Origin of the sequence: Nonomuraea sp. NPDC049709 (assembly GCF_040674815.1) — a bacterium.
GTDB lineage: Bacteria > Actinomycetota > Actinomycetes > Streptosporangiales > Streptosporangiaceae > Nonomuraea.
This window is the reverse complement of record NZ_JBFANM010000064.1, coordinates 1-55,023: the sequence shown is the minus strand read 5'-3', so window position 1 is coordinate 55,023 and position 55,023 is coordinate 1. Positions and strand designations below refer to the sequence as shown.

The 55,023-nt window shown below is 72.5% G+C and carries 57 protein-coding genes (1 of these 57 only partly in view); 26 read left to right on the top strand and 31 right to left on the bottom strand.

All coding sequences use genetic code 11. The annotated features are described in order from the left end of the window. Positions 1-31, bottom strand: partial view of a TetR family transcriptional regulator gene (locus AB0J69_RS45080; RefSeq protein ID WP_364131510.1) — the 5' end (the start) only. 560 nt of this gene lie to the left of the window's left edge; 31 of the gene's 591 nt are visible here — the first part of the coding sequence; the start codon lies at positions 29-31; its stop codon lies off the left edge, out of view. Positions 32-184: 153 nt separating this feature from the next. Between AB0J69_RS45080 and AB0J69_RS45075 the strand changes: the two genes are divergently transcribed. After that, complete coding sequence (locus AB0J69_RS45075; protein WP_364131508.1) at positions 185-1,129, top strand: hypothetical protein; 945 nt, start codon at positions 185-187, stop codon at positions 1,127-1,129. Positions 1,130-1,224: 95 nt separating this feature from the next. Here the strand turns inward: AB0J69_RS45075 and AB0J69_RS45070 are convergent, their stop codons facing one another. Continuing rightward, on the bottom strand, positions 1,225-2,118 hold the full coding sequence (locus AB0J69_RS45070) for a siderophore-interacting protein (protein WP_364131506.1): 894 nt from the start codon (positions 2,116-2,118) through the stop codon (positions 1,225-1,227). Positions 2,119-2,201: 83 nt separating this feature from the next. Here AB0J69_RS45070 and AB0J69_RS45065 point away from each other — a divergent pair, with 83 nt between their 5' ends. Both AB0J69_RS45065 and AB0J69_RS45060 read left to right on the top strand, forming a co-directional pair. Continuing rightward, positions 2,202-2,345 (top strand): hypothetical protein, encoded by a 144-nt coding sequence (locus AB0J69_RS45065; RefSeq protein ID WP_364131503.1) that lies wholly within the window; start codon positions 2,202-2,204, stop codon positions 2,343-2,345. A 64-nt stretch (positions 2,346-2,409) separates the two neighbouring features. Further along, a complete protein-coding gene (locus AB0J69_RS45060) occupies positions 2,410-4,491 on the top strand; it encodes an alpha-galactosidase (protein WP_364131501.1) in 2,082 nt (693 codons plus the stop codon). A 27-nt stretch (positions 4,492-4,518) separates the two neighbouring features. On the opposite strand, the gene AB0J69_RS45055 is transcribed toward AB0J69_RS45060, so the two are convergent. Genes AB0J69_RS45055 through AB0J69_RS45040 form a run of 4 tightly spaced genes read right to left on the bottom strand, consistent with a single transcriptional unit; the run spans position 4,519 to position 8,921 of the window. Next, positions 4,519-5,139, bottom strand: a complete 621-nt coding sequence (locus AB0J69_RS45055; RefSeq protein ID WP_364131499.1) for a hypothetical protein — start codon at positions 5,137-5,139, stop codon at positions 4,519-4,521. Next, a complete protein-coding gene (locus AB0J69_RS45050) occupies positions 5,126-6,688 on the bottom strand; it encodes a VWA domain-containing protein (RefSeq protein WP_364131496.1) in 1,563 nt (520 codons plus the stop codon). The genes AB0J69_RS45055 and AB0J69_RS45050 overlap by 14 nt, the downstream gene beginning before the upstream one ends. After that, entirely contained in the window at positions 6,685-7,827 is a 1,143-nt protein-coding gene (locus tag AB0J69_RS45045) for a toxic anion resistance protein (RefSeq protein WP_364131494.1), read from the bottom strand. Before AB0J69_RS45045 ends, AB0J69_RS45050 begins: the two co-directional genes overlap by 4 nt. A 17-nt stretch (positions 7,828-7,844) precedes the next feature. Then, positions 7,845-8,921 carry a hypothetical protein gene (locus tag AB0J69_RS45040; protein ID WP_364131491.1) on the bottom strand — a complete coding sequence of 359 codons (1,077 nt, stop codon included), beginning with the start codon at positions 8,919-8,921 and terminating at the stop codon, positions 7,845-7,847. Positions 8,922-9,108: 187 nt separating this feature from the next. On the opposite strand from AB0J69_RS45040, the gene AB0J69_RS45035 reads away from it, so the two are divergent. Both AB0J69_RS45035 and AB0J69_RS45030 read left to right on the top strand, forming a co-directional pair. Further along, entirely contained in the window at positions 9,109-9,882 is a 774-nt protein-coding gene (locus AB0J69_RS45035; RefSeq protein ID WP_364131488.1) for a neutral zinc metallopeptidase, read from the top strand. A 115-nt stretch (positions 9,883-9,997) separates the two neighbouring features. Next, positions 9,998-10,822, top strand: a complete 825-nt coding sequence (locus AB0J69_RS45030; protein WP_364131486.1) for an ACT domain-containing protein — start codon at positions 9,998-10,000, stop codon at positions 10,820-10,822. Positions 10,823-11,117: 295 nt separating this feature from the next. On the opposite strand, the gene AB0J69_RS45025 is transcribed toward AB0J69_RS45030, so the two are convergent. The 10 genes from AB0J69_RS45025 to AB0J69_RS44980 all read right to left on the bottom strand — a co-directional run bounded on the left by AB0J69_RS45025 (position 11,118) and on the right by AB0J69_RS44980 (position 22,327). After that, positions 11,118-12,008: a dihydrodipicolinate synthase family protein gene (locus tag AB0J69_RS45025; protein WP_364131484.1), complete on the bottom strand. Its 891-nt coding sequence runs from the start codon at positions 12,006-12,008 to the stop codon at positions 11,118-11,120. After that, positions 12,005-13,345, bottom strand: coding sequence for an aminopeptidase P family protein (locus AB0J69_RS45020; protein WP_364131481.1), 1,341 nt, complete (start codon positions 13,343-13,345; stop codon positions 12,005-12,007). Before AB0J69_RS45020 ends, AB0J69_RS45025 begins: the two co-directional genes overlap by 4 nt. Continuing rightward, on the bottom strand, positions 13,338-14,612 hold the full coding sequence (locus AB0J69_RS45015; RefSeq protein ID WP_364131478.1) for an alpha/beta fold hydrolase: 1,275 nt from the start codon (positions 14,610-14,612) through the stop codon (positions 13,338-13,340). The genes AB0J69_RS45020 and AB0J69_RS45015 overlap by 8 nt, the downstream gene beginning before the upstream one ends. Next, complete coding sequence (locus AB0J69_RS45010; RefSeq protein ID WP_364131475.1) at positions 14,609-15,421, bottom strand: ATP-binding cassette domain-containing protein; 813 nt, start codon at positions 15,419-15,421, stop codon at positions 14,609-14,611. Before AB0J69_RS45010 ends, AB0J69_RS45015 begins: the two co-directional genes overlap by 4 nt. Next, positions 15,418-16,218, bottom strand: coding sequence for an ABC transporter ATP-binding protein (locus AB0J69_RS45005; protein WP_364131472.1), 801 nt, complete (start codon positions 16,216-16,218; stop codon positions 15,418-15,420). Before AB0J69_RS45005 ends, AB0J69_RS45010 begins: the two co-directional genes overlap by 4 nt. Next, entirely contained in the window at positions 16,215-17,213 is a 999-nt protein-coding gene (locus tag AB0J69_RS45000) for an ABC transporter permease (RefSeq protein ID WP_364131470.1), read from the bottom strand. The genes AB0J69_RS45005 and AB0J69_RS45000 overlap by 4 nt, the downstream gene beginning before the upstream one ends. Beyond that, positions 17,210-18,145 (bottom strand): ABC transporter permease, encoded by a 936-nt coding sequence (locus AB0J69_RS44995; protein WP_364131468.1) that lies wholly within the window; start codon positions 18,143-18,145, stop codon positions 17,210-17,212. Before AB0J69_RS44995 ends, AB0J69_RS45000 begins: the two co-directional genes overlap by 4 nt. Next, the gene (locus AB0J69_RS44990; protein WP_364131465.1) at positions 18,146-19,831 is read right to left on the bottom strand and encodes an ABC transporter substrate-binding protein; all 1,686 of its coding nucleotides are present in this window, start codon (positions 19,829-19,831) and stop codon (positions 18,146-18,148) included. Next, positions 19,828-21,747, bottom strand: a complete 1,920-nt coding sequence (locus AB0J69_RS44985; RefSeq protein WP_364131462.1) for a beta-L-arabinofuranosidase domain-containing protein — start codon at positions 21,745-21,747, stop codon at positions 19,828-19,830. Before AB0J69_RS44985 ends, AB0J69_RS44990 begins: the two co-directional genes overlap by 4 nt. A gap of 208 nt (positions 21,748-21,955) precedes the next feature. Next, positions 21,956-22,327, bottom strand: a complete 372-nt coding sequence (locus AB0J69_RS44980; protein WP_364131459.1) for a hypothetical protein — start codon at positions 22,325-22,327, stop codon at positions 21,956-21,958. Between the two features lie 193 nt (positions 22,328-22,520). On the opposite strand from AB0J69_RS44980, the gene AB0J69_RS44975 reads away from it, so the two are divergent. The 4 genes from AB0J69_RS44975 to AB0J69_RS44960 are packed head-to-tail and all read left to right on the top strand — an operon-like array spanning position 22,521 to position 25,740. Next, a complete protein-coding gene (locus tag AB0J69_RS44975) occupies positions 22,521-23,264 on the top strand; it encodes a hypothetical protein (RefSeq protein ID WP_364131456.1) in 744 nt (247 codons plus the stop codon). Positions 23,265-23,299: 35 nt separating this feature from the next. Beyond that, positions 23,300-24,178: a serine hydrolase gene (locus tag AB0J69_RS44970; RefSeq protein WP_364131453.1), complete on the top strand. Its 879-nt coding sequence runs from the start codon at positions 23,300-23,302 to the stop codon at positions 24,176-24,178. 13 nt (positions 24,179-24,191) lie between these two features. Then, positions 24,192-24,719 (top strand): hypothetical protein, encoded by a 528-nt coding sequence (locus AB0J69_RS44965; RefSeq protein ID WP_364131450.1) that lies wholly within the window; start codon positions 24,192-24,194, stop codon positions 24,717-24,719. A 31-nt stretch (positions 24,720-24,750) separates the two neighbouring features. After that, a complete protein-coding gene (locus AB0J69_RS44960; protein WP_364131447.1) occupies positions 24,751-25,740 on the top strand; it encodes an aldo/keto reductase in 990 nt (329 codons plus the stop codon). A gap of 110 nt (positions 25,741-25,850) precedes the next feature. On the opposite strand, the gene AB0J69_RS44955 is transcribed toward AB0J69_RS44960, so the two are convergent. After that, entirely contained in the window at positions 25,851-26,591 is a 741-nt protein-coding gene (locus tag AB0J69_RS44955; RefSeq protein ID WP_364131444.1) for a GntR family transcriptional regulator, read from the bottom strand. Positions 26,592-26,676: 85 nt separating this feature from the next. On the opposite strand from AB0J69_RS44955, the gene AB0J69_RS44950 reads away from it, so the two are divergent. After that, positions 26,677-27,489 carry an inositol monophosphatase family protein gene (locus AB0J69_RS44950; protein WP_364131441.1) on the top strand — a complete coding sequence of 271 codons (813 nt, stop codon included), beginning with the start codon at positions 26,677-26,679 and terminating at the stop codon, positions 27,487-27,489. On the opposite strand, the gene AB0J69_RS44945 is transcribed toward AB0J69_RS44950, so the two are convergent. Next, on the bottom strand, positions 27,452-28,156 hold the full coding sequence (locus AB0J69_RS44945) for an HAD family hydrolase (RefSeq protein WP_364131438.1): 705 nt from the start codon (positions 28,154-28,156) through the stop codon (positions 27,452-27,454). The genes AB0J69_RS44950 and AB0J69_RS44945 overlap by 38 nt on opposite strands. A gap of 55 nt (positions 28,157-28,211) precedes the next feature. Next, on the bottom strand, positions 28,212-28,937 hold the full coding sequence (locus tag AB0J69_RS44940; protein ID WP_364131435.1) for a hypothetical protein: 726 nt from the start codon (positions 28,935-28,937) through the stop codon (positions 28,212-28,214). A 141-nt stretch (positions 28,938-29,078) separates the two neighbouring features. Here AB0J69_RS44940 and AB0J69_RS44935 point away from each other — a divergent pair, with 141 nt between their 5' ends. After that, a complete protein-coding gene (locus tag AB0J69_RS44935; RefSeq protein ID WP_364131432.1) occupies positions 29,079-29,909 on the top strand; it encodes a Scr1 family TA system antitoxin-like transcriptional regulator in 831 nt (276 codons plus the stop codon). 38 nt (positions 29,910-29,947) lie between these two features. Further along, positions 29,948-30,742, top strand: a complete 795-nt coding sequence (locus tag AB0J69_RS44930) for an SAM-dependent methyltransferase (protein ID WP_364131430.1) — start codon at positions 29,948-29,950, stop codon at positions 30,740-30,742. 178 nt (positions 30,743-30,920) lie between these two features. Here AB0J69_RS44930 and AB0J69_RS44925 read toward each other — a convergent pair whose 3' ends face one another. Further along, positions 30,921-31,574 carry a GntR family transcriptional regulator gene (locus AB0J69_RS44925; RefSeq protein ID WP_364131428.1) on the bottom strand — a complete coding sequence of 218 codons (654 nt, stop codon included), beginning with the start codon at positions 31,572-31,574 and terminating at the stop codon, positions 30,921-30,923. A gap of 68 nt (positions 31,575-31,642) precedes the next feature. On the opposite strand from AB0J69_RS44925, the gene AB0J69_RS44920 reads away from it, so the two are divergent. The 4 genes from AB0J69_RS44920 to AB0J69_RS44905 are packed head-to-tail and all read left to right on the top strand — an operon-like array spanning position 31,643 to position 35,384. Beyond that, on the top strand, positions 31,643-32,830 hold the full coding sequence (locus tag AB0J69_RS44920) for a CoA transferase (protein WP_364131559.1): 1,188 nt from the start codon (positions 31,643-31,645) through the stop codon (positions 32,828-32,830). Then, the gene (locus AB0J69_RS44915) at positions 32,827-33,744 is read left to right on the top strand and encodes a CoA ester lyase (RefSeq protein WP_364131425.1); all 918 of its coding nucleotides are present in this window, start codon (positions 32,827-32,829) and stop codon (positions 33,742-33,744) included. Before AB0J69_RS44920 ends, AB0J69_RS44915 begins: the two co-directional genes overlap by 4 nt. Before the next feature lie 60 nt (positions 33,745-33,804). Further along, positions 33,805-35,142 (top strand): TRAP transporter large permease subunit, encoded by a 1,338-nt coding sequence (locus AB0J69_RS44910; protein WP_364131422.1) that lies wholly within the window; start codon positions 33,805-33,807, stop codon positions 35,140-35,142. 14 nt (positions 35,143-35,156) lie between these two features. Next, on the top strand, positions 35,157-35,384 hold the full coding sequence (locus tag AB0J69_RS44905) for a hypothetical protein (protein ID WP_364131420.1): 228 nt from the start codon (positions 35,157-35,159) through the stop codon (positions 35,382-35,384). A gap of 10 nt (positions 35,385-35,394) precedes the next feature. On the opposite strand, the gene AB0J69_RS44900 is transcribed toward AB0J69_RS44905, so the two are convergent. From AB0J69_RS44900 to AB0J69_RS44890, 3 genes are read right to left on the bottom strand one after another with little or no spacing between them, the layout of a single operon-like run. Beyond that, complete coding sequence (locus AB0J69_RS44900; protein ID WP_364131418.1) at positions 35,395-36,036, bottom strand: TetR/AcrR family transcriptional regulator; 642 nt, start codon at positions 36,034-36,036, stop codon at positions 35,395-35,397. Between the two features lie 59 nt (positions 36,037-36,095). Continuing rightward, entirely contained in the window at positions 36,096-37,508 is a 1,413-nt protein-coding gene (locus AB0J69_RS44895; RefSeq protein WP_364131416.1) for an aldehyde dehydrogenase family protein, read from the bottom strand. Between the two features lie 12 nt (positions 37,509-37,520). Further along, positions 37,521-39,080: a GMC family oxidoreductase gene (locus tag AB0J69_RS44890; protein WP_364131414.1), complete on the bottom strand. Its 1,560-nt coding sequence runs from the start codon at positions 39,078-39,080 to the stop codon at positions 37,521-37,523. Positions 39,081-39,237: 157 nt separating this feature from the next. Between AB0J69_RS44890 and AB0J69_RS44885 the strand changes: the two genes are divergently transcribed. Further along, entirely contained in the window at positions 39,238-39,696 is a 459-nt protein-coding gene (locus tag AB0J69_RS44885) for a hypothetical protein (RefSeq protein WP_364131412.1), read from the top strand. Between the two features lie 256 nt (positions 39,697-39,952). Here AB0J69_RS44885 and AB0J69_RS44880 read toward each other — a convergent pair whose 3' ends face one another. Next, entirely contained in the window at positions 39,953-41,125 is a 1,173-nt protein-coding gene (locus AB0J69_RS44880) for an FAD-dependent monooxygenase (protein WP_364131410.1), read from the bottom strand. Between the two features lie 132 nt (positions 41,126-41,257). After that, positions 41,258-42,001 carry an NAD(P)H-binding protein gene (locus tag AB0J69_RS44875; RefSeq protein WP_364131407.1) on the bottom strand — a complete coding sequence of 248 codons (744 nt, stop codon included), beginning with the start codon at positions 41,999-42,001 and terminating at the stop codon, positions 41,258-41,260. Positions 42,002-42,083: 82 nt separating this feature from the next. Between AB0J69_RS44875 and AB0J69_RS44870 the strand changes: the two genes are divergently transcribed. Both AB0J69_RS44870 and AB0J69_RS44865 read left to right on the top strand, forming a co-directional pair. Further along, positions 42,084-42,575, top strand: coding sequence for an Rrf2 family transcriptional regulator (locus AB0J69_RS44870; protein ID WP_364131405.1), 492 nt, complete (start codon positions 42,084-42,086; stop codon positions 42,573-42,575). Then, entirely contained in the window at positions 42,572-43,108 is a 537-nt protein-coding gene (locus AB0J69_RS44865) for a phosphodiester glycosidase family protein (RefSeq protein WP_364131556.1), read from the top strand. Before AB0J69_RS44870 ends, AB0J69_RS44865 begins: the two co-directional genes overlap by 4 nt. On the opposite strand, the gene AB0J69_RS44860 is transcribed toward AB0J69_RS44865, so the two are convergent. Continuing rightward, on the bottom strand, positions 43,109-43,984 hold the full coding sequence (locus tag AB0J69_RS44860; protein ID WP_364131402.1) for an NmrA family NAD(P)-binding protein: 876 nt from the start codon (positions 43,982-43,984) through the stop codon (positions 43,109-43,111). Between the two features lie 174 nt (positions 43,985-44,158). On the opposite strand from AB0J69_RS44860, the gene sigJ reads away from it, so the two are divergent. Beyond that, a complete protein-coding gene (gene sigJ, locus AB0J69_RS44855; protein ID WP_364131399.1) occupies positions 44,159-45,046 on the top strand; it encodes an RNA polymerase sigma factor SigJ in 888 nt (295 codons plus the stop codon). A gap of 28 nt (positions 45,047-45,074) precedes the next feature. Here the strand turns inward: sigJ and AB0J69_RS44850 are convergent, their stop codons facing one another. Together AB0J69_RS44850 and AB0J69_RS44845 are read right to left on the bottom strand one after the other, a co-directional pair. Continuing rightward, positions 45,075-45,923 (bottom strand): phosphotransferase, encoded by an 849-nt coding sequence (locus tag AB0J69_RS44850; RefSeq protein ID WP_364131397.1) that lies wholly within the window; start codon positions 45,921-45,923, stop codon positions 45,075-45,077. Between the two features lie 62 nt (positions 45,924-45,985). Then, positions 45,986-46,798 carry an isocitrate lyase/phosphoenolpyruvate mutase family protein gene (locus AB0J69_RS44845; RefSeq protein ID WP_364131394.1) on the bottom strand — a complete coding sequence of 271 codons (813 nt, stop codon included), beginning with the start codon at positions 46,796-46,798 and terminating at the stop codon, positions 45,986-45,988. 109 nt (positions 46,799-46,907) lie between these two features. On the opposite strand from AB0J69_RS44845, the gene AB0J69_RS44840 reads away from it, so the two are divergent. The 5 genes from AB0J69_RS44840 to AB0J69_RS44820 all read left to right on the top strand — a co-directional run bounded on the left by AB0J69_RS44840 (position 46,908) and on the right by AB0J69_RS44820 (position 51,495). Then, entirely contained in the window at positions 46,908-47,822 is a 915-nt protein-coding gene (locus tag AB0J69_RS44840) for a LysR family transcriptional regulator (protein ID WP_364131391.1), read from the top strand. Between the two features lie 65 nt (positions 47,823-47,887). Beyond that, complete coding sequence (locus AB0J69_RS44835; protein ID WP_364131388.1) at positions 47,888-48,343, top strand: MarR family transcriptional regulator; 456 nt, start codon at positions 47,888-47,890, stop codon at positions 48,341-48,343. Positions 48,344-48,461: 118 nt separating this feature from the next. After that, the gene (locus tag AB0J69_RS44830; RefSeq protein ID WP_364131385.1) at positions 48,462-50,426 is read left to right on the top strand and encodes an MFS transporter; all 1,965 of its coding nucleotides are present in this window, start codon (positions 48,462-48,464) and stop codon (positions 50,424-50,426) included. Between the two features lie 32 nt (positions 50,427-50,458). After that, complete coding sequence (locus tag AB0J69_RS44825; RefSeq protein WP_364131383.1) at positions 50,459-50,842, top strand: arsenate reductase family protein; 384 nt, start codon at positions 50,459-50,461, stop codon at positions 50,840-50,842. 137 nt (positions 50,843-50,979) lie between these two features. Further along, on the top strand, positions 50,980-51,495 hold the full coding sequence (locus tag AB0J69_RS44820; protein ID WP_364131380.1) for an XdhC family protein: 516 nt from the start codon (positions 50,980-50,982) through the stop codon (positions 51,493-51,495). 56 nt (positions 51,496-51,551) lie between these two features. Here the strand turns inward: AB0J69_RS44820 and AB0J69_RS44815 are convergent, their stop codons facing one another. Beyond that, the gene (locus AB0J69_RS44815; protein ID WP_364131378.1) at positions 51,552-53,114 is read right to left on the bottom strand and encodes a choice-of-anchor I family protein; all 1,563 of its coding nucleotides are present in this window, start codon (positions 53,112-53,114) and stop codon (positions 51,552-51,554) included. A gap of 231 nt (positions 53,115-53,345) precedes the next feature. On the opposite strand from AB0J69_RS44815, the gene AB0J69_RS44810 reads away from it, so the two are divergent. After that, positions 53,346-54,092, top strand: a complete 747-nt coding sequence (locus tag AB0J69_RS44810) for a maleylpyruvate isomerase family mycothiol-dependent enzyme (protein WP_364131375.1) — start codon at positions 53,346-53,348, stop codon at positions 54,090-54,092. 37 nt (positions 54,093-54,129) lie between these two features. Here AB0J69_RS44810 and AB0J69_RS44805 read toward each other — a convergent pair whose 3' ends face one another. Continuing rightward, on the bottom strand, positions 54,130-54,708 hold the full coding sequence (locus tag AB0J69_RS44805) for a hypothetical protein (protein WP_364131372.1): 579 nt from the start codon (positions 54,706-54,708) through the stop codon (positions 54,130-54,132). After that, on the bottom strand, positions 54,698-55,023 hold a 326-nt coding region (locus AB0J69_RS44800), incomplete at its 5' end, for an NAD(P)H-dependent oxidoreductase (RefSeq protein WP_364131369.1). The genes AB0J69_RS44800 and AB0J69_RS44805, both read right to left, overlap by 11 nt.

The window sequence follows — 55,023 nt, the reverse complement described above, 5'->3', positions numbered from 1 at the left end:
TCTGCTCGGCCGTCAGGATGCCATCTGTCACATTTCCAATTCTGTCAGCTGTTCGGGGCTGCGTGTCGCTACGGGTACGGCTGATCGTATTTTGGGGAAATTTCCGGGCTTGCGGCGGTTGATCACACTACGCTGCTAGCCCTGTCATCACGCGGGGTCATTACGAGGGGAAAGCGAACACATCGTGTTAGTCGCAGTCGTGGTCGTAGTGCTGGCCGCCGCCGTGGTCGGTGCGCTGGTCTGGTGGCTCCGCCGGGATCCGGTGGGCGGAGGCGACTCCGGCAGGTTCGAGGCGGAGCGGAAGTGGGGCTGGGAGTTCCTGCTGGGGCCGGAGGCGGAGGCGGCGTTCCTGGAGGGACTGCGGGCCTACCACGAGGCCGGTAGCGCGTTGCGGGTGGACGCGGAGGAGGGGGTGCTGACGACGTACGAGCCGCCTCGGCTGATCTCGCTGCACCTGCTCGCGGACGCCTTCGCGGCCCGGGGGGACGCCGCGATGCACGACCCGCAGGGGACGGTCGCGACCCTGATGGACCAGCTCGCGTCGGCCGAACGGCCGGGGGTGCTGCACCTGCGGCCCGGGTGGCTGGAGGGCGAGGTGGACGGCATGGACGCCGCCGCCTTCGCCGCCGCGGTCGGTGAGGTCGTCGGCGGCGGGAGCGCCGGGGGGCGGTCGGGCGAGGCGGGCATTGGAGCGTTGCACGTCGCCGTCCCGGGCGCGGGCCCGGTCGCCGAGGGCGTGCTGTCGCACGTCAACGGCACGCCGCTCAAGACGGTGAGCATGGACGCCACCGCCGGGCCCCCGGAGCCGCCCGCGCCGGAGCGGGCGAGCGGCGAGGCCAACACGCTGATGCTGGACCTGGCGAGGGTGCTCGACCTTTACCGGGAGGCCCGCGAGCGGCAGCCGGACGCCGACGCGGGGGCGCTGCTGCGCGAGGTCGTCCCCGCGCTGATCGCCGCCGGCGGCCCCGGCCTGACCTGGACGAAGCCGCCCACCCCCGCCGAGCTGCGGGCCGCACTCGGCACCCCGGCCGCACCCCGTGCGGCCGGCGGCTCACCGGCGCCGCGCGGGTCGGCGGACGGCGAGCCGGAGGCGCGCGACACGGCCGAGGGCGCCTCCGAGCCGCACTGACGCGTTGGGAAGCCGGCCGGCGACAAGCCTGTGGGCCGTGCCGGCCGGTGTCGCGGCTTCGGAGGGGCGCGAATGCGTCGAGGGGAGCCGGGCCGTTACTCGTTGTGCTCCGAGCGGCCGTGGCGCCAGTAGCCCATGAAGGCCACCGAGCGCCGGTCCATGCCGCGCTCGGCGACCAGGTGCCGCCGCAGGGTCTTGATGACGGCCGCCTCGCCGGCCAGCCACGCGTACAGCGGTCCGTGGTCCGTGGTCTCCTGCGGCACCTCCCACAGCTCGTCCGTGTCGACGTCCACGTCGTCGAAGGTGTCCGGGACGGGCAGCGGCGGCAGGAGCCGGCCGGCGGCGGCGCGGACGGCGGGGACGAGGCCGGCGCCGCGTTCGCCGCCGTTCCTGGCCAGCCAGGTCACCTTGACCGAGGCGGCCGTCTCCACCGGCAGGAAGTCGTCCTCGCAGGGCACCTCCATCAGCACCTCGCCGGCCAGCCCGGCGGGCAGGCGCTCCAGGACGGAGCAGATGGCGGGCACGGCGGTCTCGTCCCCGGCGATGAGCACGCAGCCCGTGCCGGCGGGCGGGTGGAACTCCAGGCCGCCGTGGCGGCCCTCGTAGCGGGCGTCCGGGCCGAACAGGGCGGCGAGGTCGCCGGGCCGCACGCGTTCGGCCCAGCGCGCGACGGGGCCGCCGTCCGGGTGCATGACCACGTCCACGTCGACCTCGGCGGCCTCGGGGCGGACGAGGCGGGCGGTGTAGGTACGCATCGGGTTGCGCTTGTCGTCGTCGAGCGCCCGCCACCGCATGAACCAGTCCGGGCCGGTCGGCAGGTGGGCCAGGCCGTGCTCGGGGAGCGGAAGGATGAGCTTGAGCCGCTGGTCGAAACCGTTGTCTGCGAACAGGTGCAGGTCGTCCCCGGTGAAGGTCACCCGCAGGAACGACGGGCTGAGCCGGTCAAGCCGGTCCACCCGTACGTCGAACATGCGAAAAGGCTCGGTCATCCCCGAATACTCCGATCGTAGTTAGGCGAGGCTAACCTAATCGATCGGCGGGATTTAGGCCAGCCGGGGAGCTCTTGCCGGCTGTGCCCGATTCCTGCTCGCTCGACACGGCCCCCAGCGTCAAGTCCATCGGCGGCCGGGGCCGGGCGGTGCTCCTGACGGCCGGCCCCTCCGGCACCCGCCGCCGGAGGGGCCTCGTCGTGGGCGCGCGGGACCGGGGACGGTAGCGTCGTAGCGCTGAAGCCGTGACAGGCGCCGGGCCGCGCCTGCCCCCCGAGATAGGAGCCCGACTTGTCTCCCGTGATCCTCTCAGCGGCGGGCGCCGCGCTGGTGCTCGACGATCCCGATCCGCAGTGGGGCCTGCCGCGGGTGCGGCACTTCGGCGCGGCGCTCGGGCCCGTGTCCGGTGCCGCGCTGCTGCCCGCGCTGGCCTCCCCCGCGCCGCCGCTGCTGCCCGCCCAGGGGGACTCCTGGTACGGCCGGCCGGGCCTGTCGGGTGGCCGGGACGGCGACCAGTGGCCGGTCCGGTGGAGCCTGGACCGGCTGGACGCGGACACCGTGTCCGGCTCCGGCGGCACGGTGACGATCACGGCCTCCGACGCCCGGGCGGGTCTCGGGCTGGTGTGCGAGCTGGTCATGGACGGCGGCGGCCTGGTACGGATGCGGCACGCGGTGACGAACACCGCCGCCTCGCCGTACCGGGTGGACGGGCTGGTGTGCGCGCTGCCCGTGCCGGGGCGGGCCGCGGAGCTGCTGGACTTCACCGGCCGGTGGGCGCTGGAGAAGGTGCCGCAGCGCGCGGAGTTCCGGCACGGGGTGTGGTCGAGGGAGAACCGGCGGGGCCGTACCGGGCACGACGGCACCGGGCTGCTGGTGGCGGGGACGGAGGGGTTCGGCTTCCGCGGCGGCGAGGTGTGGGCGGTGCACGCGGGCTGGAGCGGTGACCACGTGCACTACGCCGAGCGGCTGCCCGAGGGCGTGTCACTGCTGGCGGCGGGCGAGCTGCTGGAGCCGGGCGAGGTCGTGCTGGGGGAGGGGGAGAGCTACCGCACGCCGTGGGTGTACTTCACCTGGTCCGGCGCCGGTCTGGACGACGCCGGCGCCCGCCTGCACGGCCACCTGCGGGCCCGCCCCCTCCCGGTACGCCCGGTCACGCTGAACAACTGGGAGGCCACCTACTTCGACCACGGCCTCGACCGGCTGCTGGAGCTGGCCGACAGGGCGGCGGCGGCCGGGATCGAGCGGTTCGTGCTGGACGACGGCTGGTTCCGCCACCGCCGCCACGACCGGGCGGGCCTGGGCGACTGGTACGTGGACGAGGGCGTGTGGCCGGACGGCCTGCACCCGCTGGCCGATCGCGTGCGCAAGCTGGGCATGCAGTTCGGCCTGTGGTTCGAGCCCGAGATGGTCAACCCGGACTCCGACCTGGCCCGCGAGCATCCCGACTGGATCCTGGGGCGGGCGGAGCGCATGCCGCCGCCGCAGCGCCACCAGCAGGTGCTCGACCTGGCCCGGCCGGAGGCGTACGCGTACCTGCTCGAACGGCTGGACGCGCTGGTCGGCGAGTACGCGCTCGACTACATCAAGTGGGATCACAACCGCGACATCGCCGAGCCGGTGCACGCCGGGGTGGCGGGCGTGCACGCGCAGACGCTGGCCACGTACCGGCTGCTGGACGAGCTGCGCGGCCGCCACCCCCGGCTGGAGATCGAGTCGTGCTCGTCGGGCGGGGCGCGCGTCGACTTCGGCATCCTGGCGCGCACCGACCGGGTGTGGACCTCCGACAGCAACGACGCCCTCGACCGGCAGGCGATCCAGCGCTGGACCGGGCTGCTGGTGCCGCCGGAGCGGCTGGGCTGCCATGTCGGCGCGCCGCACGACCACGTCACGGGGCGGTCGCTGCCGCTGGCCTTCCGGGCCGCCACCGCGCTGTTCGGGCACATGGGCGTGGAGTGGGATCTGACCTCGGCGAGCCAGGCCGAGCTGGAGGAGCTGGCCACGTGGATCGCGCTGCACAAGCGGCTGCGCCCGCTGCTGCACGCGGGGCGGGTGGTGCGCGCCGACCATCCGGACCGGTCGGCGCTGCTGCACGGCGTGGTGCTGCCGGAGCGGGCGGTGTACGCGTACGTCCAGCTCACCTCGCGGACCGACCTCGTGCCCGGCCCGCTGCGGCTGCCGGGGCTCGACCCGGACGCCGTGTACGAGGTGCGCGTCGCGGGCCCGGCCCCCGAGCGGGCGGCGCTGCCGGCGTGGGCCGTGCCGGCGGACGGGGCCCCGGTGCGGCTGCCCGGCTCCGTGCTGGGCGAGCTGGGGCTGCCCGCCCCGGCGCTGCGGCCGGCGTCCGCGCTGCTGGTGGAGCTGGAGAAGGTGTAACGCCGGGCTGCCGGCCGCCTGGGCCGGTCAGCCGAGGTCGAGGTCGGAGCCGCCGAACCGGTCGCGCAGGAACCGGCCCTGGTCGCGCAGCGCCTGCTCGTCGCCCCGGTGGATCGCCTCGGCGACCTTGCCCATCTGGGCGTCGAGCAGCGCGAGCTGGGCCAGCAGCTCCTCGTGGGCGCTGCGCTCCCGCCCGGTCCCCCGGGTGAGGGCGTAGCGGCGGGGCAGGTTCGCGTACGCCTCCAGGCTGGCGGGCAGGTAGCGGCGGATGGTCTGCGAGACCACGTGGAGCTGGTCGGGGGAGGCGGTGAGCTGGTCGGCCCTGGCCAGCACGCCGCCGATGACCTCGGCCAGCCCGTGCACGGCGGTGTGCACGTCCTCGGGGAAGCGCCGGTCGATGCGCCGCAGCAGCCCGTCCAGGTCGGCGCGCAGCGCCCGCGTCTCGACCTCGGCGTGGGAGATGGTCAGGCGGACCCGTTCGGGCGGGGCGAGCAGCGCGCCCGCCCCGTACAGCGCGAGCACGACCACCGGCCAGAACGCGCCGGTCAGCCCCAGGAAGTGGCCCAGCAGGCCGAGCAGCGCCAGGCAGGAGCCGGCGATGTTCCTGGTCGAGCCCAGGTAACGCAGGATCCGCTCACTGGTAGCCACGGATCTCCTTGAACGCGCCGGTCAGCGAGGTCGTGCGGGCGTCGAACACGGCGCCGCCGGTCAGCTCGGCCACCTGGCGCATCTCCTCGACGTCGCTCTCCCCGAACAGCACCACGAACGTCGGCGGCCGGCGGCGCTCCTCCGGCAGGGAGCGGTAGTGGGCCTCGAAGGCGGCGTAGTCGGAGCCGTCGGTGTTCTCGCCGTCGGTCATGAGCACGATCGAGGTGTAGTGGCCGGGTGCGAGCGGCCGGTCGTAGGCCGCCCTGAGGCTGTCGTAGATTGCCGTGCCGCCGGCCGCGTCCAGTCCCTCGGCGAACTGCTTGATCTCGGCGAGGACGGGCGCGGGGTCGCGTTCGGGGACGGTGAACGGGACCGGCTGCCTCGTCGTGCCGCTGAACGGGATCATCGTGACGGTCTCGCGGTTGCGGAAGCGGGAGAAGGCGCCGGAGGCGGAGGTGTCGGCGCCGGTCAGCGCCACCAGGGCCTGGCGCAGCGCGTCGATCCGGTCGCCCCGCATCGAGCCGGACGTGTCCAGCACGAACCTGGCCTCGGCCGGGACGCGCATCTGGTTGAGGTAGGTGGAGATCAGCTCGTCGGCGGTGCTGCGCCGGTTGGGGAAGGGCAGCTCGATGAGCTGGGCCGAGCCGAAGCGCGGGTCCAGCGGCACGCCGTTGACGATGGGCCGGCGGTGCGTGCCGGTCATGATCTCCTTCTGCACGGCGGGGGTGCGCAGCCAGGCGGCGAGCTTGCCGTACAGGGCCTTCTTGCCCTCCGGGGCGGAGGCCAGCAGGGTGAGCGGGTAGTCGGCGCTGACCACGCCGTCGGCCGGGTGGACGAGCGTGAGCGGCTCGCGCGCGCCCAGGAGCACCGACTCGTAGTTCACCATGCCGTCCACGCGGGGGTCGCGGGCGTAGGCGTCGGCCAGCCAGCCCGACGAGCCGGCCGTCAGCCGCTGCGCGGCGAAGAACTCCTTCAGCCGGGGCGTGACGGAGGTGACCTGGTCGGCGCTGAGCGCCCCGTCCGCGTCCGACAGCGCCGCGGCCACCCCGACGAGGGCGGAGAAGCCGGAGTTGGAGGAGGCGGGGTTGGTCATGCCGAAGCTGAACCGGCCGTCCCTGGCCGCCGCCGCGATGTCGGCCCAGGAGACGGGCTTGGCTTCCCAGCCGAGCTCGCGCGCCTTGGCGGGCTTCAGGCCGAGCACCACCGGCGAGACCATGATCTTGGTCTGGGTGGACAGCTTGGCCTGGGCTCCCTCGATGAGCGACAGGTAGCGGTTGGAGGAGAACCAGGTGGCGTCCAGGCCGCCGTCGGCGCGGCCGCTCGCGACCTGCTCGGCGCCGTCGAGGGTGCCGGTGTAGGTGAGCTTCACGCGGACCCCGGCCTCGGACTCGGCGCGCTTGAGGAGGGGCTCGAGGTCCTTGATCTCGCTGCCGGCCAGGACGCGCAGGACGTCGGGGCCGTCGGCCGGGTCGCCGCCGGGGGCGCAGGCCGCCGCCAGGAGGAGCGCGGGGACGAGCGCCGCCGCCCAGTGCGCCGGGCGTGCTCTCATCGGTCCGTCTCCTTGGCGCGCTCCAGGTACGTCCTGGCGTGTTCCAGCTCCGACGACAGGCTGTCGACCGTGGCGGCCATGTTGTCCACGGCCTTGGCGCGGAAGGAGTCGATCAGGTCCATCGTGGCGTAGACGTTGTCGAACGCCTGGCGCAGCGTGTCCAGGTCCACGGTCGTGGCGGCGGCCTGGTTCTGGATCGCGCCGGCCTGGGTGCGCAGCATCTCGCTGGTGGCCAGGATGAGGTCGCCGGTCGTGGCGTTGAGCGCGGTGATCTGGTCGAGCACGAGCTTCTGGTTCGCCAGGGCCTGGGCGACGGTCACCGCCGTGCGCAGCGCCGAGACCGTCGTCGTGGTGGCCCGGTCCACGCCCTTGCTGAGCTCGAGGTTGTTCTTGCGGACGAGGTCGAGGGCCAGGTAACCCTGCGCGGAGACGGCGAGCTGGGTGAGCAGGTCCTGGTGCTTCTGGCGGACGGTGAACAGCGCGTCGGAGCGCAGCGCCGTGGCCCGCTCCTCGCTCGCCACCACGATCTGCTCCTCCAGGGCGGCGTCCATCGCCTGCGCCATGACCGCGTACTCCTGCAGCCGCGTCATGGTCTCCCACAGGTTGGCCTTCTCGCCCTCGATGGCGGCGTTGTCGCGCAGCAGCTCGTCCTGGCCGGACTTGAGCGCGCGGATGATGTCGTCGAGGTGTTTCTGCGCGGAGTGGAACTTGGCGAAGTAGTCGCGCAGCCGGTCGCCGAACGGGATGAGCCCGAGCAGCTTGCGCGGCCCGCCGGCCGCCTGCTTGGGGTCCAGGTCCACGACGGTACGGCGCAGCGCCACCAGCCCGCCGGCCACCTTGGCCTGGGCGTCGGCGCCCTCGCCCCGGGCCGCGTCCAGCGCCGCGACCGGGCGCTTGAGCATGCGGTTGGCCACCTGCGAGGCGGACCTGATCTCGGTGTCGCCCATCGAGGAGATGTCGTGCACCTTGCGGGAGAACTCGGGCGAGCGCGGGTCGAACCCGCTCAGCTCCCCGGCGAACTCCCTCGCCTTGGCGGTCAGCTCGGCCGCGCGCTCGTCGGCCATCGGCAGCATGGTGGCCGCCGTCTCGGCCGGCACCGGCGTGACCGGCGCGGGCGGCGTGAGCACCAGATCGGACACGTGCGGAATCTCCCTTGCTAGGGCCGGGCGGAGTCGATGGTGGTGATGAGCCGGTCCAGCCGCTCCCAGGTGGGCGGCTCGACCACGTCCACCAGGTCGGCGGCGGCCGGCGCCCTGGTCTTGGCGACCAGGCCGGCGAACGCCTGCGGGTCGGTGGTGCGGAAGCCGTATGCGGCGGCCAGGGCCTGCAGCTCGGGGTCCTTGGTGAGCAGCTCGCCGACCCGGGAGCCGGGACCCGACAAGGGGACCAGCGTGTGCTTGCTGAGCACGGTCGGCGAGGGATAGACCAGCCGCATCTCGGGCTTGATCGCGCCGTCGGCGGCGAAGACGTGGGCGAGATACTGGGCCTCGTAGACGACCAGCATCGGCGTCTTGCCGGCGCCCAGCGCCAGATAGTCGTCGAACGACGCCTCGCTGGTGGACTCGGAGAAGCCCTGGTCGAGCACGGCCGGCGCGACGAGGGGCGCGATCTTGGCGATCTGGGCGTCGGAGCTGATGACGTCCTCGCCGTTGGCCACGTAGCCGATCGCGGACAGGTACATGGCGGCGGAGTTGGAGGTACGGATGTCGGTCGTGGTGAGCAACACCCGCTTCCGTGCCTGATAGGCCGAATTATCCGGAATTTCGTCCCATCGAGTGCCTTTAGCCACTAGTTCGAGATATTTCTTTATGTCGAAGGTTTGGTGGCCTTTGCCGGAATCGCTGAGCACGCCGGCCTTCGCCAGCAGTGCCGCTATCGGCTCGAACGTGGCCACCGCCATCGGCGAGTAGAACGGCGAGTACGTGGTCGTCGCCCTCCGGTCCCGCTTGATCCGCTCGGCGGCCGGGACGCTGGAGGGGAAGGCGAAGGCGTAGCGGCTCAGGTCCACGTCGGTGACGATCTGCCGGGATCCGGCGGTGTCCACCTCGACGCGCAGGCCGTGCTTGGCGAAGGCCGCCTTGACGCGCGGGTCGTCGAAGAACGGCTTCTTCTCCGACCCGATGACACCCCGTACGAGAGCCGCCTCCGGCTCCCCCCGATTCCCGGTCACGATCGCGACCACCGCCACCCCGACCAGAACCGCGGCCAGAATGACGCCGATCCACCGCTTCATTGAACCCCGTTTCCTGAAATAACCCCCATGACTGGAATTATGGAAGGGACAATGTGGGCCGCGCGCGGGTGGAAAGGCGACCGTACGGCAGAATTCACCCCCCGTTCACGGTGCGGCGCCGACGCCCGCCGCGGCCCTGTTCCGCAGGGCACAGAACCCGCGAACGGCTCCCTTTATGATGCCGATCATGCGTTTTTCCACCCTTCTCGCCGGCCTCCTGATCGCCCTGCTCTTACCGGCGAACACCGCCCACGCCGCCGCGTACCCCATCAAGGATCGCGTCCTGACCGCGAACAAGCTGTACGGCACCGGCAAGCTCCAGCCGAGCCAGTGCCAGGAGCGTGAGGTCGAGCCGGACGACGCCGCCATGGCCAAGCGCTACCTGACGTCCGTGCTGGGCTGTCTCAACACCATCTGGGGCGCTCACTTCAAGCGCGCCGGCCTGCCGTTCGCCAAGGCCAGGATCGGCTTCATCACCAAGCCGCGCCGCTACTGCGGATCCTCCTGGGGCGAGGCCCAGGCGATGTACTGCGACGCCGAGAAGCGCTTCATCGTCCTGCTGGACCGCGACGTCCTCCAGGACCCCTCGGACCTGTGGCTCTTCAGGCTGGCCGCCCACGAGTACGGGCACCACGTGCAGCGCATCACCGGCATGGCCCACGCCTACGACCGCTACCCCTACGACGGCAAGAGCGAGCTGAACGAGCAGACCCGCCGCAACGAGCTGCAGGCCGAATGCCTCGCGGGCGTCTTCATGGGCAGCGTCTGGGACTCCCTCGACCGTACGGACGAGGACTGGGAGTACCTGCTCGACATCATCCGGGAGAGCGGCGACGAGCAGTCGAAGGTCCGCGACCACGGCAAGGGCCGCAACATCGCCGCCTGGCTCGTCAAGGGATTCCGCGCCTCCTCGCCGGCGGCGTGCAACACGTGGACGGCCTCCTCCTCCAAGGTCTCCTGAGGTTGGCGGACCGTAAAGCGGCGGCAGATTTCGGGCCAGGTGGTGAATCCGGTTTAATGCCGCCGCAACCGCGACACCCGTGATCAGGTAACACGGTGCACGCAGACTGGGGGTCATGAGCGATGCACCGAAGGTAATTCACCCACGTACCGGACATGGCCGCTCCTGGCGGCGGGAACTGGCCGAGCTTGCCGCCCTGTTCCTCGCGGTCGGCCTGGCGCACCTGCTCGCGACCCTGCTCGGGCACGATGATCCGGGCCCCGTCGTTCTGGTCGGGCTGGGCGTGGCGTTGATCGCCGGAGCCGCGATCCACAAACGGCTCGGCCACCGCCCCCGGCGGGGCGCGGCGCCGCTGCCCGTGGACGACGGCGCCGGGCGGCCCATGGCGTTGTGGCGCATCCGCATGCGCGTGGTGGAGCGGCCCGGCAGGCTCGCCAGCGTGGCGGGCGCGTTCGGCCGGCTGGGCTGCAACATACTGGCGCTGCACATCGCCCCGACCGGCAGCAGCGCCATCACGCCGGCCGGGTGCGACGCGCTCGACGAGTTCGTCATCGAGGCGCCGCGCGACCTGGCGCTGGGTGTCCTGGCACGCGCGCTGGCCGAGGCGGGCGGGCACGACGTCGTGATCGTGCCCGCGCAGGTCAAGGACCTCACCGACCCCGGCGTGCAGGCGCTGGTACTGGCGCAGCGGGTCAGCGCCGACCCCGACCGGCTGCCGGAGGCCATGGCCGAGCTGCTGCGCGTCCCGCGGGTGGAGTGGCGGCGGCCCGGCGACACCGTGGACGAGGGCGCCGAGCTCAACACCACCATGGTCATCTCCGTCAACCCCGACCGCGCCCTGCTCATCAGGCGGCCCGAGCTGCCGTTCACGCCGACCGAGGCGGCGCGGGCGGCGGCGCTGACCGCGGCCGCCACCCACGCCCGGTACGGCGCGGGGTGACCGCCCGCTGCCTCTTACCCCGCCGCACTTCGGCGGGGTCCTTTTGAAGGGAGGAGAGGCAGGGAGCGGCGGGGCCCTTCCGAGGGGGAGACGGGGGGTGCGGGGCTCCTTCCGAGGGGAGGCCGGGGTCGCCCCGAGAGAGGGCCGGTCGCTCCGAGGGAGTACCGGTCGCCCCGAGGGAGGGCAGGTCGCTCCGAGATGGCCGGGTCCTCCGAGGGAGGCCGGGGGCCGCTCCGAAGGGAGGCCGGGGGTCGCTCTGAGGGAGGCCCGGTTGCTCGGAGGGGAGCCCTTCGCGTCAGCGGTAGCCCTTGGCCAGGACCGCTTCGGTGTCGCGGGTGATCCTGGCCGCCGTCTCGGGCGTGAGGGCGGTGCGCGGCGGGCGGCAGGCGCCGCCCTTGCGCCCGGCCAGGTCCATCGACAGCTTGATCGACTGCACGAACTCCGTCTTGGAGTCCCACCGCAGCAGCGGGTGCAGGTCCCGGTAGATCGGCAGGGCCTTGGCCACGTCGCCGGCCACGGCCAGGTGGTAGAGCTCCACCGTGGCCCGGGGGATCATGTTCGGGTACCCGGCGATCCAGCCGACCGCGCCGGCGATGCCCAGCTCCAGCAGCACGTCGTCCGAGCCGACCAGCAGGTCCAGCCCGGGCGCCCGCTCGGCGATCTCGTACGCCCTGCGCACGTCCCCGCTGAACTCCTTGACCCCCACGATCAGCCCCTCCTGGTGCAGCTCGGCGAGCAGGTCGGGTGTCAGGTCCACCTTGGTGTCGATCGGGTTGTTGTAGGCCACGACCGGCAGCCCCGCCTTGGCGACCTCCCGGTAGTGGCCCACGACGGCCGGGCGGTCGGCGCGGTAGGTGTTCGGCGGCAGCAGCAGCACCGACGAGGCGCCCGCCTCGGCCGCCTGCTCGGCCCACCGCCGCGACTCGGCGGCGCCGTACGCGGCCACGCCCGGCATGACGTGGAAGCCCTCCGGCGCGGCCTCGATCGCGGTGCGCACCACGCGGGCCCGCTCCTCGTCGCTCAGCGTCTGGTACTCGCCGAGCGAGCCGTTCGGGCAGACGCCGTCGCAGCCGCCCTCGGCCAGGAAGCGCACGTGCTCGGCGTAGCCGTCGTAGTCGACGGACAGGTCGTCGTGGAAGGGCAGCGCGGTCGCGACATGGACGCCGTGCCACACGGGGCGGGTCATACGTTCTCCTTGTTCCAGTTCTCCAGCCCGCTCGCGTCGATGGGCAGCGCGGCGGACAGGATCTCCGCGCCGTCCGCCGTCACCAGCAGGTCGTCCTCGATGCGCGCGCCGATCCCGCGCAGCTCCGGCGGGACCGTGCGGTCGTGGGCGTGGAAGTACAGGCCGGGCTCGACGGTCAGCACCATGCCCGGCGCCATCCGGGCGCCCTGGTAGGCCTCGTGGCTCGACTGCGCGCAGTCGTGCACGTCCAGGCCGAGGTGGTGGCCGATGCCGCAGATCAGGTAGCGGCGGTGGTGCTGACCGGTCTCCGACAGGGCCTCGTCCACCGACACCGGCAGCAGCCCCCAGTCGTGCAGGCCGCGCGCGATGACCTCCATGGCCGCGTGGTGGAAGGCGGTGAACGGGCGGCCCGGCGCCACCTGCGCCAGCCCCGCCCGGTGCGCCCGCTCCACCAGGTCGTGCACCTGCCGCTGGGCGGGCGAGAAGGCGCCCGAGGCGGGGAAGGTGCGGGTGACGTCGGCGGTGTAGTGGCTGCGGGTCTCCACGCCCATGTCGAGCAGCAGCAGCTCGCCCTCCAGGACGGGGCCGTCGCAGCGCACCCAGTGCAGGGTGGGGGCGTGCGGGCCGCTGCCCACGATGGAGGCGTAGCCGGGGCCGTTGCCGTACGTCCTGGCGTACCGGTCGAACGTGCCCTGCAGCCAGCGCTCGCCGCCGCCCGCCATCGCGGCCGGGACCTCGGCCAGCACCGCGGCGAAGCCCTCGACCGTGCGGTCCACGGCCTCGCGCAGCTGCCCGACCTCCCACTCGTCCTTGATCATGCGCAGCTCGGCCAGCACCTGCCGCACCTGTTGCGAGGAGCCGGTGACCAGGGCGCCGTCCGGCGGGCCCGGGTAGTCCGGCAGCGGCAGCACCTCGACCCCGAGGGCGGCCGACCACTCGGCGAGCGAGGGAGACGGGCCCACCCACAGCTCGCCGTAGGCGGCGTCGGCGTAGAAGCCGGTGTCGCCGGGGCGGGCGGGTGGCGGCAGGTACACGGTGGCCGCGCCGTCCCCGACCACGGCCACCGCGTTCTCGGCCGCGCAGCCGGTCAGCCAGTAGAAGTCGCTGTCCACGCGGAAGTCGTAGGCGGTGTCGTTGCTGCGTACGGGGGCCCGGCCGGCCGCCACGACCACCGTGCGGCCGGGCAGGGCGGCGGCGAGCCGGGCCCGGTGGCCGGCGGCGGCCTCGGCGGCCCCGGGCACCAGGCCCGGCTCGCGGGCGGGGGAGTCCCAGCCCTGGGCGATGTACTCGGCGAACGCGGGGATCTCGGACAGCCTGGGCAGCCTGCCGTCACTCACCGGTGATTCCTCCTCCTATGTCGCGTACGAGCTGGGTGAGCCTGGCGAAGACGCGTTCCTCGCCGATGCCGTCGTGCTCGTACTCGTTGGTGACCCAGGCCTGGGTGTTGCCGACCCTGGCGGCGGTGTCCAGTTGCAGGCCCGAGTCGACGTACATGTCGTCGAAGTAGACGGCGGCGGCGACCGGCACCTCGTTGGCCGCCAGCCGGTCCAGGTCGTACAGCGGCGGCCAGCCGTCCCGCTCGGCGAGCAGCTCGACCGCGCCGCGGAACGGGCGCAGCGCGCGGATCTCCTCGAACATCCAGGGGTAGATCATCTCCCCGGTGAACAGCAGCGGCCTGGCGTCCTCGGCGAAGGCGGGGTGCCGGGCGCGCTCGCGCTGCGCCGCCCACGCGGTGGCGCCGGGGCCGGAGCCGTAGATGCTCTCCTGCAGCGCGGCGAACAGCGGGTTGTCGGCGTAGGAGGAGCGGGCCAGCACCTGGTGCAGGAACGTCTCCGGCAGTTCCGGCGATTCGTCCAGCAGCCAGTGCATGCGCTCGTAGCCCGGCTTCATGCCGAAGTCGATGCCCAGCGACTGCAGCCGCCGCACGGTGAGGGTGTCCCCGTCGGGCAGCAGCACGTCGCCCTCGGACAGCCGGTCGGCCAGCCGCGCCGTCGTCTCCACGTGGTGCGGGTAGCGGCGGTAGAACTCGGCGTTCTTGGCCGCCACCCGCGGATAGGTGCGCCGGTAGACCTCTCCGGCGTCCGGGTCCAGCGACGGCAGGCCGCCCGCCACGTAGCAGGCGCTCAGCCCCTCGGGCGCGTCCGACAGGTACGTCAGCGTCAGGAACCCGCCGTAGCTCTGCCCCAGCGTCGACCAGCGTCGCCCGCCGAACACCGTCCTGCGCAGGTGCTCGGCGTCGGCCACGATCGAGTCCGCCCGGAAGCGGGCCAGGTAGCCGGCGCCCTCCTCGGCGCCGAGCGCGCTCATCACCCGGCCGTCGATGCGGGAGCTGCGGCCCGTGCCCCGCTGGTCCAGCAGCACCACCCGGTAACTCTCCAGCGCCCGGCCCAGCCAGCCGGACGTGCCGACCGGCCGCGGACCCTTGCCGCCCGGCCCGCCCTGGAGGTAGAGCAGGCAGGGCAGGTCCTCGCCGTCGCGCGCCGGGTCGACCAGCTCGCGGGCGAACACCGTGATGGTCGCCTCGGGGTCGGCCCAGTCGAGCGGCACCCGCTCGACGTGGTCGCGCACCCGCATGCCGGGGATCGTGTAAGTCGCGGTGATCAAGACCTCTCCCTCCTGCGGCGGTCCCACTCCGGGTTGATCCGGGGGATGGCCGCGAGCAGCGTGCGCGTGTACTCGTCGCGGGGGTCGCCGAACACCTGCTCCGTGGAGCCGAGCTCGACGATCCGCCCCTTGCTCATGACCGCGACCCGTTGCGCGATCTTCCGCACCACCGCCAGGTCGTGGGCGATGAACACGTAGCTGAAGCCGCTCTCGCGCTGCAGCCGCCGCAGCAGCTCGATCACCTGCGCCTGCACCGACACGTCCAGCGCCGAGACGGCCTCGTCGCAGATCACCAGCTTGGGGTTGACGGCCAGCGCGCGGGCGATCCCGATGCGCTGCGCCTGCCCGCCGGAGAACTGCGCGGGGTAGCGCAGCGAGTGGTCGGGGTTCAGCCCGACCCGCTCCATCAGCTCCTTGGCGTGCGCCCGGCGGCTGCCGTTGGGCGCGATGCCCTGGTAGACCAGCGGCGCCATGAGGATGCGCTCCACCGTGTGGCGGGGGTTGAGCGAGGAGAACGGGTCCTGGAAGACGACCTGGACGTTGCTCCGGAAGCGGGCCAGCGCGGCCCCCTTGGCGGCGGTGACGTCCTCGCCCTCGAACTCGAGGGTGCCCTCGGTCGGGTCCATCAGCTTGGCGATCATGCGGGCGGTGGTCGACTTGCCGCTGCCGGACTCGCCGACCACGGCCAGCGTCTCGCCCAGCCGCACCTCGAAGCTCACCTGGTCCACGGCGGTGAACGCGGCCTTGGCCCCCATGGGCCCGCGGGAGACGAACCGCTTGGTCAGGCCCTCGGCCCGCAACAGCGTCATGCGTTCACCTCGTCGTCGATGCGGGGGATGCTCTCCAGCAACATCCGGGTGTACTCGTGACCGGGCTCGGCGAAGATCTGCTCGGCGGTGCCGTACTCGACCTGCTCGCCCCGCCGCATCACCAGCACGCGGGTCGCGATCGAGCTGATCACGGCCAGATCGTGGGTGATGAACACCATCCCGGTGCCGCTCTGCCGCCGCAGATCGGCCAGCAGGCGCAGGATCTGCGCCTGCACGGTGACGTCCAGCGCCGTGGTCGGCTCGTCGGCGATCAGCAGCTCGGGCCCGCACACCAGCGCCATCGCGATCATGATGCGCTGTCGCTGCCCGCCGGAGAACTGGTGCGGGTAGTAGTCGATCCGCCGCTCCGGCTCCGGCAGGCCCACCTGTTCGAGGGCCTCGATCGCGACCTGCCGCGCCGCCCTGCGGGAGCGGTCGCGGTGCGCGCGGTACATCTCCTCGATCTGCAGCCCCACCGTGTAGTACGGGTTCAGCGACGACAGCGGATCCTGGAAGATCATCGACATCTGGTCACCGCGCAGCCGCCGCAGCTCCCGGTCCGGCCGGCCGAGCAGCTCCGTGCCGTCCAGCCGGATGCTGCCGCTGGTCCGCGCGCCCTTGGGCAGCAGGCCCATGATCGCCAGGCTGGTCATCGACTTGCCGGACCCGGACTCGCCGACGATGCCGACGGTCTCGTCCCGGCCGACGGTGAAGGACACATTCTTGACCACCTCCACCGGGCCGCGCGTGGTCGGGAAGGTGACGGTGAGGTCCTCCACCACAAGCAGTTCGCTCATCGGGCCGTGATCCTCACTCTCGGGTCCAGCCTCGTGTAGACGAGGTCCACCACCACGTTCCCGACCACCACGAAGAACGCCGCCAGCAGCGTCACCGCCATGATCACCGGCTGGTCGTTCTTGGCGATGGAGTCGGCGGCCATCTTGCCCACCCCGTTCAGCCCGAACACCGTCTCGGTGATCAGCGCGCCGCCGAGCAGCGCGGCGAAGTCCATGCCGAAGATCGTCGCGATCGGCGTCAGCGCCGGCCGCAGCGCGTGCCTGCGCATGGTCAGCCCCGGGCTCAGACCCTTGGACCTGGCCGTGCGCATGAAGTTCTCCGCCAGGGTGTCGATCACGTTGGCGCGGGTGAGCCGGGCGTAGAGGCACGCGTAGCCGGTGGCCAGCACGATCCACGGCATCAGGTACGACTGGAACCACACCACCGGGTCGTCCCCGAACGCCACCGCCTGCGGGAACGGCAGCACCTGCAGCTGCACCACCAGCACGTACTGCAGCGCCAGCGCCAGCACGTAGTTGGGGATGCTGGAGCCGCCCAGGGCCAGCCCCATCGCGGTCCGGTCCCACCAGGTGCCCTCCTTGACCGCGCTGAGCAGCCCCGCGAGGATCCCGACGAGCAGCCACAGCACCGCCGCGCCGATCGCCACCGTGGCGCTGACCGGCAGTCGCTCCACCACCATCTCCATCACGGACTGGTTGGTCTGGAAGCTGTAGCCCAGGCACGGCGCGGCGCAGTGGACCAGGTTCGCACCGTGGCCGTAGTCGCGCCCGGCGAAGATGCCGCCCAGGAAGCCGAAGAACTGCGTCAGGAACGGCTGGTTCAGGCCCAGCACGTCGCGGATCTGCTCGATGCGCTCGGGCGTGCAGGTCTTCCCGCAGATCATGACCGCCGGGTCCGGCTGGATCGTGAAGAACAGCAGGAACGTGAACAGGCACACCAGGAACAGGATCACCACGACGCCGGCGAGCCGGCCGGCCACGTAACGGGCCATCATGACGCCTCCCCCGCGTCGAAGGCCGCCCGGATCCGGTCGCCGAGCACCGTCAGCGACAGCACCGTGAGGAACAGGAACGCGCCGGGGATCGCGAAGTACATCGGATCGACGGCGTACCAGCCGACCGAACTGGAGATCATCTGACCCCACGACGGCGTGGGCGGCGTCACGCCGACGCCCAGGAACGACAGGCCCGCCTCGGTCCCGACGTACCCGGGGACGGCGAGGGTGGTCATCACGATGAGGGAGCTGCGCAGGTTCGGCAGGACCTCCTTGAACACCAGCGCCCCCGTGGAGGCGCCGGAGGCCCGCGCGGCCTCCACGAACTCCCGGTTGACCAGCGTCAGCGTCTGCCCGCGCACCACCCGCGCCAGGTACGGCCAGCCGAACACGCTGATCACCGCGACCAGCAGCACCGGCCGGTTGCCCTGCGGCAGCGCGGACAGGACCGCGATCATGAAGATCAGCGCGGGGAAGGCCATCAGGAAGTCCATGACCCGGCAGATCACCTGGTCCACCCAGCCCTGGTAGAACCCGGCCAGCATGCCCAGCACCACGCCGAGCAGCGTGGTGAGCGCCGTGGCCGAGGCCGCGATGATCAGTGAGACGCGGGCGCCGTAGGCGATGCGGACCAGGATGTCGCGGCCGTTCTGCGGCTCGACGCCGAGCAGGTGCTCGGCGCTGATCCCGCCGAGCGAGCCGTGCGGCACCCCGCCCAGGTCGGTGTTGACCGCGGCCATGTCGAATTCGTTGGGGCCGTGCCCGGTGATCGCGCTGATCAGCGGCGCGCCGATCGCCATCAGGACGATCAGCGCGAGGTACGCGCCGCTGACCACCGCGCCCCGGTCACGCAGCAGCGCGCGCGTGACCCGCCGGCCCGAGGTGGCGGGCGTGCCGCCCGCCACCTGCTGTGGATGAGCTGCGACGGCCATCTAATTCGTCGGCTTCGCCAGCCCGACGGAGACCAGGTCCACGCCGCCGGAGTAGGAGTCGGTCTGGTAGGCGCCCGCGATGTTGGCGCCGTTGACCAGGATCAGCTTCTCGTAGGCCAGCGGCACGACCGGAGCCAGCTCCATGATCTGCTTGTCCAGCTCGCCGTAGGCCGCGTTGGCCTGCTCGACGTCGGTCATCGCGGCGATCTCGTCGATCTTCGCGTTGATGTCCTTGTCGTTGAGCTGGGCGAGGTTGGAGTTGCCCTTGGCGGTGATGTTGCGGCCGTCGAACAGCGGCGGCAGGAACGTCGCGCCGGAGGCCCAGTCAGGGCACCAGCCGGTCACGGCCATGTCGTTCTGCTTCGCCGGGGTGCCGATGACCTCGTAGTACGTCGAGGTGTCGATGTTGTTGATCTTGACGTCGATGTTCACCTGCTTGAGCGCCTCCTGGATGGCGACCGAGACCGCCGCCATCTTCGGCTGCGCCCGCGTGTCCAGGGTCAGCGAGAACCCGCCCGACAGGCCCGCCTCGGCCAGCAGCTTCTTGGCCTGCTCGACGTTGTAGGGGTACGGGTCGTAGTCCACCCGGCCCGCGACCGTGGGCGGCTGGATCGAGGTGCCCTTGGCCGCCAGCGTGGACCCGCCCATGGCGGCCACGACGGTGTCCTTGTTGATCGCGTGGTTGATCGCCTGGCGCACCCGTACGTCGCTCAGGTGCTTCTTGGTGGTGTTCATGCCCATGTAGGTCGTGCAGCCGTTGAGCCCGGACAGGCTGCGCGCCTTGATCTGCGGCGTCTGCACCCGCGCCACGGTCGCCGCCTGGATGCTCTGGCCGAGCGCGTCGGCGTCGGTGCCCTGCCCGGCCAGCATGCGCTCGTCGATCGTGGCCGCGTCCAGGCCGAACGTCCACTCGAACGCGTCCGGCCTGGCCGTCCGCACGGTGTCGGTCTCGGCCTTCCACTGCGGGTTGCGCACCAGCTTGAGCGAGGCGTTGCGCTGGTAGCTCGCCACCTTGTACGGCCCGCTCGCGATCGGCTTGCTGTCGAACGCGGCCCCGGCCCCGGTGCCCTTGGGGAACGGGGTGAAGTTCGCCAGCGCCAGCGCGCTCGGGAAGTCGGCGAACGGCTTCTTGAGGTGGATGACGACCGTCTTGTCGTCCGGCGTCTCGATCGTGTCGAGGTCGCCCGACAGGTACGGGCCCTTGTAGTCCTTGGGCGCGTCGAGCAGCAGCTTGCCGTACGGCGAGCCGATCCCCGCCTCCGGATCGAAGGCCCGCGAGAAGCCGAACTTGACCGCCTCGCTGGTGATCGGCGTGCCGTCCTCGAAGAACAGGTTGTCCTTCAGGGTGAACGTCCACGTCTTGGCGTCGTTGGACGGTTTGCCCGTGTCGGTCGCCAGATCGGCCACGATCTTCGTGCCCTCGGCGCCCGGCCCCGCGCCGAACGTCGTCAGACCCCGGTAGATGAGCCGGTAGAAGTTATTCACACCGCCGTCGAAGCCGCGTACCGGGTCCAGGTGGGAGAAGTCCGCATTGGCCAGGACGTGAACCGTGCCGCCCGTCGCGGGCTCTGCCGCGGACCCGCTCGCGCCGCTGCTGGCGGGTGCGGCGGCGCCGCCTCCTCCGCACGCGGTGAGCGCCAGCGCAGCGGTCATGGTGACGCTCGCGAGCGCCGCCTTTCTCCTCATGTCGCCTTCTTTCCGGTTGTCATCGGGGTCCTGACCCAGACCCGCATGGCTTCGGGGCCGCGGTTGCCCCAGAGGAAGTAGGGGACGAAGGTCGCGGTGACCGTCGTCTCCGGGAGCGCCTGCTCCAGCGGCAGCTCCGGGTAGAGCTCCGCGGAGGGCGGGGGAGCGGCGCAGGCGGTCACGCCGAGCACGACCGTCCCGTCCCGCCGCTCGATGTTCGCGTTCACAATCTCCGGCACGCCGACGAGCAGGTCGTCGACGGCGGCCGCCGGGCTGTCCTGCTGCTCGACGCAGTAGACCAGCGGGCCGCGGGCCACGGCGACCGCGCCCCTGGTGGCGTCGAGGGAGGGGTGCGAGCCGTGCGCCCGGACCGGCATCGGCAGGGCGAGCCGTATCTCGTCGCCCGCCGACCAGCGGCGCTCGACGGTCAGCCAGCCGTCCTCCGGGTCACCGGCGTGCGGCTCGCCGTTGACGGTGACCGTGGCGCCGCGCGCCCAGCCCGGGATGCGCAGCACCAGCGCGTACGGGCCGTCCGCCGCGCGCTCGACCGTGAGCCGCACGTCGCCGTCCCACGGGTAGGCCGTCTCCATCGCCAGGTCCAGCCCGGCCGACTCGATCCGGGCCGAGGCGTAGGAGGCGACCAGCAGGGCGCCGTCCCGCTCGGCCGCCAGGTAGTCGGCGAGCTGCGCCATCCAGCGCACGATGTTCGGCGGGCAGCACGGGCAGCCGAACCAGGCGCGGCGCAGCGGCTCCCCGCCGTCCTCGGCGCCGCTGCGCTGCTCGTGGTCGGGGCGGCGCTGCAGCGGGTTGTCGTAGAAGAACGCCTTCCCGTCCGCCGACAAACCCACGGCGTAGGCGTTGTAGAGCACGCGCTCGAACACGTCGAGGTATTTGGCGCCGCCGGTGGCCAGGAACATCCGCCACGCCCACTGCATGACGGCGATGGCCGCGCAGGTCTCGCTGTAGGCCCGCTCGGACGGCAGCTCGTAGCGGTCGCCGATCGCCTCGTCGGAGTGGCGGCTGCCCAGCCCGCCCGTGACGTACAGCTTGGCCGCCACCATGTCGTCCCAGAGCCGCTCCAGCGCCTCGAACAGCGACCGGTCGCCGGTCTCCAGGAACACGTCGGCCGCTCCGGCCGCCAGGTACGCCATGCGCACCGCGTGTCCGGTCACCGAGGGCAGCTCGCGGAAGGGGACGTGGTCCTGGAAGTAGTCGCCGGGGAAGATGCTGTGCTTCAGCTGCCCCGCGCCGCGCCGGTCCACGAACGCGCCGGCCAGGTCGAGATAGGCGCGCTCGCCCGTCTCCCTGTACAGCTCGACCAGCGCCATCTCCACCTCGGGATGCCCGCACACCCCCGTCTCGGCGAACCGCTCCACCACCAGGTCCGCGAAGCGGCCGGCCACGCGCAGCAGCCGGTCGTCGCCCATCCTGCGCCCGGCGGCGACGGCGGCCTGGATGAGGTGGCCCAGGTTGTACAGCTCGTGCCCCCAGGCCAGGTCCTGCCACGGCTTCCTGGTCGCGGCCGGGTCCTGGAAGAAGGAGTTGAGGTAGCCGTCCTCGGCCTGGACCCGCTCGAGGAGGCCGACGACCTCCTCGTAGAACTCCCGTACCGGCTCCGGGGCGTCACCGTCGCCGAGCTCGTACGCCAGGCCCTCCAGGGTCTTGTACAGGTCGGTGTCCAGAAAGGGGTAGCGGCCGCGGTACGGCGCCGGGTCCTGCTCCAGGAGGCGGCTCAGGTTGGCGACGTTGCCCGCCGCGCGGAGCTGCTCGATGGTGTGCGGGATTGTGGCCGTGCTGTTGCGTCGCTGCCAGTGGTGGAGCAGACCACCGGTGATGCGCGCGCCCGGCACCGGTCGTACGGCCCCGGAGGCCGTTCGTACGGCGCCGGCCAGCGGCTTGACCTGCTTAGACGTCATGAACCTTCCCAGTAATGTGTGGCATTGCACTGAACCATAGGTGTCTGGGAGGTGTGTTGCCAAGGGTTACGGGCTTACGTAAAAGGAACGTAACCGCTCCGGAACGGGCGGGTATGACGCCGGGCAAGCCGCCCGGAAACGCCGGACGCCCGCCACACGGGCGGGCGTCGCTGCCGGTTGACCTGCGATGATGCGGGTGCGGGCGTGATCACGCGGGCATGGGCCGCCAGGCCGCCCAGTCGATGCGGACCCGCTCGTGCCGCTGCGGGTCCACCTTGACCGGCACCACCGCGCCGGGCGCGACCACGCCCATGGGGATGCGCGGCAGTGACTGCCGGTGCGTCACCCGGTACGCCTGCCCGCCCTCCAGCCGGACGCCGAGCACGAAGGCGACCACCGGCTGGCCGTTCACCGTCATGCCGGTGTCGCCCATCGACTCGACCACCGCCTGCGCGGGGATGCCGGTGGCCAGCAACCGCTGCCCGTTCCGCGCGATGATCAGGAACGGTAACCCGACGCACGCCAGGATCAGCATCGTCCCGCCCGTGATCGCCACCGACAGCCAGATTCCCGTGCTCACGACTTTCTCCCCAGTTCTCCTCCCTCGCAGGAGGCGCATTTCCGGATCTTCCGGAGAAGTTGTAACCAGGGAGGATTGCACGCGGCTTGATCACCGGTTGCACGGTCGCTTGCGGGCTGAGTAGTGCCTACTCAGGCGTCCGGCACCGGACCGCGCTCTACTGGCGGCTGTCCACACGAGTGCGGAGGCCAAGATGCACGATCACGACCACCACAAGGAGACGTTCGACGTCCACGGGATGCTGCTGTTCGGCGAGGACCCCCTGTACTTCTCGCACCTGCCGATGTTCGAGCATCCGGCCCACCGCTTCCAGGTGCTCATGGAGGTCGACTTCCGCCCCGACGTACGCGAGACGGTGCGCCGCGACCTCAAGGCGGCCGACGGCATCCACACCTTCGTGCCCGAGGCGTTCGACATCCTCGACCTCGACCCGGCCGCCGGTGGCGGGCCCGCCAGGACGGCCGTGGCCGGCACCATCCACCGGGGGCACTTCGAGCGCGGCGGCACGCCGATCGCCGAGGGCGTCACCGCCCGGGTCGCGCGGGTGGCGCTCTTCGAGCGGCTCGATCCCGGGCGGCACCACGACGACGGAAGGCCGCTGACGTACGTGTGCTTCGGCCGCGCCGGCGGGCTGCACCTCGCGCACGTGATCACCGCCCGCCCCGACTTCGACCAGGTCCTCGCGGTCCGGATCGTGCCCGGCACCGTCCGCCCCGGCCCCGGCCCGCAGGTGCCCGGGAACGTGCCGGGCGAGGACTTCGAGCGGCCGGTGCCCGTGACGGTCGGGCGGCTGGACATGCCCCGGCGGCGGCTGGTGGCGGGTGACATGGTGGAGGGGTCGTTCTTCCTGGGCGTCTCGCGAACCGGGAGCCACGGCTTCACCGCGCAGGTGGAGGTGGTGCGGGAGATCTACATGGAGACGGGCGATCTCGTCTGATCCGTCGCCCGACAGAATGGATCAAGGAGGTGGTCATGGAGATCCGGGAACTGCTGGCCGGGGCGGGGTGCGACGGGTGGCTGTGCGTCATGGAGATCGATGGCGACGGCGAGGTGCACGCCGGCAGTGACGAGCCCGTCGTGGCCGCGTCCGTGTTCAAGGTGATCGTCGCGCTGGAGGTTTTCCGGCAGGCGGCGGCGGGGGAGCTGGACCCGCGCGAGCGCGTACGCGCCCGGCCGGGCGAGACCACTCTCGGGCCCACCGGCATGTCGGTGTTCGCCGACGAGGCCGAGGTGTCGGTGCGCGACCTGGTCACGATGATGCTGACGATCAGCGACAACGCGGCCACCGACCTGCTCGTCGAGCGCGTCGGGCTCGACCGGATGGCCGCGACGCTGGCCGAGCTGAAGCTGACCGGCACCGCGGTGCCGTACTCGCTGGGCGGCCTGCTCGACTCCATCGCCGTGGACACGGGCCTGGCCACCTGGCGCGAGCTGATGGCGGCCCACCACCCCGCCGGGCCCCCTGACGAGATGCTGCACGCCTCCCGCGCCCTGCGCCCCGAGCACTCGATCCGCACCACGGCCGGCGACATGGCCCGGCTGCTGAAGCTGATCTGGCTCGACCGGGCCGGGCCCGCCGAGGCGTGCGCGAACGTGCGCGCGGTCATGGGGCAGCAGGTCACCAGGCACCGGCTGGCGATGGGGTTCCCGGACGACGTGCGCGTCGCGGCCAAGAGCGGCGGGCTGTTCGGCGTCGTGCGCAACGAGGTGGGGGTCATCCGGTTCCCCGACGGGCGCCGGTACGCCGCCGCCGTCTTCACCCGCGCCCACCGGCCCCGCGCCGGTGAGAACGCGATCAACGCGGTCATCGGCACCGTCGCCGCCGCGGCCGTGGCCTCGCTGCGCCGCTGAGTACATTTTCCTGATGCGACGCGTATCCGTGGTGGGGAACACCGGCTCCGGCAAGTCCACGCTGGCCCGGGCGCTGGCCGGGCGGCTGGGCGTGCCGTGGCTCGAACTCGACTCGATCTTCCACATGCCGGGCTGGACACCGCGGCCCCGGGAGGAGTTCCGGGCCGAGGTCGAGCGGTTCACGGCCGCCGACGGGTGGGTGGTGGACGGCAACTACTCCGCCGTACGCGATCTGGTGTGGTCGCGCGCCGACACCGTGGTCTGGATCGACCTGCCCCGGCGCACCGTGATGCGCCGGCTCCTGAACAGGACCCTGCGGCGCATGGCCACCGGCGCCGAGCTGTGGAACGGCAACAAGGAGTCGTTCCGCTTCCTGCTCGACAAGGACGAGTCGATCATCCGCTACGCCTGGCTCAAGCACGCGGCCTACCGCGCCCGTTACCGCGAGGCCGCCGCCGACCCGGCCAACGCGCACCTGAGGTTCGTGCGGGTCGCCTCCCGTGCCGACGCCGACCGACTCACGCGGACTGACAGAAATTGAAATCTGTCATCGCAAGGTGCATACTTCTCGTATGAGAACTTTGGGTACTGGCGGGCCTGCCGTGTCCGACCTCGGCCTTGGCTGCATGGGGATGTCCGACATGTACGGGCCGGCCGACCGGGCCGAGTCCATCGCCACCATCCACGCCGCGCTCGACGCCGGCATCAACCTGCTCGACACCGGCGACTTCTACGGCATGGGCCACAACGAGCTGCTCATCGGCGAGGCGCTGCGCGGCCGGCCGCGCGACTCGGTGCGGATCAGCGTGAAGTTCGGGGCGCAGCGCGACTACGACGGCAACTGGCTCGGCTACGACGGCCGCCCCGCGGCCGTGAAGACCTCGCTCGCCTACACGCTGCGCCGCCTGGGCACCGACTACGTGGACGTCTACCGGATGGCGCGGGCGGACCCGGCCGTGCCGATCGAGGAGACGGTCGGGGCCATCGCCGAGGAGGTGCAGAAGGGGCGCGTACGGCACATCGGGCTGTCCGAGGCCGGCGCCGAGAGCATCCGGCGGGCCCACGCGGTGCACCCGATCGCGGACGTCCAGCTCGAATACGCGCTGCTGACCCGGGGGATCGAGCGGGAGATCCTGCCCGCCTGCCGCGAGCTCGGGATCTCCGTGACCGCGTACGGGGTGCTGTCCCGAGGGCTGATCAGCGGTCACTGGCGGAAGGACCGCGAGCTGGCGGCCGGCGACTTCCGGGCCACCAGCCCGCGCTTCTCCGGCGAGAACCTCGCGCACAACCTGGGGCTGGTGGACGCGCTGCGGGCGATCGCCGGGACCAAGGGGGTCACGGTCGCGCAGCTGGCCATCGCCTGGGTGCTCGGGCGGGGCACGGACATCGTGCCGCTGGTCGGCGCGCGCACCAGGGAGCGGCTGGCCGAGGCGCTGGGCGCGCTCGACGTGACGCTGACGGAGCGGGATCTGGCCGCCATCGAGGCCGCCGTCCCGCAGGACGCCGCCGCCGGCACCCGCTACGGCGAGGCGCAGATGGCCCACCTCGACAGCGAGCGCTGACCACCCGCTCGGTGGCGCAGCGCTCGGTGGGTGGCTCGGCGCTCGGTGGGCGGCTCGACGTTCGGCGAGGGGCTCGGCGTTCGGTGGGTCCTCGGCGTTCGGCGAGAGGGTCAGCGTTCGATGAGCGTGACCTCGAGGGAGTAGTGCGAGGCGCGGTAGACGTGTGAGCCGTGCTCGACGGCCCGGCCCTGGTCGTCGTACGTGGTGCGGATCATCGTCAGCAGCGGCGCGCCGCGGCGCTCCTCCAGCAGCCGGGCCTCCGCCTGGGTGGCGGATCGTGCGCCGATGCGCTGGTTGGCCACCCGCATCCGCACACCCGCTCCGCGCAGCAGCTCGTACAGGCCGCGTCCCTCCAGGTCGGCGGCGCTGAGCTGGGCCAGGCCCGGCGGCAGCCAGTTGTGCAGCACGGCGAGCGGCTCGCCGGCCGCGAAGCGCACCCGCTCCAGGTAGAGGATCTGGGAGCCGGGCTCCACGCCCAGGACCCGGGCGATATCCTCCTCCACCGGCCGCGTCTCCAGGGCCAGCACCTGCGTGGCCGGCTCCTGCCCCGCCCTGCGCAGGTCGTCGTACAGGCTGGTCAGCTCGACCGAGCGCTTGACCTGCCCGTGCACCACCTGCGTGCCGACGCCGCGCTTGCGCACCAGCAGGCCCTTGTCCACGAGATATTGGATGGCCTGCCGGATCGTGGGCCGCGACAGGCCCAGTTTGTCGGCCAGCAGGATCTCGTTGTCCAGCCGCGAGCCGGGCGCGAGATCACCCCGGCGGATGGCCTCGGCGATCTGCTCGGCCACCTGGAAATAGAGCGGCACCGGGCTGGATCGGTCCAGGTCGATGCCCAGGTTCGCGGTCATGCTGATCAGCTTAACCGAGGTCAGAATGTCCAGACAAATGAGTCATGGCGTGTGCGGCGGGCGTGCGGGAGGTAGAGGAGAGGGCATGGACGCGACATACCTGCTCGACACCGCCACCGAGGCGGCCAGGGCCGTCGGCCCCCGGCTGCGCGCCGCCTTCAGGTCCCGGCCGGGCGTGGCCACCAAGCGCGACTTCCACGACCCGGTCACCGAGCACGACCGGGCCGCCGAGGACACCATCCGCTCCGTCATCGGCGCCCGGGCCCCGCACAGCGCGATCGTCGGCGAGGAGGGCGGCACGACCGGCTCCGGCGACCTCGTCTGGTACGTCGACCCCATCGACGGCACCGCCAATTTCGCCGCCGGCCTGCCGTTCTTCTGCGTCTCCATCGCCGCCGCCGTCCGCGGCGAGCTGGTGGCGGGCGTCGTGTACGACCCCGTACGCGGTGACGAGTTCACCGCCACCACCGAGGGCGCCTGGTGCAACGGCGAGCCCCTGCGCAGCGCGGGCGCGACCGGCGACCGGGAGGCCATGCTCCTGTCCAGCTATCCGACCCCGCTCGACCTGGACGAGGACGGCGACGTGGCGCTGCGCCGCTACGGCCGCTTCCTGGAGTCCTTCTCCGCCGTCCGCAAACCCGGCAGCGCCGCACTCAAGCTCGCGCACGTCGCCGCCGGCTGGTCGGACGCCGCCTACGGCACCCGCTCCCACCCCTGGGACGTGGCGGCCGGAGCCCTGCTGGTGCGCCGGGCGGGCGGCGTCTACCTGGGGGATCCGCTGGTCAAGGGGGACTACCTGGCGCATGTGGGCGGGTTCGACCTGGAGCGCTCCGTGCTGGCGGAGGTGGCGCCCCGGGAGCTCAGCCCAGGAGGGCCGCCAGCTCCGCCAGCGAGGTGATGCGGGGGAAACCGGCGGGCGCGGGTTCGGTGCCGTGGCGGTCGAGCCAGACCGAGCGCATCCCGGTCACCGTCGGGCCTGTCACGTCATTGGTCACGTCGTCGCCCACCAGCAGCACCTGCCGCGGCTCCAGCCCGAGCGCCGCGGCGGCAGCCGTGTAGGAGGCGGGCGCGGGCTTGAAGCAGCCGCCGAGCACCTCGCCCGTCAGCACCGGACCGACCAGGCCGTCCAGCCCGATCGCGCGGACCTTGTCCTCCTGCATCCGCTGCGCGCCGTTCGTCAGGACCCCCAACGCGAACACGCCCAGCCCCGCCACCGCCTGCGCCACGTCCGGGAAGGCGGCCCAGTTCCGGCGGTAGCGGCCGGCGAAGTCGGCGTAGGCGGCGTCGAGGTCGTCCGGTACGGGGACGGCCAGCTCCGTGCACAGGGCGGCCAGGCGCAGGCGGCGCTGCTCCTGCACCGAGCACCTGCCCGCCTGCCACATCGCCAGGTAAGGACCTTCGAGCTCGGCCCAGAGCCCGGCCACCTCGGCCAGGCGCGGGTGGCCGGGGGAGCGGTCCTCGAACCAGGACACGATGCCGGTGTCGGCGGCCGTGCGGTGGTCGAGCAGGGTGCCGTCGAGATCGAACAGGATCCCCTTGACGCCGGCCGGCGCGGGCGCGGTCACCGGGTGGCCCCGGCGTCAGGGGCGGGACCGGCCGTGGCGTTGATCGCGGGTGTGGTCACCGGGCGGTTCCGGCGGCGATGCGGGCCGCCGTCTCGCGGGGCGGATAGCCGAGGGTGAGGCCGCGTACCGACAGGGGGGCCTGCGCGAAGAGGGTCTCGGCGTCCTCCGTCAGCACGTAGTCCAGTGCCGGGGAGCGGGACCGGTGCGCGTCCAGCGCCGCCGACTCCCGCTCGGCCAGCTCCCGGGGCAGCGCCTCCTGGTAGTCGGCGATCAGCGCGTCCAGGTCGAAGAGCTGGGAGTACCGCTCCGAGGTGCCCGCCACCACGCGCACCAGGTCGCCGTCGTGCTTCGCGTGGTAGACCAGGTTCGTCCCGCCGCTCTTGGCGAACCAGCGCAGCGCCTCCGGGGCGGGCAGGGTGAAGGCGCCGTACGGCTTGCGCCCGTACAGCAGGGCCTCGGCGATCCACCGGTCGCACCACAGCTCGTCGCGGTAGGGCGCCGGCGAGCGGGGGTCGACGGTCAGGCCCTGGGCCAGCACCGGGTTCCAGGCCGACACCAGCGGGCTGCTGAAGCGCGGCATGCGCGGGCCGCGCCACTGGCTGAGCGCGTAGCCGTACCATACGGTGACGACCTCGACCCGGAGCCTGGGCAGGGGGCGCTCATAGGTGCCGTTCATGATCTGGCCGCCGTCGGGGTGCCGCCATGGGCCGGGCGTGATGTCCGCATCTGTGGGGACCGGGGGAGTCCGGTAGTCGGGATGGAGAATCCACGCGTCCGCCACAGTCTCTGCCTTTCCGATTGGGCGTATGCATTACGTGTCTGACCACTAGAGTGGCAATCGTGCATCACCCGTCACTCCGTTGCAATAGACCAGGTGTAAACGCTGATTTTTGTCATCGGCGGTTGTGACAGACGTATGCAGTTGAGCGTTGTAGCGGCCCGGCTCTCCTCGTTGCGGGCCGGGAGCAGCCTGTCGATGAAGTCCGCGGCCGAGGCCGCCGGGCTCAACACCTCCACGATCTTCCGCATCGAGCACGGGCTCGTGGCGCCGCGCGAGGCCACCGTGCGCACCCTCCTGGAGCTGTACGGCGAGGGCGAGCACGCGCCCCGGCTGCTGTCGCTGCTGCGGGAGGAGCGGGTGCCCGGCTGGTACGACGCGCCCGGGGTACCGCTCGGGCTGTCGGCGTTCCTGGAGCTGGAGGACCAGGCGCAGGTGATCTACACGTACTGCCCGCACCAGGTGCCCGCGCTGCTGCAGACCCCCGCGTACGCCCTGGCCGCCGCGCCGGCCACCCTGCCGCCCGGGGCCACGTACGAGCGGGCCGCCCGCGCCGCCGGGCTGGTCGCGGTCCGGCAGAAGGTGCTCGACCGGCACCGCGGGCCGCACCTGTGGGCCCTGCTCGACCGGCCCGCGCTGCTCGACCCGCCGCTGTCCCGGCCCGAGGACCGGGTGGCGCAGCTCGACGCGCTCGCCCTGGCCGCCAAGCAGCCGCACATCGCGGTGCAGATCTCCCGGCCCGTCGCCGAGACCGGCTACCTCTACCAGGGGCCGCCGTTCACGCTGCTGCGCTTCCCCGACCGGGACCGTCCGGACGCGCTGGTGCTGCACCTGCTGCACGCCCCGGTGGTGGTCGAGGACCGGCGGCGGGTCGAGGAGCACCAGCAGGCGTTCGCCCGGCTGTCGCTGTCGGCCTTCCCCGTGGACGCCACATCCGAGGTGCTGGAAGGGGTACGCGCCGCGCTTTCCGGCTGACAGGATGAAATCTGGTCGATCGGGACGGAGGTCACCAGGTGCCCAAAGACGACAGTCCGGTCGTGTCCCTCGCCGGGGCCAGCAGCGCCCGCATGTACGACGCCGCCCTGCGCGGGAAGCAGAACTTCAGCGCCGACCGCGAGGCGCTCGAGCTGGCCGAGCGGCTCAGCGCCGACGCCGCCACCGCCCTCGTCGCGCACCACCAGCACGTGCACCGGGTGGTGCGGCACCTGGCGGGTCGGGGGGTGGACCAGTTCGTGCTGTACGGGACCGGGCTGCCCAGCACCGGGCAGGCTCACGAGACCATCCACGCGGTGTTCCCGCCGGCCAGGGTGGTGTACGCCGAGCAGGACCCGTACATGCTGGCCCACGCCCAGGCGGTCACCGCCAAGGGCAGCGACCGGGTCAGGATCGTGGGCTGCGACCTGGCCGACCCCGCCGGGCTGCTGGACGACCCCATGGTGCGCACGTTCGTGGACTGGGCCGAGCCGGTGGCGGTGGGCGTGCTGTCGGTGCACGAGATCGCCCTCGGGGACACCGCCTGGGCGGCGGCGCTGCGCCGGTCGATGGTGGCCGGAAGCCATCTGTGGCTGACCGCGCTCAGCATGGACGCCTACGACGAGGACATGCGCGCGGCGGTCTCGGCCGCGAACCGGGACCTGGGGCTGACGGTGCACTTCCGGCGCCGGGAGCAGGTGCTCGCCCTGTTCGGCGGGCTGGAGCTGCTCGATCCCGGCCTGGTGTGGGCGCCGCAGTGGCGGCCGGACGGGAACGAGGCGCCCGTCGCCCCCGAGCGCACGGCCTGGCTGGCCGGCGTCGCCCGCGTCGGATAACCCGATCGCGCGAGCCCGCGCTCCTTCTGCTCGCGCCGGTCGGCTGCTCGCACCGGTCGGCTGCTCGCGCCGGTCGGCTGTGCGCACCGGTCGGCTGTGCGCGCCGGTCGGCTGTGCGCGCCGGTCGGCTGTGCGCGCCGGTCGGCTGTGCGCGCCGGTCCGGCGGTCGCGTGGGGGGTCAGTGGTGCTGGCGGAACTCGCCGGCGCGGCGTACGTGCTCGATCATGATGCGTTCCGCGCGCTCCCCGTCGCCCGCCTCCAGCGCGGCCAGGATGCCCTCGTGCGCCGCCAGCTGCACGTTGACCTGCGTCTCGTCCAGCCACAGCGAGGCCTCGGCCGGCACCGGGAAGCTGTTGCGCACCGACCTGGCGTGCTCGCCCAGGAAGGCGGGCCCGCCGATGTCCACGATGCGCAGGTGGAAGCGCAGACTCTGCTCGCCGAGCCGCTCGTGCCTGCCGTGCGCGGCGTCGTCCGCCATGGAGGCGTGCAGCTCGCGCAGCGCGGCCAGCTCCTCGGGGGTGATCCTGGCCGCGGCCAGGCGGGCGCCCAGGCCCTCGACGACCGAGCGCACCCCGTAGTACTCGGCCAGCGCCTCGTCCCCCAGGTCCACCACGGTCGCGCCGTGGTGCGCCTCGTAGCTGATCAGCCGGTCCTTCTCCAGCCTGCGCAGCGCCTCGCGGACCGGCGTGACCGAGACGCCGAGGCGCTTGGCCACTTCTCCAGCCCGCAACGCCGTCCCTCCGGGGATCCGCGCGCTGCGGATCTCGTCGAGAAGCACGCTGTAGACGTACTCGGCCTTGCTCATGGGCGGCCGCGGCTCGCTGGATGACATGTCCCCAAGTGTCGCGCATAACGGTCATTCGGTTGACCTATGACATATTTCTTATAAGTTACATGCTTATGACGAGCCTCGACGGCCTGCGGGTCATCGACGCGGCGACGCTGTTCGCCGGTCCTTCCGCCGCGATGATGCTGGGCGACTTCGGCGCCGACGTGATCAAGATCGAGCATCCCCGCCGCGGCGATCCCTCGCGCGGCCACGGCGCCTCCGTGGACGGGGTGGGCCTGTGGTGGAAGACGCTGTCGCGCAACAAGCGCACGGCCGCCGTGGACATGTCGCGCCCTGAGGGGCAGGAGATCCTGCGCCGCCTGGCCGAGCGGTCCGACGTGCTGATCGAGAACTTCCGCCCCGGCACCCTCGAACGCTGGAACCTGGCCCCTGAAGACCTCCTCGAGCTCAACCCCCGGCTGATCGTGGCGCGGATGACCGGGTTCGGGCAGTTCGGGCCGATGGCCAAGCGGCCGGGCTTCGGGACGCTGGCCGAGGCCATGAGCGGCTTCGCGGCCATGACCGGCGAGCCCGACGGGCCGCCGACGCTGCCGCCGCTGGCCCTGGCCGACGGCATCGCGGGCCTGGCCATGTCGTACGCCATCATGGTCGCCCTGCGCGCCCGCGAGCAGACCGGTCGCGGGCAGGTCATCGACCTGGCCATCATCGAGCCGATCCTGGGGCTGCTCGGGCCGCAGATGAGCGCGTACAAGGCGCTGGGCGTGGTGCCGAAGCGCACCGGCAACCGCTCCAGCAGCAACGCGCCGCGCAACACCTACCGCACCCGCGACGGCCGCTGGCTGGCGATCTCCACCAGCGCCCAGCCCATCGCCGAGCGCGTGGTCACCCTCGTGGGACGGCCCGACCTGGTGGCGGAGCCGTGGTTCGCCAGCGGGCACGGCCGGGTGCAGCACGTGGACGAGCTGGACGAGGCGGTCGCCTCCTGGATCGCCGAGCGGGACGCCGACGAGGTCATCGCCAGGTTCGAGGAGGTGCAGGCCGCGGTCGCGCCCATCTACGACGTCACCGACCTGGCCGAGGACCCGCAGTACGCGGCGCTGGGCACGTTCGTGGAGGTGCCGGACGAGGAGCTCGGCTCGGTCACCATGCAGAACGTCATGTTCCGCATGTCGGACACGCCGGGCGAGATCCGGTGGCCGGGGCGGCCGCTCGGCCGGGACACCGACGAGGTGCTCGGCGAGCTCGACTACTCCGGCGAGCGGATCGCCGCCCTGCGCGCGGACGGGGTGATCGCGTGACCACCTCCAACCCCGTGACCTGGCTGTACGTGCCCGGCGACCGGCCCGAGCGCTTCGCCAAGGCGGTGGCGTCGGGCGCCGACGTGATCATCATCGACCTGGAGGACGCCGTCGCCCCCGTCAGGAAGGACGAGGCCCGGCGGAACGCCGTCGCCTACCTCCGCGACCGGCCGGACGTGAGCTGCCAGGTGCACGTGCGGGTCAACGATCCGGCCACCGCCCGCGGGCGCGACGACGTGGCCGCCGTCGGGGACCTCGCCGACGCCGTACGGCTGCCCAAGGTCGAGTCGGCCGCCGTGCTCGACGCCCTGCCCGGCGCGGCGCCCGCGTACGCGCTGCTGGAGTCGGCGGCCGGGATCGTCGCGGCCGGGGAGATCGCCGGCCACCCGCGCGTGGTGGGGGTGGCGCTCGGCGAGCAGGACCTGTCCGCCGAGCTGGGCATCACCGACGAGCAGGCGATGAACCACCTCAGGCTCCAGGTCGTCCTCGCCGCCGCGGCGGCCGGGCTGCCGCCGGTGCCCATGTCCGTCTACCCGGACATCAAGGACGAGGCCGGCCTGCTGGCGTCCTGCCGGGCGGGCCGCGCGCTCGGGCTGTTCGGCAGGACCGCGATCCACCCGCGCCAGGTCCCCGCGATCCGGCGGGCGTTCCGGCCGACGGAGGAGGAGGCGGCCAGGGCCGCCGAGATCGTGGCCGCGGCGGAACGGGCCGAGGCGGCCGGCATCGGCGCGGTGGCGCTGCCCGACGGCCGGTTCGTGGACGCCCCCATCGTGGCCAGAGCCCGCCGCACGGTCGACCTGGCCCGCCGCCTCGCCGACCCGCCGCCGTCCGACCCGCCGTCCGACCCGCCGTCCGACCCGCCGTCCGACCCGCCGTCCGGCCCGCCGTCCGGCCGGCCGGTGTCCGGCACCTGACCGAAGGCGCGAACGGCGCGCCGATCACCCCCAGCTCGTCCCCATCGGAGGTCATACGCCATGGGAATCGCCGTATGGGCGCTCATCGCCTACATCGCCATCATCGTCGTCTGGAACGGCGTGCTGAAACGCAACATCGGTGAGGCGATGCTCATCGGTTTCGCCGGCGTGTGCCTCTTCGGCGGCACCGGGTTCTTCACCCTGGCCTGGGCGGGCATCGCCGACGCCATGGCCGAGGAGGTCGTCTTCGCCGCCCTGGCCTTCGTCTTCATGGGTTACCTGCTCACCAGGCTGGGCCTCATCCAGGAGCAGGTCACGGTCCTGAACTCGATCTTCGGCCGCCTGCGCGGCGGCGCCGGGTACGTCTCCACCTCCGCCGCCGCGCTGCTCGGTGGCCCCTCCGGATCCGGGTCCGGCATCTCGGCGTCCGTCGGCTCGGTGACCATCCCGTGGATGATCCGGTCGAACTGGCGCCCCGACCTGGCCGCCTCGCTGGTGGCGGGCAACGCCGGGCTGGGCATCTCGATCCCGCCCAGCTCGTCGATGTTCCTGCTGCTGGGCTCGGCCGCCGTGGCGCCCGTGCTGACCGCCGACCAGCTCTTCGTGCCGGCTCTCGTGGGCGGGCTGTGGACGGTGGCGTACCGGTTCGTGGTGGTGTTCGTGTGGGTGCGCAGGCACCGCATCGCGGCGGCCGACGCGGCCGACCTCGTCCCGCTGCGCGCGGCGCTGCGGGCCGGGTGGACGTCGCTGCTGGTGTACGCGGGCATTCTCGTACCGGTGCTGATGACGCTGGACTTCGGCGTGGCGCTGCTGGAGTCGCGGGTCGGCGAGGCGGCCGATGACATCAGCATCGTCGTGTGGATCCCGGTGCTGACGGTGCTGGCCACGTTCGCGGTGGCGTGGAAGCGGTTGCCGCGCACCGCGCGCGCCTGGAACGAGCTGCTCGGCGAGATGGCCCCCCGGTACGCCGTCATCGGCGCGACGCTGTTCTTCGCCTTCGCGGCCGCCGCCAGCCTGGGCGAGCTGGGCCTGGTCGACCAGCTCACCGCGATCATGAAGGGGCTGGACGCGCCGGCCGTCGTCATCGCCACCCTCGTCGGCCTGCTGCTGGTCATCATCGCCGCGCCGCTGACCGGCACCGCCACGATCGCCGCCGTCGGCGGGGTCGCCTTCAGCGCGCTGACCGCGGCCGGGGTCGCCCCCGCCGCCGCGGCCACCGCCATTATGATCTTCGCCTCGACCGAGGGCGCGTCCCCGCCGGGCGCGGCCCCGATCTACATCGCCAGCGGCATCGCCCAGGTGGACCCGGCCAGGACGTTCGGCCGGCTGATCGTCTGGTTCGTCATCCCGACCCTGGTCCTCGGCGTGCTGGTCGCGACCGGCGTGCTGCCGATCTGAGAGGAGGTCCCGTCGTGAAGAGCCTCATCATGATCCTGTTCAAGGCCGGCCTCGTGCTGTTCCTCGTGCTCGGCGTCGCCGTCGTGCTGCTCCAGGTGGCCGGCCTCGTCGCCGGGAGTCCCGGCCTGGTCTCCGGCGCGGTGTCCGCGCTCGGCATGGCGATGACCGTCTCGGCCGGGGTGACCGGGCTGCTCGGCTTCGTGATGTCGTACCTCTACCACTGGAAGACCGGCGAGGACTGAGGCGGGGAGGCTATGCCTGCGGGGCCCACCAGCGGGCCGACAGCTCCTCGTCCTCGGGCGGCGGGCCGGGCAGGTCGCGGTGGGCCGGCGGCACCCGCAGCGAGTCCATCACCAGCGTCAGGTAGCGGTGGCGGAGCTGCACCGTGCGCTCCTCGCCGCCCAGCTTGATCGAGGCGATCTGCTCGAACAGCAGCGCGATGTCGGCCACCGTCACGTCCGGCCGCAGCACGCCCGCCTCCACCGCGCGGTGGTGCACGTCGGTGGCCACGACCGAGGCGCGGACCGCGTCGCGGCCGAGCTCCTCGGTCGGCGTGAACGTGCCCGCCAGCTTGATCGTCAGCGAGTTCGTGTCGGCATCCACGATCCCGCGCAGGTAGCCCGCGAACGCCTCCCACGGATCGCCGTCGTCGGCCAGCGCCCGCTCGGTGACCTCGATGTACAGCTTCAGCCCGTCGCCGCACAACTTCTGCAGCAGGGCCTCCTTGCTGGGGTAGCGGCGGTAGAGCGCGCTGATCCCGACGCCCGCCTTCTCGGCCACGGCCGCGATGGGGGCGCCGGGGTCGGCGGTGAAGACCGCCCGCGCCGCCTGGAGGATCAACTCGTCGTTACGCGCGGCCTGCGCCTTGCGGCCGCTCATGGGTGCGCTGGTCATGACCCCAGTGTACGGGAACGTAAGATTCCGTTCTACTCTCCGGGTATCGTGCTTCGATCTTAGGGGGCGGTGTGGATCGAGGTGGGGCGGGTGGCCGCGTCGTAGGCGGCCCGGGAGCCGGTCGCGCCCATGCCGCTGTCGCCGGCCGGTTCGTACAGCCGCTCGGGCCCGCCGCCCTGCCACTGGTTCACCCACACGACCCCCGCCGGGAGGCGGCGGGCGGCGGCCATGTGCGCGGGGTCGGCGGTGTACACGGTGGCGGCCAGGCCGAAGCGCGACGCGCCGGCCCGCTCCAGCGCCTCCTCGAAGGAGGAGACGACGATGACGGGGGCGATCGGGCCGAAGGTCTCCTCGGTCATGACCAGCATGGAGTCGTCCAGGTCGGTCAGCACGGTGGCGGGGTAGAAGAAGCCCTTGCCCTCGGGCACGAACCCGCCGGCCCGGATGGTCGCGCCGCGTTCGACCGCGTCGGTGACGTGGCGTACGACGAGGTCGCGCTGGCGCCGGTCCACCAGCGGCCCGAGGACTGTGCCGGCGTCGTGCCCGTCGCCGAGGGTGTAGGTGGCCGCCGCCTCCACCAGGGCCTCGATGAACTCCTCGGCGACGTCGCGGTGGACGTAGACGCGTTCCATGGAGGTGCAGATCTGGCCGGAGTTGGCGAAGGCGCCGAACGCGACCGCCGCCGCGGTGGCCTTCGGGTCGACTCCCGCGTCGACGATCGCCGGGTCCTTGCCGCCCAGTTCGAGGATCGAACGGCGCAGCCGGGCCCCGGTCTGGGCGCCGACCTTGCGGCCGGCCTCGACGGAGCCGGTGAAGTGCACCAGGCCGATCCGCTCGTCGGCGGTCAGCGGGGCGCCGGCCCTGGCGTCGCCCAGGACCAGGTTGACCACGCCGGGCGGCAGGTCCGTCAGCTCCATCAAGCGCACGGCCGACATCGGCGAGCGCTCGGACGGCTTGAGCACGACGGTGTTCCCGGAGGCGAGCAGCGGGCCGAGCGCGCCCAGGATCATGGGCACGGGGAAGTTCCACGGCACGATGACGGCAGTGGCCCCGAGCGGGTTGCGGACGATCGTGGTGCTGCTGCCGTCCGGGCCGGGGATCGTCTCCTCGAACGCGTAGTCCAGAGCCTCGGCCGCCGCCACCTTGAGCCCCTGGGCCGCCCCGCCGATGAAGGCGCGCCCCAGGGCGACGGGCTTGCCCATCTCGCGGCACTCGATCTCCGCCAGCTCGCCGGCGTGGGCCGCGATCGTGTCGGCCCAGCGCGACAGCCGGCCCACCCGTTCGGCGACGGGGAGCGCGGCCCAGGCGGGCTGGGCGCGTACGGCGGCGTCCACGGCCAGGCGGACGTCCTCCGGCGAGCCGCTGGGACAGCTCGCCACCACCTCCTCGGTCGCGGGGTTGACCACCGGGTGGAAGGCGTCGCCGCGGGAGCCCTCCCATGTGCCGCCGATGAGGTTCTGCAGGGTCTTCACGAGGGGTGCTCCTTAGAGGCGGTCGGCCATGAGCTCGCCGGCCATGATCGCCGTGAGATTGGTGTTGGCCCGCGGGACCGACGGGAAGATCGAGGCGTCGACCACGCGCAGGCCCTCGACCCCGAGGACGCGGCACGACGGGTCCACCACCGTGGCGGCGTCGCCGGGAGCGCCCATGGGGCAGGTGCTGGTGCCGTGCTGCGCGTCCACGGCGGTGGCGAGGAGATGGTCGTCGAGCTGGTCGTCGTCGTCCAGGACCGCGAACAGGCGGCTGTTGCTCGCCTCGACGGAAGCCGCCACGATCGGGGCGACCTCGGGGCCGCGCGCCAGCTCGGCCAGGGCGCGCACGCCCCCGCGCAGCCGTTCGAGGTCGCGGGCGTCCGACAGCATGCGCTCGTGTACCTCGGGCTGGGCCCGCGGATCGGTGGACGTCAGCCTCAGGACGCCGCGCGAGAAGCTCTGGTTCAGCCACACGCCGAAGCCGCCCGCCGGGAAACGCGGGTCGGCGGCCTCCATGGACAGCACGTTCTGGTTCAGCGAGACGAACATCATGTCGTGGGGCAGGCCCCCGGGCCCGCTGGTGTAGCGGACGCAGACGTTGGTGTGGCGGTCGTCGGCCGTCTTGTTGGCGGCCTCCTCGGTCAGCGGCAGCTCGACGAGGACCATCGGGTGGTCCTGCATGCCGGCGCCGACCGGCAGCTCCTGCCGTACGGTGATGCCCAGGCGGCGCAGGTCGGCGGCCGGGCCGACCCCCGAGCGCAGCAGGATCGCGGGGGAGTGGATCACGCCCGCGCTGAGCACGATCTCGTCGGCGTACTCGGTGGTGGTCGCGCCGTCCTGGACGATCCGGACGCCGACGGCGCGGTTGCCGGCGAAGACGACCTGGTCGACCAGGGCGTCGCCGCGGATGGTGAGGCCGGTAAGGGAGCGGCCCGGTTCGAGGTAGCCGTCGTTGACCGTGACCCGGCGGCCGGCCCGGGAGGTGATCGGGTACGGCGAGACCCCGGTCGCCCCGGGCGCGTTCACGTCCGGCGCCCAGGGGTGCCCGGCGGCCAGCGCCGCGGCGGACAGCGCGGAGTCCACGGCCCCCCACCGCTCCCGGGGCATCCGGTAGATCGGGGTCGGCCCGCCCCGGCCGTGGTAGGGCTCGTCGCCGAACTCCTCGTCGTCCTCCAGCCTCGCGAAGTACGGCAGCACGTCGCCGGATGACCAGCCCGCGCATCCGGCCGCGGCCCAGTCGTCGAAGTCCTCCACGGGCGGGCGGATCGCGATCTGCCCGTTGATCGACGAGCTGCCGCCCACGCCGCGCCCCCGCCAGTAGGGCGCCTGCGCCTGCCTGTCGGTCCGGGAGGCGTTGACCCCCGTCCAGACCACCCCCTCGGTGGCGGTGGGATCCAGCAGCGCGCGGACGGGGTTCGGCGAGCGCCACGCCTCGTGCATCGCGGCCGACCGGTAGTCGGGACCGGCCTCCAGGAGCAGAACGCGCTTCCCCCGCTCGGCAGACCGGACGGCGAGTGTCGCGCCGGCCGAGCCCGCACCCACGACGATGATGTCCCAGCCCGTACCTGTCACGGCGAACCTCCTGCGTTCGGCTCAGGGAGGGCGGTCCTGGCAAAATGTCCGGACCGCGACTAGCCGGTAGACTGCCGGTAGCGCCAAAGTTCAGTCAAGAGTGAATGTTCAGTTTTTTCTGACCGATGGGAGACAGGTGGCCAGCCCGGTCGGTGACATGACCCCCTTGATCGAAGATTTCGGCCAGCGCATCGGCCGCGCGATGGGGTGGCCGCCCATGGCGGGACGTGCCGCCGGCGTGCTCATGCTGAGCCGGGCGCCCATGACGACGGCGGAGCTGCAGAGCGCGCTCGACGCGAGCAAGGGCTCGGTGTCGGAGATGACCCGCCTGCTCGTCGTCAGCGGGACCGTGCGGCGCTTCAAGGAGCCGGGCTCCCGGCACTACGTCTACGAGTGGCGCGACGACGCGTGGATCGGCTGCCTGCAGCACCAGTTGGAGCAGACGGGCGAGCTGCTGACGCTGGCCGAGAACGCGCAGGCGCACGGGGCGGAGCTCGATGAGCCGCAGCGCGGGCGCCTGCGGGAGATGCACGACTACTACACCTTCATGGTGCGTCACATCGAGGCGCTCCTCGAGGAGTACAAGGAGTCCTGGGCCGCCGCCCGCCGCGATTGACCCATCCCGTCGGGCCTGGCGAGCCGCGGATGAGGCCCCGCCCCCGCCGGGCCGCGGACGGGGCGTACGTCCAGCCGGGGCCCCTCGTCCAGCCGGGGCCCCTCGTCCCGCCGGCCCCGACGGTGGCCACGACCATCGTGGTGGAGCGCCAGGCGAGGGTGCCGTCGCCCTCGGGACGGTCCGTGGGGAAGCGGTAGGCGGCGGCCGTCACCTCATCGATCTCGCTCATGGCGCTCGCACCCGGGAATGCCGGCGGTCAGCGGGCCCGGGTGAGCTTCGAGCCCAGCCGCCACAGCTGCTCGGTGAGCTGGCCGGTGCGGTAGAACAGCCGCGGCGGGACGTACGGGAGCAGCCGCGAGGTCCGGTTGTCGAGCAGCGCGATCACGTGCTGCACCGGCAGGTCGATGTAGCGCGGGAGGTTCTCGTACCACCGGGCGCTGAGGCGGGCCGCCCGTTGCGGGACCTTGATCGCGGCCCTGCGCAGCCGGTCGTAGCGGGCCAGCGCCCCTTCCAGGTCCGGCTCCCCGTACAGCGCGTCGACCAGGAAGGCCGCGTCCCCCAGGGCGAGCACGGTGCCCGCGCCGACGGAGTAGTGCGTGGTGTGCGCGGAGTCCCCCATCAGGGCCAGGTTGCCGTGGTACCAGGTCCGGTTGGTCAGGGTGCGGAAGTTCAGCCAGTTCGCCCCGCCGTCGGACTGCGCACGGCCGATGAGCCGGTGGCCGTCGAGCACCTCGGCGAAGAGCTTCTCCAGCAGGCCCAGGCTGTCGGCCTCGTTCGCCTCGTGGAACCCGAGGCCCCGCCAGGTCTCGGGGGAGCACTCGACCACGAGCGTGCTGCCCTCCTGGCTGTAGCCGTAGCCGTAGCACCAGATCCAGCCGTGCGGCGTATCGACGAAGGCGAAGACGAAGGCGTCGAAGACCTTGGTGGTGCCGAGCCAGACGTACTTGTTCTGCCCGACCTCGACCTGGGTGCCGAAGTGGTCGGCGTGGCGCTCGCGCAGCACGCTGTTGATGCCGTCGCCGGCGATGACCAGGTCGGCGTCGGCCAGCTCGGCCTCGTCGGCGATCTCGTGCTCGAACTCGACGCGCACGCCGAGGGAGCGGGCCCGCTCGGCGAGGATGTCGAGCATCCGCTGCCGCCCGATGCCGTAGCCCTGGTCACCGTGCTCGATCGTCACCGTCGCGCGTTCGTGCAGGTCCACCACCCAGCTGTCCCAGGAGACCGAGCTCTCGCGGATGGCGTGCGCGGTCTCGGGGTCGATGCCCTGCAGGAACTCGAGCAGCTCGCCCCAGTAGGTCACGCCCCAGCCGTACGTCGAGCCGGCCGGATTCCGCTCGTAGACGGTGATCTCATGGGCCGGGTCGACCCGCTTCATCAGGATCGAGAAGTACAGGCTGGCGGGTCCGCCGCCGGCGCAGGCGACCTTCACAACAGCTCCCTACTGTACGCAAAGTAACCAATCTATAGCAGAGAGTATCAGTAGGCCCGTAGGGTGAGGCGACCCCGACCGGCTGGGACGCCGGTCATGAGATGACCAATTTTCGGCGGCGCGCTCACGCCGTCAGCGCTGTCCCGCGAGCCACTCGTCGAAAGTGGTCGGCGCGATGCGGGCGTCCTCGCCGGGCAGCAGCACGTCGCCGGCCATCGACGGGCCGAACAGCCCCGACCACGTCGGCACGAGCCGTACCTCGACGCCGCGCGCCTGGTGGGTGCGCCGGGCCATGTCGACGAGGTCCTGCGGCTCGGGCCCCGCCACGTCCACGTGGCGACCTCGCGGCTCGCCCAGCGCGATCTCGGCCAGGATGTCGGCCACGTCCGCGGGCGCGATCGGCTGCACGAGCAGCGGCGCGATCGTGGCGGTGCCGTCCTGCTCGGTCCAGCCCGCCACCATCGCGGCGAAATCGTGGAACTGCGTGGCCGGGACGATCGTCCACGGCACCGGGCCCTCGGCCACCAGGCGTTCCTGCTCCCGCTTGCCGGCGTAGTGCGCGTTGCCCTCGACCCGGTCGATCCCGACGATCGAGAGCAGCACGTGGTGGCGGACGCCGGCCCGTTCCTCGGCGGCGAGCAGGTTGCGCGTGGCGGTCCCGAAGTACGCCACCGTCTCCGCCCGCCCGGCCCCCGGCCCGTTGGTGACGTCGATGACCGTGTCGACACCGGTGAGGGCGGCGTCGAGCCCGGCGCCGGTCAGCAGGTCCACGCCGAGCGAGCGGCTGACGCCCACGACGTCGTGCCCCTGGCGCCGGAGGGCGGCGACGGTCAGGGCCCCGATGTTCCCGGTCGCGCCGGCGACTGCGATCCGCATGATGATCTCTCCTTCTCTCGTTACGCTGCCGACCATATCTCGGACTTAACAGATCCTCAAAGTCCGCGATAGGCTGGGTGTCGTGAAGCTGCCTGTGAGCACCGAATGGCTGTTGCACTGCGCCACGACGCTGGCGCAGCTCGATCCGGGAGCCACCGCGTCGGCGGCGCAGCTCGCGGAGTACTACGACCTCCCGGCGCCCTATCTCGCCAAGCAGCTGCAGGCGCTCGTCAGGGCCGGGGTGCTGTCCGCGACGACGGGGCCGCGTGGCGGGTTCCGGCTGGCGCGGCCGGCTGCCGAGATCACGCTGCTGGCGATCGTCGAGGCGGTGGACGGCGCGTCGTCGCCGTACGAGTGCCGCGAGATCCGGCGGCAGGGCGTGGGCGCGCTGCCGGACGAGGACTGCCGGCGAACCTGCGTCCTGGCGGCGCGGATGGCCGATGCGCACGAGGCGTGGCGGGGGAGCCTGGCCGGGGTCTCGCTCGCCGACATCCTGGCCGAACTGCCCCCGACGGCCCCGGCCCGCACCCGGTCACGCATCGCGGCCACCACGCGACCCGCACCCCACCGCTGACCGCCGGGCCCGCCGGCGGGTCGACCGTCCAGGCGATCGGCGACAGCGCCGCCTGGCTGCTCGGCCACGCCAAGGTCGGCGAGCGGCTGCGCGTCAGCGAGCGCGTCGAGGACAGCCGGGGCCGGCGCGTCGCGCTGACCCCGGACACCACGATCCTCCAGGTCGGCCCGACCCTGGTACGCGACGGCCGGGTGTCGGTGAACGCGGCGGCCGACGGCCTGATCCGCGAGGGCACGGACCAGACGTTCACCTACAACTGGGCCGTGCGGGCCAACCCCCGGTCGGCGATCGGCATGGACGACCGGGGGCGGCTCATGCTGGTGGTGGTCGACGGGCGGCAGGACGGCTACAGCGAGGGGCTCGGGATCGCCCAGACGGCCGAGCTGATGAAGCTGCTCGGTGCCCGGGAGGCCATGAACCTCGACGGCGGCGGCTCCAGCGTCATGGTCACCTCGGCCGCCGGCATCGTGAACCGGCCCTCCGACGCCACCGGCCAGCGCTCCCTGGGCAACGTCTTCCTCGTGCGCCCGTAGTCACGCCGCGCGGAAGTGGTGGGCGTGCTCGCGCGCCCACTCCGCGTACGTGCGCGGCGGCCGGCCGGTGACCCTCTCCACGTGGTCGGTCAGCGTGGTGCCGTACTCGTTCGGCGTCCCGTACAGCCGCAGCAGCAGCTCCACCGGATCCGCGGCGCCGGGCGAGGCGGCCTGGCCGAGGACCCGGAAGACGGACAGGGCCGGCCGCCGGCCGGGAACGCTCCACTCCTGGCGCACCTGGTCGGGGGTGAGCTCCTCGAACCGCAGCGAGCGGCCGGTGGCCTCGCCGATGATGGCGACCATCTGCCGGGCCGTCAGCACCTCGGGGCCGGTGAGGTGGTAGGACTCCCCGGCGTGGCCGTCCTCGGTCAGCACCGTGGCGGCCACGGCGCCGATGTCGGACTCGTCGACCGGCGGGCTCTTGCGGTCGCCGTACGGCTCGCGCACCCGGTCGCCGGTCCGCAGCGGCTCGCCCCAGTCGACGAGGAAGTTGGCCATGAACTGCACCGGGTTCAGGAAGGTCCACTCCAGGGCGCCGGCCCTGACCGCGGCTTCCAGGGTGCCCTCCTGCCAGCCGACCAGGACCGAGGCCCGGCGGACCCCGGCGCGTACGGCGAGGTCGACGATCTGCTCCCCGTTCGGCAACGGCCGGTAGTCGCCGCCGAAGTTGATCAGATGGACGGCGGTGACGCCGTCGAACGCCGGCTCCAGCGTCCCGGCGTCGGTGAGGTCGCCCGCGACCACCTCCACGCCGGCGGGCAGGACGGCGGCGGCGGGATCGCGGGTCAGGGCGCGTACCTTCGCACCGCGCCCGAGCAGGTGGCGGACGACCTGGCGGCCGACGGTGCCGGTGGCTCCTGTGACGAGGACGGTCATGCCGTGCACTCCTTCGAGCTCGATCTGACGGATGTGTCGGCGTCCTGAGAGAGCCCGCGGCGTGCGAGTGTGACGCCCCGCCCGCCGGTGTGACGCGCCTCACCCGGCCGATGTCACACTTGCCGGCCCGCAGGACCTCTTGAGGGGGTATGCGTGCTGACAAGGAGTTCTCTGATGCATGACACCGACGCCCCCGACGCCTCCCAGGTCTTCGCCGGCCAGCGCGAGCTGCTGTTCTCGATCGTCTACAACATGCTCGGCAGCGTCGGCGACACCGAGGACGTGCTCCAGGAGACGTGGCTCGCGTGGTCGGGGGTCGATCTGGCCCGCGTCGAGAGCCCCCGTGCCTACCTGGTGCGCATCGCGGTCAACCAGGCCCTCGCCCACCAGAAGGCGCTGCGGAGGCGGAAGGAGACCTACCCGGGTCCGTGGCTTCCCGAGCCGCTGGTCACCGACGGAGACGCGGCCGAGCCGGCCGTACGCGCGGAGTCGGTGTCGCTCGCGATGCTCGTGGTGCTGGAGACGCTCAGCCCGCTGGAACGGGCGGTGTTCGTCCTGCACGAGGTGTTCGCGTACCAGCACACCGAGATCGCCTCCATGATCGACCGCAGCCCGGCCGCGGTCCGCCAGCTCGCCCACCGGGCCCGCGAGCACGTACGGGCGCGGCGACCCCGGGCCAGGATCGACCGGCGCACGCACCAGGCGGTGACCGAGCGGTTCATCGAGGCCGCGTTCGGCGGGAACCTGGCCGCGCTGATGGAGATGCTGGCGCCCGAGGTCACCCTCTGGGCCGACGGCGGCGGGAAGTCGGCGGCGGGCGGGCCGCGCCAGATCCGCGGCCGCGACAAGGTCGCCCGCGTGCTGGTGGCCAACGCGCGGGCCAACCAGGGCGTGGACATCCAGTACCGGCAGGTCAACGGCGATCCCTCGGTGGTCGTGTTCGAGCAGGAGGCGCCGTTCGCCGTCATGGTGCTCGACCTCGACGGCGAGCAGGTACGCGACGTCTACGTGGTCAGCAACCCCGACAAGCTCGGCACCATCCCCGACAGGACCGGCGGATGACCCCGTACGGGCGCGCGAGGGGCCGGGGTCACGGTGCTTTCAGGGCGGCGTCGATGGCCGGGCCGTTGCGGTCCAGCCAGGCCTCGCGCCGCTTGATCCGGTCCCCCACGCCCTCGTCCCACATCCGCGCCCACCCGCCGCCCCGCTCCTCGGCCGCCTGCTTCATCAGGAACCACGACCGCCGGGTCCGCAGCACGGCCACCTCGACGACTCGCGAGCGGTCGACGTCCGACATCCCGTAGGCGTCGGCGAGGACCCGGCAGCGGCGCGGCACGTCCACCTCCCGCAGCAGCGGGTCGGCGTCGGCGGGGTCGCCCAGGGGCGCCCAGTACAACATCGCGTTCACCGCCTCATCCACCCTGGTGACCGGCTTGGCGAGGTCGAAGTCGATCAGCGCGGCCGCCTCGCTGCCACGGAAGACGATGTTGTCGGGCGTGTAGTCCATGTGCCCGGTCACCTCGGGCGGATAGGGCGGCAGGGGCGGCGTGCCCGGCGCCTCGGCGTAGCCCGTCTCGGGGCGCACCCCTTCCGGGGGCACGAAACCCGCGACCGCGTCGTCATAGTCGCGTACGAGGCGCCCGACGGAGGCCAGCCGCTTCTCGTCGGCGAGCCACGCCGGCCGCGGCCGCCCGGCGACCTCGCCCGGCAGGTACGTCAGCACCTCGCGGCCGGCCGCGTCGATGCCGAGGAAGCGCGGGGCGCCCGCGAACCCGACCGCCTCCAGGTGGCGCAGCAACGCGTGGACGAAAGGGGCGTTGGGACCGACCGGACGGCGCACGGTGTCGCCGACGCGCACGACCCCTTCGGTGACGTCACCGCCGGCGAGCGGGATCTCGGGGAGCAACGGGGCGGGTTCCGCGTAGGCGTGAGAGTTCATGGGTCCCTTGGGCGTGGAGACGGCAGAACCCTTGATCTTACGTGGCTGGACACCTTCGGGGCTCAGGGGCCGAACGCCTGGTGGAGCTCCGGGAGCGAGATCATCTCGGTGACGAAGCCGAACCGGCCCTCCCGCATCTGCCTGGCGCCGTCGAGGAACGAGCGCAGCGCCAGCCGGGAGAGCGCGCCCCCGATGCTCACCCGCCGCACGCCGATCTCGCCGAGCTGCTCCAGCGTGATCGACGGGTCCGCGAAGCCCATCACGACGTTGACCGGCCGGCCGACCGAGGACACGACCGCGCGCATCTGGTCGAGGGTGCGCAGCCCGGGCGCGTACAGGACGTCCGCGCCGGCCGCCTCGAACGCCTGCAGCTGCCTGATGGTGTCGTCGAGCCCCGCGACCCCGTACAGCAGGTTCTCGGCCCGGGCGGTCAGGACGGGCGGGACCGGCAGGCCGCGGGCGACCTCGACGGCGGCCCGCACCCGCTCGACGGCGAGCCCGAAGTCGTAGATCGGCGTCCGGCGGTCGCCCGTCGCGTCCTCGACGGAGGCTCCGACGGCGCCGCTCGCGCACGCGTCCGCGATCATCTTGGCCGCCTCGGCGGGGTCGTCGGCGTAGCCGTTCTCGAGGTCGGCGTTCACCGGGAGAGGGGTCGCCTCGCTGATGGCGCGGCAGTTGTCGAGGATGTCCTGCCGGGCGGCGCGGTGGCGGCCGAGCGTGTTCGCCACGCCGAGGCTCGTGGTGGCCAGGGCCTCGAAGCCGAGGCCGGCCAGCAGCCGGGCCGTGCCCGCGTCCCAGGGGTTGGGCAGCAGGAAGGGCTCCGGGCGCTCGTGCAGGGCACGGAAGCGGGCCGCCCGCTCCGTCTGATCGGTCATGATGCGCTCCCAAGGTGGGCCGGTGTCATCGACTCACTCTCGTCATCACCGAAGTCATCAGTCAAATGCATAGTGTGAATCGTCATTATCAGGAAAACTTATGGATGTGATGACGGTGGATGAGATCGAGGCGTTCGTGGGCATCGCCCAGTGGGGCGGGTTCACGGAGGCGTCCAGGAGGCTCAACCGGTCCCAGCCCGCGATCAGCCGCCGGATCCGGGAGCTGGAGCGGTCGCTGGGGGCGGAGCTGTTCGAGCGGGCCGGGCGCCGGGTGGTGCTCACCGACGCGGGGCGGGCGCTGCTGCCGTACGCGGAGGCCACGCTCGCGACGATCCGTGACGGCGAGCGGGCCGTACGCGAGGCGGCCAAGGCGCCCGGCGGCCCGCAGGCCCTGACCCTGGCCATCGTCGGCACCCTGGCCGACTCGCACATCGTGGACGCGTTGCGCACGTTCGAGGCGGAGTTCCCCGAGGCGGCGGTCGAGCTGCGGACCGCGACCAGCCGCGAGGTGAGCGCGCTCGTGCGCAGCGGCGAGGCGTCGCTGGGGCTGCGCTACTTCCCCGACGCCGACCCGCGGCTGGAGTCGATCCCGCTCGGCACGGAGAAGCTCCTGGTCGTGGTGCCCGCCTCGCACCCGGTGACCGCCCGCCGGCTGCCCGACCTGCGGGCGCTGCAGGGGGAGCGGTGGCTCGGCTTCCCGCCCGCGCGGGGCCAGGCCGACTCCTTCGGCCACCTGCTCGAACGCCACCTGCCGGCGCACGGGCTGGTGAACCCCTCGATCACCCGGATCGACAGCCTGACCGCGCAGCGCCGGCTGGTCGAGGCGGGTCTCGGCGTCGCGCTCATGCCCACCAGCAGCGTCCGGGAGGAGCTGCGCATCGGCAGCCTGCGGGCGATCGAGATCGAGAACATGGACGCCGGCCTGCCCGTGGTCGTCGTACGCAGGCGGCGCGGCCACCAGGGCCGGCTGGCCACGGCCTTCGTCGAACTGCTCAAGGAGCGCACACCCGGCCTGCTGCGATGATGTGCACCATGCACGCCTTGTGTATGATGCACTTTTCACGTCGAGGGAGGGGCGAAAGACCGGCCATGGGCAAGCCCGCAGAGTGCATCGAGTACGAGACCATGCTGCTCGGGCGGCACCGCTACCTGGCCCCTCCCCGGCCCCGCTCCGACGGCGAGCGGCTCGACCGCAGCGCGTACATCCTGCTCAGCCGCCTGGAGCTGGACGGCCCGATGTCGATCGGCCGGCTCAGCGAGGCGTTCCGGCTCGACCCCTCCACCCTCAACCGGCAGACCTCCGCGATGATGCGCGCCGGGCTGGTGGAGCGCATCCCCGATCCCGAGGGCGGCATCGCGCGCAAGTTCCGCGTCACGGAGGAGGGCGAGCAGCGCCTGCGGAGCGAGCGCGAGCAGAACATCCGGGGCCTGGAGAAGGTGCTCGCCGGCTGGAGCGCCGAGGACGCCGCCACCTTCGCCGCCTACCTCAAGCGGTTCAACTCCGACATCGAGCGACTCGAAGGGCGCCCCTGGCCCCGCCCGTGAACGGGCGGCCCGCCCTGTCATCCCCGGCGGCCGCCCAGGGATGTGCATCATGCATAAGTTGTGCAAGAGGCATGAGGTGTGTATGGTGCATTCGGAATAATCGGGCAAAGGGGGACATATGGTGCACTCCGCACCTGCCGGACGCCCCGGCGGCGGGATCGTCAGCGTCCTCGCGGTGGCCGGCATCGTCGGCTCGCTCATGCAGACCCTGGTGGTGCCGCTGGTCGGCGAGCTGCCCCGGCTGCTCGACGCGACGCCGGCGGACACGTCGTGGGTGATCACCGTGACGCTGCTGGTCGGCGCGGTCGCCACCCCCGTGGTGGGCAAGCTCGGCGACCTGTACGGCAAGCGGCGCATGATGCTGATCTGCTCGCTGCCGCTCATCGCCGGCTCGGTGGTGTGCGCGCTGGCCGGCTCCCTGATCCCGATGATCGCCGGGCGTGGCCTGCAGGGCCTGGGCGTGGGCATGATCCCGCTCGGCGTGAGCGCGCTGCGCGACCTGCTGCCGCCCCAGCGGGTCGGGCCGGCGATCGCGCTGATGAGCTCCTCGATGGGGATCGGCGGCGCGCTCGGCCTGCCCCTCTCGGCGGCGGTCGCGCAGTACGCGGACTGGCGGATGCTGTTCTGGGGCTCGGCCGTGCTGAGCGTGCTGGTCGCCGTGCTGATCTGGCTGCTGGTGCCGGCCACGCCCGTGAGCGCCAAGGGCCGCCTCGACCTCGTCGGCGCGCTCGGCCTGGGGGCGGCTCTGGTCTGCCTGCTGCTGGGCGTGTCGAAGGGCGGCGACTGGGGCTGGGGGAGCGGCACCACGCTCGGGCTGCTCGGCGCGGCGGTGCTGGTCCTGCTGCTGTGGGCCGTCTACGAGCTGCGCGCCCGCGACCCGCTGGTCGACCTGCGGACCACCGCGCGGCCCCAGGTCCTGCTCACCAACCTGGCCTCGATCCTGGTCGGCTTCGCCATGTACGCCCAGTCGCTGGTCCTCATCCAGATCCTGCAACTGCCCGAGGCGACCGGGTACGGCCTGGGCCAGTCGATGCTGGCCGCCGGGCTGTGGCTGGCTCCGTCCGGCCTGATGATGATGGCCGTCTCCTCGCTCGGCGCCCGGTTGTCGGCCGCCCGGGGGCCCAAGACCAGCCTGTTCGTGGGCGTGCTGATCATCGCGCTCGGGTACGGTACCGCGCTGGGGCTGATGGACTGGGCCTGGGGGCTGATGATCGCCGGGTGTGTGGCCAGCATCGGTGTCGGCCTGGCGTACGGGGCGATGCCTGCGTTGATCATGGGTGCCGTGCCGCAGAGCGAGACCGCCTCGGCCAACAGCTTCAACACGCTGATGCGCTCCATCGGCACCTCGGTGTCAGCCGCCGTGGTCGGCGTCGTGCTGGCCCAGATGACGGTGACGGTGGGCGGGCACGCGCTGCCCTCGGAGTCCGGATTCCGTACCGCGCTGCTGCTCGGCTGCGGCGTCGCCCTCTCGGCCGCCCTGGTCACCCTCACCCTCCCCAAGCCCCGCCCCGCCGTCCCCGCAGCCTCCCACCCGGCGGACGACGTCCTCGGCCCGGCCGGTGCCCCCGGTTCCGTGGCGGCACTCCGTTCGGAGACGGCGTTCGGTACGGCGGAGGTGTCCCGTCCCGGTGGGCATGGCGAGCAGGTCCGGCCGCCCGGGCCGGCCGCGCAGGGCGGTGCGCCCCTGCCTCCCGCGCAGGCCGAGGTGGCCCGGCTGACCGCCCGGGTCACCCGGGCCATGGAGCGCGGGCACGAGGAGCTGGGCCCCTGGGGGGACGCGTTCCGCTCGCACGACGCCGGCACCGGCCGTCACCAGGCGCACGCCGACCCCTTCCGGCCGCAGCAGCACGACCCGCGGCAGAGCCCCGGACACGATTCGCGGCCCGGCAGCGGCGGGCTCTCCGCCGACGAGCGGGCCGAACTGCTCTGGATGCGTGCGGAGAACGCCGAACTCCGCACGGCGAACGCGGACCTGCGCAGCGCGAACGAGGAGCTCACCAGGGAGAACGGGGTGCTGCGCAAGGAGCTCGACGTGCTCATGCAGAGCGTGTCCCTTTGGGTGAAGAACCTCGCGGAGCGCTGAGCGGTGGCAATCGATCGGTAGGGTCGTGGGTCATGGAGATCTGGATCAATCCCGCGTGCTCCAAGTGCCGCTCCGCGCTGTCCGTCCTGGACGCCGAGGCCGCCGACTACACCGTACGCCGCTACCTGGAGGATCCCCCGAACCAGGGCGAGATCCGTGAGGTCCTGGCCCGGCTCGGCCTCGAACCGTGGGACATCACCAGGACCGGCGAGGCGAAGGCGGCCGAGCTCGGCATGGACGGCTGGCCGCGTGACGCGCGGGCCAGGGACCGGTGGATCAGGGCGCTGGCGGAGAACCCGATCCTGATCCAGCGGCCGATCATCACCGCCGACGACGGGACGACGGTGATCGGCCGCTCGGAGGAGGCCGTGCGAAGCGTGCTCTCGACGGACTCCGCACGCGCCTCCGGCAGGTGACGGTGGCGCGCTCGACGGGCTGCGGGAGTGCGTCCGGCTTGTGACGGTGGCGCGTGCTCGACAAACTCCGTGCGTGCCTCTCGGTTGTGGCGGTGGCGTTCGGGCGCGGGCGCAGGACTTCGTGCCAGACTGCCGATATGACCCACACCCACGAATCCGACCCGGCGTGTGAGGTGGCCCATGCCGAGGCTCCGGCCGGGGAGACCGGGCGGACGCTGGTGGCCGTCTTCGCCTCGCCGGTGGCCGACTGCCTGCTGAGGTTCGGGGCGGAGCTGGGCTACCGTCCGATCCTGGTCGAGCCCGACCCGGCGCGCGGCCTCGACGGGCACGCGGCGGTGCGCGAGCTCGGCGACCTCGTCGACGCGACCGCCGACGTGGTGCTCACCGACCACCACCGCGAGGAGATCGGCCCGGTCCTCCGCGACCTGCTCAAGTCGCCCGCCCGCTGGATCGGCATCATGGGCAGCCCTCGCCACACCGCGCCCCACGTGCAAGCGCTGGCCGACCTGGGGGTGCCGCCGGAGGAGATCGCCCGGGTGCACCGGCCCATCGGCCTCAACATCGGCTCGCACACCCCGCCCGAGATCGCCGTCGCCACCCTGGCCGGCCTGATCGCCGACCGCAACGCCCGCCCCGGCGGCTTCGATTTCTGAGCCTGCTCAAGCCGTGCGGCGCGCGAGGGGAGTCCCACGCGCGCCGGGCGGATCGGCTAGGACCTGATCTCGTACACCGCGGTGGTGCCGCTCACCTCGTTGCCGACGACCAGCAGCGGCCTGCGCGTCGGGCTGTCGTGGGCGTCGATGAACAGCACGCCCTCGGGGCCGACGTCCCCGGCCGTGCCCGCCTCGACGTCGCCGGCGAAGTCGCGCGTGTTGACGTACCCGGCCAGGGCGGGCTTGCGGGGGTTGGACAGGTCGTACGTGACGATGCCGCCGACCCGCTCCAGACCCACGAAGGCGTACGTGCGGCCGCGTACCTCACCGACCGCCACGCCCTCCGGCTCGGGCCCCTTGTTGTCGCTGCGGGAGTCGAAGGAGTCGTTCTCCTCGTTGTCGAAGTTGAACTGCCCGGGCAGCTCCCGCGCGACGAGCTGCTCCAGCTCGCTGCCGGAGTCCCAGACCAGCGACCCGTCGGCGGCGCGGACCGAGACGGACCGGGCGCCGAACACGCGCAGCTCGGTGTACCTGCCGTCGGCGTCCTTCGGCGAGTCCGACAGCACGGTCAGCCGCCCCAGCTCGGCGTCCTGCTTCAGGGCGGCCGCGTTCGGGAACGCCGTCGGCGACAGCTCGGCGCTCTTGACGCGCACCTCGTCGGTGTGGCACTCCCAGTCGCGGCTGTCGCCCTCGTTGGCGGTCACCAGGTAGGTACGGCCGCGGTCGCCGAAGTGACTGATCGCGTCCGGCATGTACATGCCCTTGACCGGGTGCGTACGGATGTCGATCTTGCCGTCGCGGTCCGAGGCGTCCAGCGCGTTGGCGGGCTGGGCGTGGTCCTTCAGCCCCAGCGGCACGATGTCGCGTACCGTGGCCCGCTCCAGGTCCACCACGGCCAGCGCGTTGTTCTCCTGCAGCGTCACCCAGGCGGTGCCCTTGTCGATGGTGATGTACTCGGGCTCCAGGTCCTGGGCCGCGCTCACCCCCGGCCCGCTGATCCGCACGCCCTTGGCGCGCAGCCGGTCCTCCTGCCCGTTCCACGCCCGGAACCCGGCACTGCGCACGGTGCCGCGCCGCACGTCGATGACGCTGATCGAGCCCTCGGGGTCGTCGACGGCGCCCGTGCAGTACGAGGCGGCCTCGCCCTCGTTCGCCACGACGACCCGCCGCCCGTCGGCGGTGAACGTCAGCATGTCCGGCAGCGCCCCCACGGTGACCTCACGCTGCTTCTTGCCGGTCCGGGCGTCGAAGAACGCGACGGTGCCCGCGGCCGTCTTGTTCGCCGCCTGCTGGGCGACCGCCACCAGACCGTCGTGCACAGCCACGCTGTTGGCGCCGGGCGTGGCGAGCGTGGCCACCTTGCGCGGCGCCCGCGGGTTCCGGAGGTCGAGCACGTCCACCGTGCCCTGCTCCGCGTTGACGACGAAGACGCGCCTGGTCTTCGCGTCGTACGCGGTGATCTCCGCGGCCCCGGCGCCGACGGCACCGGCGGAGTAGCGGCCGAGCAGGGACAACTCGATGCCGGAGCGCTCGGCGCGAGCGGCGGCGGTGGTGGCGGGCAACATGGCGAGCACGGACATGGTGGCCGCCGCCAAGCACAGTGGGGTGGTGGTACGCATGTGGCGGAGTGTCACGATATTTCATGACTGGTTTCCGCCGTACAGATGACCACCGTCTGAACCGCGGCTGACGACCTGCCCCTCCACGCCCCCGCTTCACGCAGCGGGGCGGGGGTGACGGCCGAGATCAGGGCCGTCCCCGTCCGCCGCTCGGTGGGGTCGCGATCCAGGAGGCTCTCCGGGGCGGGCGGCAGCAGTGCCGTGCCCGCGCGTCTGTGTTTGACTTGGCGGATGGATCAGCGCCGGTACTTGCACCTGATCGAGCTGGATCACGCGCGCATGCGCGAGACCGCCACCCGTGACCTGGCCGCCCCGGTGCCCTCCTGCCCGGGGTGGACCACCGCCGACCTGCTCAAGCACGTCGGCGACACCTTCCTCCACAAGGTCGAGACGATGCGCCGCGGCACCTGGCCGCGGCCCTGGCCGCCGGAGCCGGATCCGAACGGCCCCGGAGCGTACCTGGACCGCGCCATGGCCGAGTTGCGCGGCGAGCTCACCTCCCGGAAACCGGAGGAGCAGGCACTGACGTGGTACGACCCCGACCAGACCGTTGGTTTCTGGGCCCGCAGGATGGCGCTGGAGACGGTGGTGCACCGGGTGGACGCCGAGCTGGCGGCCGGCGAACCCATCACGCCGATCCCGGCCGACCTGGCCGTGGACGGCATCGACGAGATCCTCGTGACCTTCCTCGCCTTCGCCTCCCGCCAGTGGCCGGAGGACTTCGGTGACGCCCTCGCCGGCGCGGACGGCCGCGCGGTGTCGATCGCCGCGGGAGCGGATCGCCGGCTCGTCCGCCTGGCCGCCTCGGGCGTCGAGGTCTCCAGGGACGATGCCCCAGGAGAGGCGTCGATCTCGGGCGCACCCCAGGACGTGCTGCTGTGGCTGTGGAGAAGGGCGGACGGCGCGGCGCTGACCTTCGACGGCGACCCCGAGCTGGTGAAACGGCTGGGCGACCTGCTCAAGGAGGCGACGCAGTAGCTTCCGGAAGCCGGGTCCGTCCTCGTCATCGACGCTCTCAAAGGGCAGCGGCCGGTTCAGGGGTGTCCCAGCCGGAGACGAACCAGCGGGCCTCGCCGGTGGCGGGGTCGTACTCCCGCCGTCTGATCGTGGCGATGTTGCCGCCGTAGACGTGGATGCCGACGGTGGGTTCGCTGCCGACGGCCGCGACGGCATGGACATCGTCGTCGGTGGTGCAGCAGACGGTCACCTGCCCCGGCTCCCACCGCGTTTCGCCGGCCGGCGTCAGCGGCGCGCCCGCGGTGGACGCCGTCGGCTTGAGGTAGCGGCTCTCGTGCTCGACTCCCGCGTAGATGCCGGCGACGCCCCACGTCTCGTGCGAGTGCACGTTGGTGCGCTGGCCCACGTCCCAGACCACGGACGCCAACGACCAGCTGCCGTCGGGGGCGATGTGGAGCGGATACGTCAGGTGACGCGCCGGCGATGACCGGGTGACCTCCGGCGGGAGCCGGTAACCGTCGGCCAGCAGGGCGGACAGCAGCTCGGCGACCCGCGCCGTGATCTCGTGCTCGTCGGCGGTGCCGCTCACCACCAGTCCTACCTCGTCGATGAAGGTCTGCAGGCGGTCAGGCTCCATGGTGCTCTCCTTTGCGCAAGGTCTTCAGTGCGCTGCTCCAGGCGACGACCTGGTCCAGCAGGGTGGTCAGGGTGTCCTCGTGGCGGCCGGCCGGCTGGAAGACGGTGAAGTCCGTGAAATCGGTGAACAGCGACAGCTCCACCTGCGCGCTGACGTGCGCGACCTGGAGACAGCTCATCACCAGCCGCAGGTGCTCGATGGCGCGGGCGCCGCCGGCGCTTCCGTAGCCGACGAACCCGGCCGCCTTGTTGGTCCACTCCGCGTAGAGGAAGTCGATCGCGTTCTTCAGCGGACCGGGGGCCGAGTGGTTGTACT

Excerpts from the sequence above, each read along its gene's own strand:
- AB0J69_RS44970 (WP_364131453.1), top strand. The coding sequence starts at position 23,300 with ATGGAGATCCGGGAACTGCTGGCCGGGGCGGGGTGCGACGGGTGGCTG.
- AB0J69_RS44820 (WP_364131380.1), top strand. The coding sequence starts at position 50,980 with ATGACCCACACCCACGAATCCGACCCGGCGTGTGAGGTGGCCCATGCC.
- AB0J69_RS45040 (WP_364131491.1), bottom strand. The coding sequence starts at position 8,921 with ATGAAGCGGTGGATCGGCGTCATTCTGGCCGCGGTTCTGGTCGGGGTG.
- AB0J69_RS44835 (WP_364131388.1), top strand. The coding sequence starts at position 47,888 with ATGGGCAAGCCCGCAGAGTGCATCGAGTACGAGACCATGCTGCTCGGG.
- AB0J69_RS44850 (WP_364131397.1), bottom strand. The coding sequence starts at position 45,923 with ATGAACTCTCACGCCTACGCGGAACCCGCCCCGTTGCTCCCCGAGATC.
- AB0J69_RS44975 (WP_364131456.1), top strand. The coding sequence starts at position 22,521 with ATGCACGATCACGACCACCACAAGGAGACGTTCGACGTCCACGGGATG.
- AB0J69_RS45050 (WP_364131496.1), bottom strand. The coding sequence starts at position 6,688 with ATGAGAGCACGCCCGGCGCACTGGGCGGCGGCGCTCGTCCCCGCGCTC.
- AB0J69_RS44990 (WP_364131465.1), bottom strand. The coding sequence starts at position 19,831 with ATGAGGAGAAAGGCGGCGCTCGCGAGCGTCACCATGACCGCTGCGCTG.
- AB0J69_RS45030 (WP_364131486.1), top strand. The coding sequence starts at position 9,998 with ATGAGCGATGCACCGAAGGTAATTCACCCACGTACCGGACATGGCCGC.
- AB0J69_RS45035 (WP_364131488.1), top strand. The coding sequence starts at position 9,109 with ATGCGTTTTTCCACCCTTCTCGCCGGCCTCCTGATCGCCCTGCTCTTA.
- AB0J69_RS44840 (WP_364131391.1), top strand. The coding sequence starts at position 46,908 with ATGACGGTGGATGAGATCGAGGCGTTCGTGGGCATCGCCCAGTGGGGC.
- AB0J69_RS44815 (WP_364131378.1), bottom strand. The coding sequence starts at position 53,114 with ATGCGTACCACCACCCCACTGTGCTTGGCGGCGGCCACCATGTCCGTG.
- AB0J69_RS44825 (WP_364131383.1), top strand. The coding sequence starts at position 50,459 with ATGGAGATCTGGATCAATCCCGCGTGCTCCAAGTGCCGCTCCGCGCTG.
- AB0J69_RS44960 (WP_364131447.1), top strand. The coding sequence starts at position 24,751 with ATGAGAACTTTGGGTACTGGCGGGCCTGCCGTGTCCGACCTCGGCCTT.
- AB0J69_RS44985 (WP_364131462.1), bottom strand. The coding sequence starts at position 21,747 with ATGACGTCTAAGCAGGTCAAGCCGCTGGCCGGCGCCGTACGAACGGCC.
- AB0J69_RS44830 (WP_364131385.1), top strand. The coding sequence starts at position 48,462 with ATGGTGCACTCCGCACCTGCCGGACGCCCCGGCGGCGGGATCGTCAGC.
- AB0J69_RS44995 (WP_364131468.1), bottom strand. The coding sequence starts at position 18,145 with ATGGCCGTCGCAGCTCATCCACAGCAGGTGGCGGGCGGCACGCCCGCC.
- AB0J69_RS44805 (WP_364131372.1), bottom strand. The coding sequence starts at position 54,708 with ATGGAGCCTGACCGCCTGCAGACCTTCATCGACGAGGTAGGACTGGTG.
- AB0J69_RS44955 (WP_364131444.1), bottom strand. The coding sequence starts at position 26,591 with ATGACCGCGAACCTGGGCATCGACCTGGACCGATCCAGCCCGGTGCCG.
- AB0J69_RS44875 (WP_364131407.1), bottom strand. The coding sequence starts at position 42,001 with ATGCGGATCGCAGTCGCCGGCGCGACCGGGAACATCGGGGCCCTGACC.
- AB0J69_RS44910 (WP_364131422.1), top strand. The coding sequence starts at position 33,805 with ATGGGAATCGCCGTATGGGCGCTCATCGCCTACATCGCCATCATCGTC.
- AB0J69_RS44885 (WP_364131412.1), top strand. The coding sequence starts at position 39,238 with ATGACCCCCTTGATCGAAGATTTCGGCCAGCGCATCGGCCGCGCGATG.
- AB0J69_RS44845 (WP_364131394.1), bottom strand. The coding sequence starts at position 46,798 with ATGACCGATCAGACGGAGCGGGCGGCCCGCTTCCGTGCCCTGCACGAG.
- AB0J69_RS45070 (WP_364131506.1), bottom strand. The coding sequence starts at position 2,118 with ATGACCGAGCCTTTTCGCATGTTCGACGTACGGGTGGACCGGCTTGAC.
- AB0J69_RS45000 (WP_364131470.1), bottom strand. The coding sequence starts at position 17,213 with ATGATGGCCCGTTACGTGGCCGGCCGGCTCGCCGGCGTCGTGGTGATC.
- AB0J69_RS44925 (WP_364131428.1), bottom strand. The coding sequence starts at position 31,574 with ATGTCATCCAGCGAGCCGCGGCCGCCCATGAGCAAGGCCGAGTACGTC.
- AB0J69_RS44920 (WP_364131559.1), top strand. The coding sequence starts at position 31,643 with ATGACGAGCCTCGACGGCCTGCGGGTCATCGACGCGGCGACGCTGTTC.
- sigJ (WP_364131399.1), top strand. The coding sequence starts at position 44,159 with ATGCATGACACCGACGCCCCCGACGCCTCCCAGGTCTTCGCCGGCCAG.
- AB0J69_RS44860 (WP_364131402.1), bottom strand. The coding sequence starts at position 43,984 with ATGACCGTCCTCGTCACAGGAGCCACCGGCACCGTCGGCCGCCAGGTC.
- AB0J69_RS44965 (WP_364131450.1), top strand. The coding sequence starts at position 24,192 with ATGCGACGCGTATCCGTGGTGGGGAACACCGGCTCCGGCAAGTCCACG.
- AB0J69_RS44900 (WP_364131418.1), bottom strand. The coding sequence starts at position 36,036 with ATGACCAGCGCACCCATGAGCGGCCGCAAGGCGCAGGCCGCGCGTAAC.
- AB0J69_RS44810 (WP_364131375.1), top strand. The coding sequence starts at position 53,346 with ATGGATCAGCGCCGGTACTTGCACCTGATCGAGCTGGATCACGCGCGC.
- AB0J69_RS45010 (WP_364131475.1), bottom strand. The coding sequence starts at position 15,421 with ATGACGCTGTTGCGGGCCGAGGGCCTGACCAAGCGGTTCGTCTCCCGC.
- AB0J69_RS44950 (WP_364131441.1), top strand. The coding sequence starts at position 26,677 with ATGGACGCGACATACCTGCTCGACACCGCCACCGAGGCGGCCAGGGCC.
- AB0J69_RS45025 (WP_364131484.1), bottom strand. The coding sequence starts at position 12,008 with ATGACCCGCCCCGTGTGGCACGGCGTCCATGTCGCGACCGCGCTGCCC.
- AB0J69_RS45005 (WP_364131472.1), bottom strand. The coding sequence starts at position 16,218 with ATGAGCGAACTGCTTGTGGTGGAGGACCTCACCGTCACCTTCCCGACC.